62 protein-coding genes and 1 tRNA gene (2 of these 63 cut by a window edge) are annotated in these 53,661 nt (G+C 70.4%); 31 read left to right on the top strand and 32 right to left on the bottom strand.

Going from position 1 to position 53,661, the window contains the following annotated elements:
• On the bottom strand, nt 1-865 hold the start of the coding sequence (locus tag EXE50_RS13240) for an AAA domain-containing protein (RefSeq protein WP_137705291.1). 1,856 nt of this gene lie to the left of the window's left edge; 865 of the gene's 2,721 nt are visible here — the first part of the coding sequence; its start codon is at nt 863-865; its stop codon lies off the left edge, out of view.
• 140 nt (nt 866-1,005) lie between these two features.
• Between EXE50_RS13240 and EXE50_RS13245 the strand changes: the two genes are divergently transcribed.
• A complete protein-coding gene (locus EXE50_RS13245) occupies nt 1,006-1,557 on the top strand; it encodes a hypothetical protein (protein ID WP_053770856.1) in 552 nt (183 codons plus the stop codon).
• 83 nt (nt 1,558-1,640) lie between these two features.
• Nucleotides 1,641-1,808 carry a hypothetical protein gene (locus tag EXE50_RS17500; RefSeq protein ID WP_167551891.1) on the top strand — a complete coding sequence of 56 codons (168 nt, stop codon included), beginning with the start codon at nt 1,641-1,643 and terminating at the stop codon, nt 1,806-1,808.
• A 60-nt stretch (nt 1,809-1,868) separates the two neighbouring features.
• Here EXE50_RS17500 and EXE50_RS13250 read toward each other — a convergent pair whose 3' ends face one another.
• The 6 genes from EXE50_RS13250 to EXE50_RS13275 all read right to left on the bottom strand — a co-directional run bounded on the left by EXE50_RS13250 (nt 1,869) and on the right by EXE50_RS13275 (nt 6,871).
• Nucleotides 1,869-2,267, bottom strand: coding sequence for a hypothetical protein (locus EXE50_RS13250; protein ID WP_053770857.1), 399 nt, complete (start codon nt 2,265-2,267; stop codon nt 1,869-1,871).
• A gap of 71 nt (nt 2,268-2,338) precedes the next feature.
• Complete coding sequence (locus EXE50_RS13255) at nt 2,339-3,514, bottom strand: hypothetical protein (protein ID WP_053770858.1); 1,176 nt, start codon at nt 3,512-3,514, stop codon at nt 2,339-2,341.
• A gap of 3 nt (nt 3,515-3,517) precedes the next feature.
• The gene (hisI, locus tag EXE50_RS13260; RefSeq protein ID WP_053770859.1) at nt 3,518-3,901 is read right to left on the bottom strand and encodes a phosphoribosyl-AMP cyclohydrolase; all 384 of its coding nucleotides are present in this window, start codon (nt 3,899-3,901) and stop codon (nt 3,518-3,520) included.
• Between the two features lie 80 nt (nt 3,902-3,981).
• The gene (locus EXE50_RS13265) at nt 3,982-4,482 is read right to left on the bottom strand and encodes an N-acetyltransferase (protein ID WP_241982683.1); all 501 of its coding nucleotides are present in this window, start codon (nt 4,480-4,482) and stop codon (nt 3,982-3,984) included.
• A gap of 1 nt (nt 4,483) precedes the next feature.
• The gene (locus EXE50_RS13270) at nt 4,484-5,818 is read right to left on the bottom strand and encodes a DUF92 domain-containing protein (protein ID WP_053770861.1); all 1,335 of its coding nucleotides are present in this window, start codon (nt 5,816-5,818) and stop codon (nt 4,484-4,486) included.
• A gap of 273 nt (nt 5,819-6,091) precedes the next feature.
• The gene (locus EXE50_RS13275) at nt 6,092-6,871 is read right to left on the bottom strand and encodes an HAD-IIA family hydrolase (RefSeq protein ID WP_137705292.1); all 780 of its coding nucleotides are present in this window, start codon (nt 6,869-6,871) and stop codon (nt 6,092-6,094) included.
• A gap of 150 nt (nt 6,872-7,021) precedes the next feature.
• Between EXE50_RS13275 and EXE50_RS13280 the strand changes: the two genes are divergently transcribed.
• From EXE50_RS13280 to EXE50_RS13295, 4 genes are all read left to right on the top strand, one after another.
• Nucleotides 7,022-7,795 carry a GTP cyclohydrolase III gene (locus tag EXE50_RS13280; protein ID WP_053770863.1) on the top strand — a complete coding sequence of 258 codons (774 nt, stop codon included), beginning with the start codon at nt 7,022-7,024 and terminating at the stop codon, nt 7,793-7,795.
• Nucleotides 7,796-7,895: 100 nt separating this feature from the next.
• Nucleotides 7,896-8,135, top strand: a complete 240-nt coding sequence (locus tag EXE50_RS13285) for a hypothetical protein (protein WP_053770864.1) — start codon at nt 7,896-7,898, stop codon at nt 8,133-8,135.
• A 156-nt stretch (nt 8,136-8,291) separates the two neighbouring features.
• Nucleotides 8,292-9,203: a 1,4-dihydroxy-2-naphthoyl-CoA synthase gene (locus EXE50_RS13290; protein WP_137705293.1), complete on the top strand. Its 912-nt coding sequence runs from the start codon at nt 8,292-8,294 to the stop codon at nt 9,201-9,203.
• A 90-nt stretch (nt 9,204-9,293) separates the two neighbouring features.
• Nucleotides 9,294-9,737, top strand: a complete 444-nt coding sequence (locus tag EXE50_RS13295; protein ID WP_053770866.1) for a CBS domain-containing protein — start codon at nt 9,294-9,296, stop codon at nt 9,735-9,737.
• Nucleotides 9,738-9,757: 20 nt separating this feature from the next.
• On the opposite strand, the gene EXE50_RS13300 is transcribed toward EXE50_RS13295, so the two are convergent.
• Complete coding sequence (locus EXE50_RS13300; RefSeq protein WP_137705294.1) at nt 9,758-12,046, bottom strand: nitric-oxide reductase large subunit; 2,289 nt, start codon at nt 12,044-12,046, stop codon at nt 9,758-9,760.
• 241 nt (nt 12,047-12,287) lie between these two features.
• Between EXE50_RS13300 and EXE50_RS13305 the strand changes: the two genes are divergently transcribed.
• The gene (locus EXE50_RS13305; protein WP_137705295.1) at nt 12,288-12,740 is read left to right on the top strand and encodes a MoaD/ThiS family protein; all 453 of its coding nucleotides are present in this window, start codon (nt 12,288-12,290) and stop codon (nt 12,738-12,740) included.
• 57 nt (nt 12,741-12,797) lie between these two features.
• Nucleotides 12,798-13,016 carry a hypothetical protein gene (locus EXE50_RS13310; RefSeq protein WP_053770867.1) on the top strand — a complete coding sequence of 73 codons (219 nt, stop codon included), beginning with the start codon at nt 12,798-12,800 and terminating at the stop codon, nt 13,014-13,016.
• Nucleotides 13,017-13,305: 289 nt separating this feature from the next.
• On the opposite strand, the gene EXE50_RS13315 is transcribed toward EXE50_RS13310, so the two are convergent.
• The 4 genes from EXE50_RS13315 to EXE50_RS13330 all read right to left on the bottom strand — a co-directional run bounded on the left by EXE50_RS13315 (nt 13,306) and on the right by EXE50_RS13330 (nt 14,582).
• Nucleotides 13,306-13,390 (bottom strand) — tRNA-Leu (locus EXE50_RS13315).
• A 45-nt stretch (nt 13,391-13,435) separates the two neighbouring features.
• Entirely contained in the window at nt 13,436-13,792 is a 357-nt protein-coding gene (locus tag EXE50_RS13320) for a ferredoxin (RefSeq protein ID WP_053770869.1), read from the bottom strand.
• 72 nt (nt 13,793-13,864) lie between these two features.
• Entirely contained in the window at nt 13,865-14,104 is a 240-nt protein-coding gene (locus EXE50_RS13325) for a hypothetical protein (RefSeq protein ID WP_137705296.1), read from the bottom strand.
• Between the two features lie 19 nt (nt 14,105-14,123).
• Complete coding sequence (locus EXE50_RS13330) at nt 14,124-14,582, bottom strand: DUF5796 family protein (RefSeq protein ID WP_137705297.1); 459 nt, start codon at nt 14,580-14,582, stop codon at nt 14,124-14,126.
• A 158-nt stretch (nt 14,583-14,740) separates the two neighbouring features.
• Here EXE50_RS13330 and EXE50_RS13335 point away from each other — a divergent pair, with 158 nt between their 5' ends.
• From EXE50_RS13335 to EXE50_RS13365, 7 genes are all read left to right on the top strand, one after another.
• Nucleotides 14,741-16,099, top strand: coding sequence for a hypothetical protein (locus tag EXE50_RS13335; RefSeq protein ID WP_053770872.1), 1,359 nt, complete (start codon nt 14,741-14,743; stop codon nt 16,097-16,099).
• Entirely contained in the window at nt 16,096-16,557 is a 462-nt protein-coding gene (locus EXE50_RS13340; protein ID WP_053770873.1) for a hypothetical protein, read from the top strand. Before EXE50_RS13335 ends, EXE50_RS13340 begins: the two co-directional genes overlap by 4 nt.
• Nucleotides 16,554-17,183 (top strand): hypothetical protein, encoded by a 630-nt coding sequence (locus EXE50_RS13345; protein ID WP_053770874.1) that lies wholly within the window; start codon nt 16,554-16,556, stop codon nt 17,181-17,183. Before EXE50_RS13340 ends, EXE50_RS13345 begins: the two co-directional genes overlap by 4 nt.
• Before the next feature lie 97 nt (nt 17,184-17,280).
• Nucleotides 17,281-18,174, top strand: coding sequence for a shikimate kinase (locus tag EXE50_RS13350; protein WP_053770875.1), 894 nt, complete (start codon nt 17,281-17,283; stop codon nt 18,172-18,174).
• A gap of 22 nt (nt 18,175-18,196) precedes the next feature.
• Nucleotides 18,197-18,490 carry a chorismate mutase gene (locus EXE50_RS13355; RefSeq protein ID WP_004596730.1) on the top strand — a complete coding sequence of 98 codons (294 nt, stop codon included), beginning with the start codon at nt 18,197-18,199 and terminating at the stop codon, nt 18,488-18,490.
• A 244-nt stretch (nt 18,491-18,734) separates the two neighbouring features.
• Nucleotides 18,735-18,965: a hypothetical protein gene (locus EXE50_RS13360; protein ID WP_053770876.1), complete on the top strand. Its 231-nt coding sequence runs from the start codon at nt 18,735-18,737 to the stop codon at nt 18,963-18,965.
• A 9-nt stretch (nt 18,966-18,974) separates the two neighbouring features.
• Entirely contained in the window at nt 18,975-19,391 is a 417-nt protein-coding gene (locus EXE50_RS13365) for a PIN domain-containing protein (RefSeq protein WP_053770877.1), read from the top strand.
• 171 nt (nt 19,392-19,562) lie between these two features.
• On the opposite strand, the gene EXE50_RS13370 is transcribed toward EXE50_RS13365, so the two are convergent.
• The 6 genes from EXE50_RS13370 to EXE50_RS13395 all read right to left on the bottom strand — a co-directional run bounded on the left by EXE50_RS13370 (nt 19,563) and on the right by EXE50_RS13395 (nt 23,971).
• Nucleotides 19,563-19,916: a type II toxin-antitoxin system PemK/MazF family toxin gene (locus tag EXE50_RS13370; RefSeq protein WP_053770878.1), complete on the bottom strand. Its 354-nt coding sequence runs from the start codon at nt 19,914-19,916 to the stop codon at nt 19,563-19,565.
• On the bottom strand, nt 19,909-20,145 hold the full coding sequence (locus EXE50_RS13375; protein WP_137705298.1) for a hypothetical protein: 237 nt from the start codon (nt 20,143-20,145) through the stop codon (nt 19,909-19,911). The genes EXE50_RS13370 and EXE50_RS13375 overlap by 8 nt, the downstream gene beginning before the upstream one ends.
• A gap of 159 nt (nt 20,146-20,304) precedes the next feature.
• Nucleotides 20,305-20,889: an isoprenylcysteine carboxylmethyltransferase family protein gene (locus EXE50_RS13380; protein WP_137705299.1), complete on the bottom strand. Its 585-nt coding sequence runs from the start codon at nt 20,887-20,889 to the stop codon at nt 20,305-20,307.
• A gap of 78 nt (nt 20,890-20,967) precedes the next feature.
• The gene (locus EXE50_RS13385) at nt 20,968-21,360 is read right to left on the bottom strand and encodes a CopG family ribbon-helix-helix protein (RefSeq protein ID WP_053770881.1); all 393 of its coding nucleotides are present in this window, start codon (nt 21,358-21,360) and stop codon (nt 20,968-20,970) included.
• Between the two features lie 50 nt (nt 21,361-21,410).
• Nucleotides 21,411-22,571, bottom strand: coding sequence for an acyl-CoA dehydrogenase family protein (locus EXE50_RS13390; RefSeq protein ID WP_137705300.1), 1,161 nt, complete (start codon nt 22,569-22,571; stop codon nt 21,411-21,413).
• A 179-nt stretch (nt 22,572-22,750) separates the two neighbouring features.
• On the bottom strand, nt 22,751-23,971 hold the full coding sequence (locus EXE50_RS13395; RefSeq protein ID WP_137705301.1) for a mandelate racemase/muconate lactonizing enzyme family protein: 1,221 nt from the start codon (nt 23,969-23,971) through the stop codon (nt 22,751-22,753).
• Nucleotides 23,972-24,195: 224 nt separating this feature from the next.
• Here EXE50_RS13395 and EXE50_RS13400 point away from each other — a divergent pair, with 224 nt between their 5' ends.
• The 8 genes from EXE50_RS13400 to EXE50_RS13435 all read left to right on the top strand — a co-directional run bounded on the left by EXE50_RS13400 (nt 24,196) and on the right by EXE50_RS13435 (nt 31,710).
• The gene (locus EXE50_RS13400; RefSeq protein ID WP_053770884.1) at nt 24,196-25,515 is read left to right on the top strand and encodes a DUF362 domain-containing protein; all 1,320 of its coding nucleotides are present in this window, start codon (nt 24,196-24,198) and stop codon (nt 25,513-25,515) included.
• A gap of 98 nt (nt 25,516-25,613) precedes the next feature.
• Complete coding sequence (locus tag EXE50_RS13405) at nt 25,614-26,402, top strand: SDR family oxidoreductase (protein ID WP_053770885.1); 789 nt, start codon at nt 25,614-25,616, stop codon at nt 26,400-26,402.
• Nucleotides 26,399-26,746: a cupin domain-containing protein gene (locus EXE50_RS13410; RefSeq protein WP_053770886.1), complete on the top strand. Its 348-nt coding sequence runs from the start codon at nt 26,399-26,401 to the stop codon at nt 26,744-26,746. Before EXE50_RS13405 ends, EXE50_RS13410 begins: the two co-directional genes overlap by 4 nt.
• Nucleotides 26,747-26,767: 21 nt before the next feature.
• Nucleotides 26,768-27,589: a fumarylacetoacetate hydrolase family protein gene (locus tag EXE50_RS13415; RefSeq protein ID WP_053770887.1), complete on the top strand. Its 822-nt coding sequence runs from the start codon at nt 26,768-26,770 to the stop codon at nt 27,587-27,589.
• A gap of 51 nt (nt 27,590-27,640) precedes the next feature.
• The gene (locus EXE50_RS13420) at nt 27,641-28,069 is read left to right on the top strand and encodes a universal stress protein (RefSeq protein ID WP_137705302.1); all 429 of its coding nucleotides are present in this window, start codon (nt 27,641-27,643) and stop codon (nt 28,067-28,069) included.
• 173 nt (nt 28,070-28,242) lie between these two features.
• The gene (locus EXE50_RS13425) at nt 28,243-29,334 is read left to right on the top strand and encodes a TAXI family TRAP transporter solute-binding subunit (RefSeq protein ID WP_053770889.1); all 1,092 of its coding nucleotides are present in this window, start codon (nt 28,243-28,245) and stop codon (nt 29,332-29,334) included.
• 154 nt (nt 29,335-29,488) lie between these two features.
• Complete coding sequence (locus tag EXE50_RS13430; protein WP_137705303.1) at nt 29,489-31,480, top strand: TRAP transporter fused permease subunit; 1,992 nt, start codon at nt 29,489-29,491, stop codon at nt 31,478-31,480.
• Nucleotides 31,477-31,710 (top strand): hypothetical protein, encoded by a 234-nt coding sequence (locus EXE50_RS13435; protein WP_053770891.1) that lies wholly within the window; start codon nt 31,477-31,479, stop codon nt 31,708-31,710. Before EXE50_RS13430 ends, EXE50_RS13435 begins: the two co-directional genes overlap by 4 nt.
• Before the next feature lie 249 nt (nt 31,711-31,959).
• On the opposite strand, the gene EXE50_RS13440 is transcribed toward EXE50_RS13435, so the two are convergent.
• Nucleotides 31,960-32,865, bottom strand: coding sequence for a heavy-metal-associated domain-containing protein (locus EXE50_RS13440; protein WP_137705304.1), 906 nt, complete (start codon nt 32,863-32,865; stop codon nt 31,960-31,962).
• An 82-nt stretch (nt 32,866-32,947) separates the two neighbouring features.
• Complete coding sequence (locus tag EXE50_RS13445; protein WP_053770893.1) at nt 32,948-33,817, bottom strand: CheF family chemotaxis protein; 870 nt, start codon at nt 33,815-33,817, stop codon at nt 32,948-32,950.
• 232 nt (nt 33,818-34,049) lie between these two features.
• Here EXE50_RS13445 and fer point away from each other — a divergent pair, with 232 nt between their 5' ends.
• Complete coding sequence (gene fer, locus EXE50_RS13450; RefSeq protein WP_049931604.1) at nt 34,050-34,439, top strand: ferredoxin Fer; 390 nt, start codon at nt 34,050-34,052, stop codon at nt 34,437-34,439.
• A gap of 356 nt (nt 34,440-34,795) precedes the next feature.
• Here fer and EXE50_RS13455 read toward each other — a convergent pair whose 3' ends face one another.
• Nucleotides 34,796-36,202 carry an ATP-binding protein gene (locus EXE50_RS13455; protein WP_053770894.1) on the bottom strand — a complete coding sequence of 469 codons (1,407 nt, stop codon included), beginning with the start codon at nt 36,200-36,202 and terminating at the stop codon, nt 34,796-34,798.
• Nucleotides 36,203-36,531: 329 nt separating this feature from the next.
• Between EXE50_RS13455 and EXE50_RS13460 the strand changes: the two genes are divergently transcribed.
• Both EXE50_RS13460 and EXE50_RS13465 read left to right on the top strand, forming a co-directional pair.
• On the top strand, nt 36,532-36,906 hold the full coding sequence (locus tag EXE50_RS13460) for an Htur_1727 family rSAM-partnered candidate RiPP (RefSeq protein ID WP_137705305.1): 375 nt from the start codon (nt 36,532-36,534) through the stop codon (nt 36,904-36,906).
• Nucleotides 36,903-38,138 carry a TIGR04347 family pseudo-SAM/SPASM protein gene (locus EXE50_RS13465; RefSeq protein ID WP_053770896.1) on the top strand — a complete coding sequence of 412 codons (1,236 nt, stop codon included), beginning with the start codon at nt 36,903-36,905 and terminating at the stop codon, nt 38,136-38,138. Before EXE50_RS13460 ends, EXE50_RS13465 begins: the two co-directional genes overlap by 4 nt.
• A 19-nt stretch (nt 38,139-38,157) precedes the next feature.
• Here the strand turns inward: EXE50_RS13465 and EXE50_RS17205 are convergent, their stop codons facing one another.
• The 3 genes from EXE50_RS17205 to EXE50_RS13475 all read right to left on the bottom strand — a co-directional run bounded on the left by EXE50_RS17205 (nt 38,158) and on the right by EXE50_RS13475 (nt 40,176).
• A complete protein-coding gene (locus EXE50_RS17205; protein WP_158293536.1) occupies nt 38,158-38,325 on the bottom strand; it encodes a hypothetical protein in 168 nt (55 codons plus the stop codon).
• Nucleotides 38,326-38,394: 69 nt separating this feature from the next.
• Entirely contained in the window at nt 38,395-39,003 is a 609-nt protein-coding gene (locus EXE50_RS13470; RefSeq protein ID WP_053770897.1) for a helix-turn-helix domain-containing protein, read from the bottom strand.
• 129 nt (nt 39,004-39,132) lie between these two features.
• The gene (locus EXE50_RS13475) at nt 39,133-40,176 is read right to left on the bottom strand and encodes a cell division FtsA domain-containing protein (RefSeq protein ID WP_053770898.1); all 1,044 of its coding nucleotides are present in this window, start codon (nt 40,174-40,176) and stop codon (nt 39,133-39,135) included.
• A gap of 145 nt (nt 40,177-40,321) precedes the next feature.
• On the opposite strand from EXE50_RS13475, the gene EXE50_RS13480 reads away from it, so the two are divergent.
• Nucleotides 40,322-41,155, top strand: coding sequence for a geranylgeranylglycerol-phosphate geranylgeranyltransferase (locus EXE50_RS13480; protein WP_053770899.1), 834 nt, complete (start codon nt 40,322-40,324; stop codon nt 41,153-41,155).
• Nucleotides 41,156-41,274: 119 nt separating this feature from the next.
• On the opposite strand, the gene yciH is transcribed toward EXE50_RS13480, so the two are convergent.
• The 5 genes from yciH to EXE50_RS13505 form a co-directional block, all read right to left on the bottom strand.
• Nucleotides 41,275-41,568 carry a stress response translation initiation inhibitor YciH gene (yciH, locus tag EXE50_RS13485; protein WP_004596695.1) on the bottom strand — a complete coding sequence of 98 codons (294 nt, stop codon included), beginning with the start codon at nt 41,566-41,568 and terminating at the stop codon, nt 41,275-41,277.
• Between the two features lie 54 nt (nt 41,569-41,622).
• Complete coding sequence (locus EXE50_RS13490; protein WP_137705306.1) at nt 41,623-43,905, bottom strand: DUF3488 and DUF4129 domain-containing transglutaminase family protein; 2,283 nt, start codon at nt 43,903-43,905, stop codon at nt 41,623-41,625.
• Nucleotides 43,902-45,062, bottom strand: a complete 1,161-nt coding sequence (locus EXE50_RS13495) for a DUF58 domain-containing protein (RefSeq protein ID WP_053770901.1) — start codon at nt 45,060-45,062, stop codon at nt 43,902-43,904. The genes EXE50_RS13490 and EXE50_RS13495 overlap by 4 nt, the downstream gene beginning before the upstream one ends.
• A gap of 30 nt (nt 45,063-45,092) precedes the next feature.
• Complete coding sequence (locus EXE50_RS13500; RefSeq protein ID WP_137705307.1) at nt 45,093-46,133, bottom strand: MoxR family ATPase; 1,041 nt, start codon at nt 46,131-46,133, stop codon at nt 45,093-45,095.
• A gap of 208 nt (nt 46,134-46,341) precedes the next feature.
• Nucleotides 46,342-47,673, bottom strand: coding sequence for a dihydroorotase (locus EXE50_RS13505; RefSeq protein ID WP_137705308.1), 1,332 nt, complete (start codon nt 47,671-47,673; stop codon nt 46,342-46,344).
• A gap of 118 nt (nt 47,674-47,791) precedes the next feature.
• Here EXE50_RS13505 and EXE50_RS13510 point away from each other — a divergent pair, with 118 nt between their 5' ends.
• Nucleotides 47,792-48,361 carry a hypothetical protein gene (locus tag EXE50_RS13510; protein ID WP_053770904.1) on the top strand — a complete coding sequence of 190 codons (570 nt, stop codon included), beginning with the start codon at nt 47,792-47,794 and terminating at the stop codon, nt 48,359-48,361.
• Between the two features lie 87 nt (nt 48,362-48,448).
• A complete protein-coding gene (serS, locus tag EXE50_RS13515; RefSeq protein ID WP_137705309.1) occupies nt 48,449-49,819 on the top strand; it encodes a serine--tRNA ligase in 1,371 nt (456 codons plus the stop codon).
• A gap of 49 nt (nt 49,820-49,868) precedes the next feature.
• Here the strand turns inward: serS and EXE50_RS13520 are convergent, their stop codons facing one another.
• The 3 genes from EXE50_RS13520 to EXE50_RS13530 form a co-directional block, all read right to left on the bottom strand.
• Nucleotides 49,869-50,741 carry an ABC transporter permease gene (locus tag EXE50_RS13520; RefSeq protein WP_137705310.1) on the bottom strand — a complete coding sequence of 291 codons (873 nt, stop codon included), beginning with the start codon at nt 50,739-50,741 and terminating at the stop codon, nt 49,869-49,871.
• Nucleotides 50,738-51,778, bottom strand: a complete 1,041-nt coding sequence (locus EXE50_RS13525; RefSeq protein WP_053770907.1) for an ATP-binding cassette domain-containing protein — start codon at nt 51,776-51,778, stop codon at nt 50,738-50,740. Before EXE50_RS13525 ends, EXE50_RS13520 begins: the two co-directional genes overlap by 4 nt.
• Before the next feature lie 99 nt (nt 51,779-51,877).
• Nucleotides 51,878-52,285, bottom strand: coding sequence for a helix-turn-helix domain-containing protein (locus tag EXE50_RS13530; protein ID WP_121599790.1), 408 nt, complete (start codon nt 52,283-52,285; stop codon nt 51,878-51,880).
• 115 nt (nt 52,286-52,400) lie between these two features.
• Here EXE50_RS13530 and EXE50_RS13535 point away from each other — a divergent pair, with 115 nt between their 5' ends.
• A complete protein-coding gene (locus EXE50_RS13535) occupies nt 52,401-53,060 on the top strand; it encodes an NAD(P)-dependent oxidoreductase (RefSeq protein ID WP_077152245.1) in 660 nt (219 codons plus the stop codon).
• A protein-coding gene (locus EXE50_RS13540; RefSeq protein WP_053770909.1) for an SDR family oxidoreductase crosses the window boundary here: on the top strand, nt 53,057-53,661 show its 5' portion. 250 nt of this gene lie beyond the right edge of the window; 605 of the gene's 855 nt are visible here — the first part of the coding sequence; its start codon is at nt 53,057-53,059; the stop codon falls past the right edge of the window. The genes EXE50_RS13535 and EXE50_RS13540 overlap by 4 nt, the downstream gene beginning before the upstream one ends.

Genomic DNA, 53,661 nt, shown 5'->3' on the forward strand with positions numbered 1-53,661 from the left:
ACTCAAGGAAGCCGCGCCCGACCGTGAACTCCTTGGCGGGCGCGAGGTCGCCCGACGCCTCGCTGCGGTCGAGGGCGGTGTTCTTCGTGTACAGCAGCGTCCCGATGTCCGGGTCGACACCCCGCTCGTCGAGCATGAGCGCGTAGCAGGCCGCCTGGACCTTGTCGTGGAAGCGCGGCTCCCGCTTGGTGTTCTTCCCCGTCTTCAGCTCGACGGGCGTGCCGCGCCGGAGCGCGTCCGCCCGCCCCTTCAGCCCGAAGGTGGGCGAGATGAGGCTGAACTCCGAGCGCCACGTGTCGTCGTCGGAGAGCGTCCCCTGCGCGAGCCACCCCTCGATCGCGGCGGCGTTGCGGCGCACCTCCTCTTCGACCTCCTCGGTCTCGTAGCCGAGGAGGCCGAGTTCGAGCCCCGCCTCCGCGACGCGGTCCTCGACGGACGCCTCCAGCTCCACCCCGCGGAGCAGGTCGCCGAACACCTCGTGGACGATGGTCCCCTTGACCACCGGGTAGTTGAGCGGGATCCCGGAGAGCTTGTTCAGGTAGTACATCCGCGGGCACTGGACCCACGACCGGATCCCCGTCACGTCGACGAGGAAGTCGGGCTGGAGGACGACCCACGACTCGCCGGTCGTGGCGTACCCCGTCTCGCCGCGGTACTCGTCCTCCTCCGCGTCGGTGACGAGCAGCTCCATCCCCGGCTCCGCGTGCTCGGCCGTCTCCGTCCACTTCCCCCACAGCGTCACGTCGACCGGGTCGCCCGCGCCGCGGTCGGGCCGGACCCGCACCTCGCGGAGGTCGCGCTCGCCGTGCGACGTCGACACCGTCCGCGCCTCCCCGACGGAGACGATCGGCCCCCGAACGTTCACGTCCCCGCTCGGCGGCGGCACCGAAAAACGCTGTCGGTGAGCGCGGTCGTCGCGGCCGGCGCTCCTCTGCTCGCCGTCGCCCCCGCGTTCGCCCCGCACCGACACGCTCTTGCGCTCGCGACCCCCACGCATCCACCAGCATGCGCGTACGAGACTGGGACGACATCCTCGCGGACGTCGCGAGCGACTCGACCGACCCCGACGGCTGGCGCGCGGTCGCCGGCACCCGCCGCGGCGGCCTCGGCGAGGACCTCTACTTCGGCCACCCGAGCGTCGGCCTCTACCACCTGAAGACGTACGCCAAGAACCCCCGCGACCTCCGCGGCGTCGGCGCGCAGGTCGCCCGCAGCGTCGACGACGAGCTCGACCCGCTCCTCCCGGACGCCGACAGCGACGGGCGGTTCGCCGTTCGGTCGGCCCCGGAGGACGAGGAGCACGCCGAGGAGATGGCGACCCGGCTCACGGAGACGCTGCGGGTCCACGCGGAGGCGCCGACCGACCCCGACCACCTCTTCGAGGACGTGATGGAGGCCGTCGAGTCGCCCGCGTTCGGCCCGATGGAGTACGAGTTCGACGGCCGCCCGGACGAGCTCGACGAGCTCTCCGACACCTTCGAGCAGGCCGAGGAGCTGCTCACCAGCGAGCTCGACGACCTGATCGAAGACGACGACGTGGACCGCGGGTTCCACTGACGGGAGCGACCGCTCGGTCCGCGCGGACCGAGCCTGCCGACCACCGCCGCATCGGTTTTGTCGCTCCGCGGTCAACGTCTGGTATGGGACTCAAAGAAGACACCGCGAACGGCGTAATCTCGCTCGGCATCGGCGTCATCGTCACCTGGCTCACCGCCGGCGACGGCGACCACAGCACGGCTGACCTCCTCGTCGCGGTCGCGATCAGCTCGTTCCTCTCGGGCTTCTTCACGAGCTACTTCGCGAAGTGACGCGCGGAGCGGCGAGGGGGAGCCGGAACCGTCGCCCTCAGATCGCCGTCACCTACGCCCTCAGATCGCCGTCACCCACGCCCGGTACTCGGCGTCGAGCTCGTACACCTCGCGGAACGCGCGCTCGACGAACCCCGCGACGCGGTTCGCGTCCGAGCGCGCGGTGACGACGGCGTTCGTCCCCTCGGCCTCCTCGGGGCTGACGAGCTCGTCGATCCGGAACTCGGGGAACTCCGAGAGCAGGTCCTTCAGGCGCTCTAGCTCCTCGTCGGTACAGTCCATGATGAGCTCGGTCCCCACGAGCTGGATCCACGGCGGCACCTCGCCGCCCTCGGTGTCGTCGCTGGCGGGGTCGACGTCGACGGTCATCACGTCGCCGGAGCGCGCGCGGTGCGCGGCCGCGGCGTCGGCGAACAGCCTCAGCCGCTCGTCCTCGCCCGCGGCGTCGAATCTGGTCATACCCACGCTCGGCCGCGACGGGGCTTAAAAATCCGCACTCCGCGGCCGCGGGAGACTCCGCCCGTCCCCGGTCACTCTCGCTCCGTCTCCGCCAGCACGTCCTCGACGGTCGACAGCGTCCGCTCGGCCTCGGCGAGCCGCGCCTCGGCCTCCCCCTCCTCGATCAGCGCCAGGTCCTCGTCGTCGAGTTCGTGTCGAACCTCGGCCGCGCGGCGGAGCCGCTCGTACTCGTCGCTCCGCGCCAGCTCCCGGACGGAGCGCAGGGTCGCGACCGCCTCGTCGTCCGCGATCCGTCCGACGAGCGGGACCAGCTCGTCGATCTCGTAGGCCAGCTCGTCGCCGGACTTCGGCGGCCAGTCGAGCGTCAGCGGCTCGCCGTCGAGCCGTTCTAGGTACGTCCGGTGGACCGCGACCGCGGTGCGGAGCGCGCCCGGGTCGTCGACGTAGTGCTCCAGCTTGGAGTTCGTGTAGTCGGCGTACTCCAGCAGCGTCGCGGGCGGCTCCTCGCCGGCCGCGTGCGTCTCGACGTACTCCGCGAGGTCCGTCGGCGGCACGTCGACGTCGACGAAGGGCGTCCCGTCGGCGCGGTCGAGGAAGTCGAACACCTCGCGGGCCGACGCCGACTTGAAGAACTCCTCGAACGCCGCCCGGACCGCCTCGTCGTACGCCTCGATCGGCTCGCGGACGCGGTCGAGGTCCGCGTCGAGGTCGGCGTCGGCCATCTCGGCGACCTCGCGGAGCCCGTCGAGCCGCGCGTCGAGGCGCTTGCGGGCCTCGCGGGCCGCCTTCCGGGCCGCCCGGTAGTCGTCGACCGCGTCGTCGTACGCCTCGAGGAGGTCGACGAACTCCCCGGCCGGCTCCAGCGCCTCGCGGGCGGCCGCGAAGTCCTCCTCGGAGAGCCGGCGCTTGTCGACCGCCTCGTCGGCGGCGTCGAACGCCGCCGCGGCCGGGAGGTCGTCGTCGACGTCGACCGCGTCGTCGAACTCGCCGCGGAACCGGACGTACGACTCGAAGTCGCCGGAGCCGACCGCGTCCTCCTCGAACCGGTCGAGGATCCGGTGCGCGTGCCGGTACGCGTCGGCCGCCGCCTCGACGCGCTCGCGGCCGTAACCGTCGATCCGCGACTCGATCCGACGCAGTTCGTCGTAGCGCTCGCGGAGGCGCGCGGCCGCCTCGCCCGCCTCGGCGACCGGGTCGTCCCCCTCGCCCTCGGCCCGTCCCGCGGTCCCGCCGGCGCTCTCGGACATCGGTCAGTACACCTCGTCCGGGTCGAAGACGCGCTCGCCGACGTGCTCGCCGTCTATCGTCCGGTGGAAGCACGACCGGTGGCCGGTGTGGCAGGCGCCGCCCGCCTGGTCAACGAGGTACAGCAGGGCGTCCGCGTCGCAGTCGACCCGGACCTCCCGGACCGACTGGGTGTGGCCGGAGGTGGCTCCCTTGTGCCACAGCTCCTCGCGGGACCGGGAGTAGTAGTGGGCCTCGCCGGTCTCGCGGGTGCGCGCCAGCGCCTCGGGCGAGACGTACGCGAGCATCAGCACCTCGCCGGAGTCGGCGTCCTGGGCGACCGCCGGCACCAGCCCGTCCTCGCCGAAGTCGACGTCGATCGGCTCGGCCTCCGCGTCGGCGTCACTCATGTCCGTCCGGAGGCGTGGCGCTCGAATAGTCCTTGTGCCTGCGGTCACCGCGCGGAGGCCGTCGTCCGGCGGTCGGGGCGCTATCTCCGCCGCAGCACGAGCGCGTCGCCGTCGGCGTACGCGTCCGGCCGCCGCTCGATGACCTCGAAGCCGAGCGAGTCGTACAGCGCGAGCGCGGCGTCGTTGTCCGGGTGCGCCTGGAGCGTCACCGGCCCGTCGGCGTCCGCTATCGCCGCCCGCAGGAGCCCGCGGGCGCGCCCCTCCCGGCGGAACCCGGGCGCGACGACGAGCTCGGCGAGGTGGACGCCGGGCCGGTTCGGCGCGTCGACCGGGAGCAGGTAGCCGACGACGCGCCCGTCCGCGACGGTCACCCGGGCGGCGCCGACCGCCAGCCCGTACTCCAGCAGGTCCGGGCTCGGCTGCCGAAGGTGCGACTGGAGCTCGCGGATCCGGTCGGCGTCCGCGGTCCGCCCCGGCCGAACCCTCGGGTCCGGGCCGTCGCGGTCGCCGTCGTCGGCAGCGGCCGCGTCGTCGCCGCCGCGCTCGTCTCGGTCGGGGCCGGCGGCGTTCTCGCCCGCCATCTCACGCGACCCCCCAGAGCGCGACGGCGACGGCCGCGCCGGCCAGCGTCGCGAGGAAGTTCACGGTCTGGTTCCCGATCCGGTCGCCCTCTATCAGGGCGCCGAGGAGGCTGTCGACGGTCATGCCGGCGACGCCCGCCGCGACGACCGCGCCGCCCGCCGCGACCCCGCCCGGGGTCACCGGGTCGAGGACCGGCGCCCCGGCGGCGGCGAGGAGGCCGACGAGCAGCGCGCCGGCGAGGCCCGCCAGCTCGCCCTGCCAGGTGATCGCGCCGTCGGTGCCGGGCTCGACGCGGCGGAGCGTCGTCACCAGCCGCGGGCCGTCGAAGAGGCCGCCGATCTCAGAGGAGAGCGTGTCGGCCATCGCGGTCGCCGTCGCGCCCGCGAAGGCGAAGCCGAGCGGCGCGGCCGGGACAGCGAGGTGCGGCGCGGCCGCGTAGCCCACCACCGCCGCGAGCGCGACCGCGGAGTTCGCCAGCACGTTGCCGGTGCCGCGGGCGCCCTCGTTCTCCTGAGCGACGCCCCGGGCGGCCTTCTCGTCGAACCGGTACTTCGAGGCGAGGCCGCCGATAGCGTAGAAGGCCATCAGCGTCGCGAACCATCCCACGCCGCCGAGGACGGCCGCGAGCAACGCCGAGACGACGCCGGTGAGCATCCCCGCCACCGAGGCGGTGCCGATGGCGAACGAGACGTAGCCGAGCGCGCCGGTCACCGGGAGGGCGACGAGGATGAGCGCGACGCCGACGGTCGGCTCCAGCGCGAGGAACCCCCACGTCACGAACGCGACGAGGATCGTCGTGATGTGTGCGTCGCGGGAGAACACGAGCGACCGGACCAGCGCCGCCGTGAGCGCGGCCGCCGCCGCGAGGAAGACGAGGAGGGGGACCGTCGCGCCGTCGACGGGGGCGCCGGTCTGGAGCCGCACCCCCGCCTGCCCGACGAGGGCGGCGGCCGTTCCGGCGACGACGTAGCCGGCGACGAGCGGGAACTCGTCGGTCGTCCGCCGTGAGACGACCGTCCGTCCGAGGCGGCCGACGCCGACCGCGAGCGTCGCGGCCGCGAACGCCTCGTACGGCAGCGGGGCGCGCGGCAGCGACGCGAACAGCGCGAGGCCCGCGCCGGCGAGCGCGAAGGAGACGAGCCCGTAGAGCCGCTCCGCCTCGCGGTCGCCGGGCAGCGCGAGCGTCTCGAACCACTCGCCGTCGCGGACGCCGAAGAAGGCCGCGCCGGCGACGGCGAAGAAGGGGACGGCGGCGGCGGTGTCGAGCGCCGGTGCGAGGACCGCAATGGCGGCCACCGCGGCGAAGATACTCGCGCGTCGGAGCCTCCGTATCACACCATCGGCTACCCCCGACGACCACTTAACGGTCCCGACAGCCGTCGGGCGGTCGCTCGGCGCCGCCTCCCGCCCGACGCCGCGCTCAGTACCGGTACTCGTTGAACTGGACCGCGTGTCCCTCCAGCACGCGGACGGACTCCTCGGGGTCCTCCTCGTCGTCGGCGGTCCGGTCCTCGTGTGAGTCAACCACTCCCATATGCGAGCGGTACGCTCGCCGGTACATAACTGTTTCCCACGCGGTGAACGTTATCGCCCTCCGCGACGCGGCGCTCAGCCGAGTACGCGGTCGATCTCTCCGAGGTGGTCGATCACGTGGTCCGGGTCGATGTCCGAGGCCGCGAGGGCGGCCTCGTCGGTGACGCCCGACCGGACGAGGACGGACGTCATCCCGGCGCGCTCGCCGAGCGCGATGTCCGTGTCGAGCCGGTCGCCGACGACGAGACACTCCTCGGGCGGATACGGGAGTCGCTCGCGGACCATCTCGATGGCGGTGTCGGAGGGCTTGCCGAGGACGGCGTCGGGCTCGCGCTCCGCGACGCCCGCTATCGCGTTGATCACGGCCCCGGAGCCGGGCACGTCGCGCTCGGGCGCCGGGATAACCACGTCGGGGTCGGTGCCGATGAACGGGATGTCGCGCTCCAAGGCCCACAGCGCGGTACAGAGGTCGTCGTAGTCGAACTCGCGGTCGATGGAGGCGACTAGGGCGTCGGCGGCCTCGACCGAGTCGGTCGTCGAGAGGCCGGCGGCCGCGAACTGGTCGAGCAGCCCCGACTCGCCGATACAGAGGAGGTCGTCGTCGGCGTGGCGCTCTCGGAGGTACCGCGTGGTCACGCTGCCGGCGGTGAACACCCGGTCGGCGCCCACGTCGTACCCCGCCGCGCCGAGGCGGTCGACGTACGCCGGGGGCGCCTTCGTCGGGTTGTTCGAGACGAACAGCGTCTCGACCCCCGCCTCCCGGAGCCGGCGGTACCCCGTCGGGGCGCCCGGGATCGGATCGTCGCCGCGCACGACCGTGCCGTCGACGTCGACGACGGCGCCGCTGAATTCCATGTCGGGAGTGGGAGCGCCACGGCCGTAGGGGTTGCGCCCGGATCAGCGGTGCCTCCCAGCCACCCGCCGCAGAGATCACGAACTCGGTACCGGTCCCACCTTCGGGATAACGGAAGGGTAAAGCGGCCGCGTTCCATATCGGTGGTCACTGTGACGACGACCCAGGTGACCCTCGTCCAGATCGACAACTACGGGCCGTGGACGACGACGCCGGAGCCCCGTCGCGAGATGGATCTCCAGACGCTCCAGTCGCGGCTCTACGCCGACGTCGCCCAGTTCCTCGGGCACCGCGACGCCTACGTCTTCTTCACTCGCTTCGACAACATGATCGCCGTGACCAACGGGGTCGACGGCGCCGCCCACGCGACGCTCCAGGAGTCGATCGGCAACCGCTACCCGGTCACCGTGAGCCTCGGAACCGCCGTCGCCGAGCGCCCCGTCGACGCGCTCGAGGCGGCGAACCGACGGCTCCAGACCGCGGGCAGCGCCCAGGACGAGAGCCGGACCGAGGTGCTCGCCGGCGAGTACCTCTCGGAGACGAACCGGTCCGACCTCCAGGTCGCGCACTTCGACGTGATCAACGCGACCGGCAAGTACACCGACCGGCTCAACGAGTTCGACACGTTCATCAACATCGAACGGGCGTACGGCTCGCTGATGCGCCACCTCCGCGAGGCGCACGGCGCGCTCTCCTTCTTCGTCGGCGGCGACAACGTCGTCGCGGTCTGCCCCGACCTCCCCGAGTCGGCGTTCTCGTCGGCGGTCGCCCACGTCGAGGACGACGTCGACATCGAGCTCCAGGTCGGCGTGGGCCGGGGGGCCTCCGCTCACGAGGCCGGCTTCGCGGCCAAGCACGCCCTCGAAGACTGCCGGCACGACGGGACGAACGTCGAGCTGTTCGGCGTGCCCGCCGTCAGCGACTGACTGGCTCGCCGGTCGGTCGAGCTCGCCGCCCCTTCGCCGAATCAATTCTGATAATTTCGGTGCGAGGTTTTTATACACCGCTCCGATACCTCCGGATAGCATGTCAGAGGAGATAGTGTTCGTCTGTACGGCGGACGGCTGTGACGAGGGCCCGTGGGAGGGCTCGCACGACGCGATGGCGCACTGCTCCGAGCACCCGGACCACGGGTACACGGGGATGCCGCGGTCCGAGCTCGACCCGAGCCGCGAGGTGATCCCCGCGACCGCGACGCGGGAGCGCGACAACCGCAACCTCCAGCACAAAGGGCACCCGAAGGGTGCGTACGCGCAGAACGACTGACACGTCCCGACGGACGGGCCGCGGTCCCGGCGTCCGTCCCAGACCCTGGCAGCGGCTCCCCGTCGTCGACGCGGCGCGCGAGGAATCGCCTCTCTGACGGACCCTTCTCCTTCCGATTCGGCGCCGTTTATGAGCGCCCCGGACGTACGGGCTCGCATGGTCTCGGAGATATTCGATCCCGACGCGTGGGAGCCCGTCACCGACGAGTTCGACGACATCACCTACCACCACGCCGTCGACGTCCCCGCGGTCCGGATCGCCTTCGACCGCCCCGCGGTCCGCAACGCCTTCCGGCCCGGGACGGTCGACGAGCTGTACGCCGCGCTCGACCACGCCCGCAAGCAGGCCGACGTGGGCACCGTCCTCCTCACCGGGAACGGCCCCTCCGAGAAGGACGGCGGCTGGGCGTTCTGTTCCGGCGGCGACCAGTCCGTCCGGGGCGGCTCCGGCTACGAGTACCGCGACGACGACGAGGCGGGCGACGACGACGACGACCTCGTCCGGGAGGCGCGCGCGGGCCGGCTCCACATCCTCGAAGTCCAGCGGCTGATCCGATTCATGCCGAAGCCCGTGGTCGCGGTCGTCCCCGGCTGGGCGGTCGGCGGGGGCCACTCGCTGCACGTCGTCTGCGACATGACCCTCGCCAGCGCGGAGCACGCGCAGTTCCTCCAGACCGACCCCGACGTGGGATCGTTCGACGGCGGGTTCGGCTCCGCGTACCTCGCGAAGCAGATCGGGCAAAAGAAGGCCCGAGAGGTGTTCTTCCGAGGCAAGACCTACTCCGCCGAGGAGGCCGCGGACATGGGGATGGTCAACGAGGTCGTCCCGCACGAGGAGCTGGAGGACGTGGCCGTAGAGTGGGCCGACGAGATGACCCGGAAGTCGCCGACCGCGATGCGGATGCTGAAGTACGCGTTCAACATGGCCGACGACGGCATGGTCGGCCAGCAGGTGTTCGCGGGCGAGGCGACGCGGCTCGCCTATATGACCGAAGAGGCGCAGGAGGGCCGCGACGCCTTCCTGGAGGGCCGCGAGCCGCAGTTCCGCGACTACCCCTGGCACTACTGACGAATGGACAGAGACGCGGCCGCTCGCGCGATGACCCTCGGGGCGGCCGCCCCAGTCACCTACAAGTACCCCGCCGCGGTACCGCTACCCATGCTGGTCGAGGAAGTGATGACGACGGACCTCGTGACCTGTGACGTCGGCGCCACGGTCCGGGACGCCACGGAGTCGATGCTCCGCAACCGGATCGGCAGCGTCGTCGTCACGGACGGCGGGACGCCCGCCGGGATCCTCACCGAAAGCGACGTCCTCCACGCCGGGTACGTCACCGACGACCCCCTGTCTTCGATCCCGGTTCGGGAGGCCGCGAGCGCCCCGCTCGTCACCGTTCGGCCGAGCGCGACCCTCCGGAGCGCGACCGAGCGCATGCGCTCGGAGGGCGTCAAGAAGCTCGTCGTCGTCGACGGCGTGACGCCCGAGGGGATCGTCACCACGCAGGACATCGTCGACAACTACGCCGGGATCCGCCGGGAGGTCCGCGACCTCGCGACGGACGCGACCGGGTGGTCGGAGCGGTCCGACCGGCTCCGCGACTGAGGACCGCCGGTTAGGTGCCCTCAGTCGTCGTCGCCGACGATCCCCTCCGCGACCGCCATGTCCTCGACCGCGGGGTCGTCCTCCGACGCGCGGAGGACGAACCGCTTGCGGATCAGGTCGGCGACGTAGATGGCCGTCCCGGCGATGATCAGCGTGTCGCCGAGGAGCCGCGCCCAGAACAGCGTCTGGACGATGTCGCGCTCGTAGAAGCCGAGGCTGCGGGCCGCGGCGTAGCTCTCGGTGAACGCGACGTCGAGCTGGAGGAAGCCGACGGGCAGCACGGAGACGAACACCATCAGCGCGAGCCCGACGTTCCAGCACCAGAACGACGCGCGGAGCCACGAGGCGTCCCAGCGGTCGGGGTCGATCGACAGCTGGAGCATGTACGTCACCATGCCGAGCGCGAGGAACCCGAACGCGCCGAACATCGCGGCGTGCGCGTGCCCGACCGTGAGGTAGGTGCCGTGCTCGTAGTAGTTGATCAGCGGGAGGTTGATGAAGAAGCCGAGGACGCCGGCCCCGACGAAGTTCCAGACCCCGCTGGCGACGATGAACATGAACGGCAGTTTGTACGGGAAGCCGGTCTCGCTCATCGCGCGGTACTGCCCGATGGCCTCGTAGAGGATGAAGATCAAAGGCAGCAGCTCCAGCGTCGAGAAGACGCTGCCGATCGGCACCCAGTAGTCGGGCATTCCGATCCACCAGTAGTGGTGCGAGACGCCGATGACGCCGGTGCCCATCACCAAGAGCGCCTGGAGCATGACCGCCTTCTCCGCGCTGCGGCGCGATAGCAGGTTCATCGAGACGAGGGTGAGCCCGATGATGGCGACGATGAAGAACTCGAAGGCCCCCTCGACCCACATGTGGACGACCCACCAGCGCCAGAACTCCGTGACGGCGATGTTGGTCGACGGCGTGAACATGAAGCCGGCGACGAACAGCAGGGTGATCGACCCGCCCGCGTAGAGGATCATGTGCGCGAGCCCGTAGATCGGCTCGCGGTCTAAGAGCGGCTTGAGTCCGCGGATCGCGAGGACCGCCCAGAGGACGAACCCGGCGAGCAGGCCGACCTGCCACACCTTCCCGACCTCGAGGTATTCGAGCCCCTCGTTGCCGAGCAGCCACCAGAGTTCGCCCGGGAGGTAGCCGTTCGCGCCGAGCCAGATGCCGCCCATGCCGCCGACCACGACGACGACGAGCGCGCCGAGCAGGACGCTCACGTACGTCCCCTGTCGCTTCGGCTCGTGGCCGGTGAGCAGCGGCGGGAGGAACAGCCCGGCGCCGAGCCACGTCGACGCGATCCATAAGATTCCGAGGTCGATGTGCCACGTCTTCGCGATGGAGAAGGGGAGCAACTGGAGGATGTGGACCCCGAAGATCCGTTCGATCCCGAAGAAGCCGGCCCGCTCGATGTAGAAGTGCGCGAGCAGGCCGCCCAGGAGTACCTGCGCGAGGAACAGCCCCGCCGCGATGGGGATGAACCGGAGGGCGGCGCGCTGGCTCGGGAAGACGCTCACGTCGCCCGGCTCGGGGACCGAGATCCCCTCCGCGGTCGGCTCCGGCAGCTTCACCGACTTGTACAGCAGGATCGCCGCGCCCGCGGCGCCGACGAGCAGCACCATGGCGATGACGCTCCAGATCATCGCCGACCCGGTGGCGTCGTTGCCGGCGCCGGGCGCGTACGGCCACTCGTTGGTGTACGAGTGGTCGGCGTTCGGGCGGTCGGTGTGCGAGAACCACGCGGTCCACAGCGCGAAGTCGGCGAAGTCCTCCGCCCCCTCCGCGGACTCGATCATCCCGACGGGGACGCCGCGGTCGTGGTCGCCCTCGTGATAGCGCTCGACGTACGTCTCGCGCACCCGCTCGTGGGCGTACAGCTCCGCCGCGGAGTACTCCACCACGTCGCCGCCGTCGTGCGACGCGTCCAGTTCCTCGCGCACGAGCGCGTCGACCCGCGACCGCTCCCCGGCATCGAGCGACTCGTACGCCGCGCCGTACTCGGCGTCGGCGTAGTATTCGCGCATGTACTCCGTCTTCAACTCCAGCGTCTCGGCGGTGTAGTCCTCGCCGTAGTACGCCCCGTTGCCGAGGATCGACCCGTGGTTCATCAGCCCGTACTGCTGGAACGCCGCCTTGCCGTCCTGGACCTCGGCCGCCGTGACGACCGTCTCGCCGTCGGGCCCGACGACCTCGTCGGGTATCGGCGGCGCCTCCTGGTACGCGAACCACGCCCCGGCGCCCATCACGGCGAGGTTCAACAGGAACGCCGCGACGATCACCTTCGCTATCGTCTTTCTCGTGAGTCGCATGGGCGAGCGTACCGCCGGGACGCCCTATGCGCTTAGCGGCAACATGTTCGGTCGCGTTCCCGACGCCCGAAACCGTCGTAGTCGGTCGGTTTTAGACGTGGTCACCGGCGCATCGCGAAACTCCCGGCCGCGCTCCGCGCGTTCGAGGGGCGCAGCCGGCCGACTCCGCTCGCCGACGGGCCGGACGCCCGCGAACATGTTCGCGACCCGTCTTACACGGCCTTGCGGCGTATCGTCGAGTATGTCCCAGACCACCGAGACGGCGGAGTCGCCCCCGGCCGACGCGGACGCGAGCGGCGCGGACGGGGCGACGGCGACGGCGACCGAGGCGGAGACGACCGTCACCGTGCGGTGTACCGGCCACGTGCGCACCGAACTCGACGTGTACGAGTTCGAGTACACCTTCGCGGGCGACACGCTCCGCGCGCTCTTAGACGAGCTGTTCGAGGAGTACCCCCAGCTTCAGGACATGCTGATCGCCGAGACGGAGGAGGACGCGACCCACAGCGGCTGGGCGCCCGCGCCCGACGAACTCCCCGGCACGTGGACGAAGAACCCGGTCGGCGAGCAGACGACGACCTACGCCCGGATCCTCGTCAACGGCCACTTCAACGAGAACGAGAACGGCTTCGACACGAAGTTGGAGGAGGGCGACCGCGTCGCTCTGGTGTACCCGTTCATGTTCTGCTGTTAGCTCGCCGCCCCGGCCGCCGTCGGTGCGCTTTTTGGGCCGCCGCCGGTATCCGGACCTATGTACGCGGCCCTCTACCGACTCGGAATCGGTGCGTACCTGCTGTGGCTCCTGTTGACCGTCCTGCTAATTCTCGGGCGGTACACCCCGGTGCCGTCGTTTCAGGTCGTTCACCTCGGCGTCGTCGTCGGCGCCGCCGTCCTGACGCTGATCGGCGCCGCCCGACTGCTTCGGAAGGGGTACGGCCGCGCGACGCGACTGCTCAACGAGCGGTCGTGAGTCGGCGTCGCGCTCTCGCCGCAGGAGCGCGGGGGACGGGATTCGAACCACGGTCGCTCCCGTTCGCTCGCCGCGGCGCGGCTCGCTCACCTCCCGCTCCCTGGTTCGAATCTCTTCCTAATCAGACACCTGCGGCTCGCGGAGTGCTCGCCGCAGGAGTGCGGGGGAAAGGATTCGAACCACGGTCGCTCCCGTTCGCTCGCCGCGGCGCGGCTCGCTCACCTCTCGCTCCCTAGTTCGAATCTCTTCTGCTCCTAGTGCTGTCGCTCACGTATTGTTCGCGACAGCATGCGGGGGAAGGGATTCGAACCCTCGAACCTCTACAGGAGCGGATCTTAAGTCCGCCGCTTTTGGCCAGGCTCAGCCACCCCCGCGCGGGTCCCGCTATCCGCGGCGAGGTGAAACCCCTTTCGGAAGTCCTACCAGTCGACCGACAGCGTCCCGTCGCCGTGCGGGTCCGGCGCGATCTCCTCGTCGGTGCGGCGGTCGACGACGTGGATCACGCCCGCGTCCTTCTTCGCGGGACACGCCTCGGCCGCGCGGACGTTCTCTTCGAGGTCCTCCTCGCCGATGTAGTACGCCTCGGGCTTCGCCATCCCGCTCACCACGTCCATGACCCAGTTGTCCGCGACCTCGGCGCACTTGCCCGCCCCGAAACACTTGTTCGCCTCGAAGACGATCTTGTACGGCTTCTCGTCGATCGGCGGTCCCTCGCCGCCGATGTCGCTGGCGCGGAGCACCTCGTCGCCGCCGTCGGTCTCGGCCTCGTCGCTCATGTCGCTCCTTCGGCGGTCGCGGGCCTTTCGTCTGTCGGTCGTTCCCGCTCGTTCGGATCGAGGCGACGGGCGTCAGCCGTCCGTGTGCTCCGCGAGCAGGCGCTCGGTGTGCTCGAGCGAGTCGGCCAGCTCCCACCGGACCTTCGCGGCGTCGCCGTACGCCAGCGCCTCCTTCAGCTCGTCGCGGAGGACGCCGGTGCCGAACCCGACCGTGTCGCCGTCGGCGTCGCCGAACTCGTACAGCGCGTAGCGGCTCGGCGCGCTCCCGACGGTCGAGCGGTCGAGGTCGCGCCAGGGCTTCGCGAGGCTCACGGCGTCGCCCTCGCTCCCGTCACCGGTGCGCGTCGAGGCCGTCCTCGGGGCCCGCGACGATCTCGTAGCTCCCCTCTGTCCAGCCGTCCTCGACGAAGACGAACACGCGCCCGCCGGCGATCTCGGGGTCGGCGACGACCTCGTTGCGCTGGCCCTCGCGACCGACGATCACGCCGGGGAACACCTCGTCACGCTCGCCGTCCTCAACGATGACGCGGCCGACGCCGGACTCCTCCAATATCTCGTCGTCGGTCTTGTAGTCGTTGACGTACGTCATCACGCCCTCCGTCTCCGTGGGGTCGGTGACGAGGACGTGGGTCTCCTTGCCGGGGCCGGCGGTCACCGACCCCTCGGCGGACTCGGGGACGCCCCGGTAGAGGGTCGTTCGGCCGTCGAGGTACTCGACGACGACGCCCTCCTCGCGGAGGTCGACGCCGATCGAGGTCGGCGGCACGTCGCTGCGTGATGGCGCGGACATACGCGACGCTCGGAGTGCCGGCCTCAAAAGGGACGCGCTCGGGCCTCGCGCCGACGCGCGCCCGTCGACGAACCGCCCCGAACGCCGCGCGGTGGGGCGGCCTCAGCCGCGAGAATCGGCGTACCACATTTAAGTTCCTGCCGCGGGGAGTGCGTGGCATGCAACGGACGCGACGGGCGCTTCTCGGGGTCGGCGTCGCCCTCGCCGGGACCGCCGGGTGTCTCGGCGTCGAGGGCGTCCAGTACCCCGACGCCGCCGCGGGCGACGGGGGCGACCCCGTCGGCGACCCGCCCGAAGACGGCCCTCCCGACGACCCGCCCGAGCAGACCGACGGCGGCCCGCCGGACGCCAACGCCGCGCTGGCGACGGCGACGCGCGCGGTCGTCGACGACGCGGTGTGGTTCGCGACCGAGTACCCGGCGGCGGTCGCGACCTACCGCGACGCGATAGCCGACGCGGTCGCGACGGTCCGCTCGGTCCGCGCGACCGTCGACGAGGAGGCGGCGATCGCGACCGAACAAGTCGACGCGGTCGCGGCCGCGGGCGAGACCGCCGCCGACCGCGCGGCCGCGGCGCTCGAACCCCACTTCTCGCCCGGCCCGCGGATCCGCGCCCGCGTCGACCGCCACGTCGCGGTCCTGCGGGAGTTCGCCCCGCGCAACGACGTCGACCGCGCGCTGGAGGAGCTCGACCGCATGCGCCGCGACCTCGCGAGCGTCGGGACCTCCATCTACGTCGAGGAGGAGTTCTCTCGGGACCCGATCTACAACCGGCTGTTCCGCCGACTGCTGGCGCCGCTCCCGCCCGAGGACCCCGAGCGCGGCCGCGTCACGGGCGGCACGCTCGTCGAGCTCGCTGTCGCGAGCCGCGACTTCTCGACGTACGCGCACCGACCCTACGACCGCGACGGGGTCGACCGCGACCGGATCCCGCGCATCTACGGCGACGCGTTCGACTCCGAGCGGCAGCGGGAGCTCCGCGCTCGTCTCGGCCCGATCCCCCAGCCGGAGGACCGCGTCGAGGAGCTGTTCGTCGCGTACGCGCGGCGGCCGCCGCTGGGGACCCGCCGCCGGGAGGCGTTCGAGGGGTGGCCCCGCGAACTCGACGGCGTCCCGGTCCACGTCCAGCGCTACCCGGACGCCGAGACCGCCGAGGCGCGGCTCTCGACGGCCCTCGACGAGGGGGCGACAGAGGGCCGCGCGCCGGTCGATCCCGAGGCGACGCTCGCCGGGTCCGACTTCAGCGGGAACGCGTCCGCGGACGGAAACGCCACCGAGAGCGGAAACGCCTCCGACGCGGACGGCGAGACCGACGACGGCCCGACGGCCTGGCACCGCTTCTACCACCGCGAGGCGGAGGGCGAGCGGTACGGCTTCGACGAGCATGCCGGCGTCCAGTACGGCTACCTCGTCCGGGCGGGCGAGTTCCTGCTCGCGACCGGCTTCTCGGGCGACGCGTGGGAGGAGCGGACCGGGTGGCACGGTCGCCTGCGGCACGGGTGGGTGACCGGCGCGTGAACGCGAAACAGATCGGTCTCGTCGCCGCCGTGTTCGGCCTGGTCGGCGTCGGCGTCGGCATCGTCGGCGCGGCCGCGACGGGCTGGGCGGAGGCGGCGCTCGCGACCGCCGCGACCGGCGAGACGGCGCGGTTCGGCCCCGTGTTCGTCGCGCAGTCCTACCTCGCCGCGACCGCGACCGTCCTCGTTTCCGCCGTCCCGCTGGCCGGCGTCCTCGGCGTCCTCATCGGGTCCCGCGCCCGCGGCGTCGGCTCCGCGGCGACGACCTGCGGGCTCGGGACGGGCCTCGGTGCGCTGGCGTACGGGCTGATCGCGGTCACGGTGATCGTGGTCTCGCAGGGCGACGCCGCCGCACAGGCGCACGGCCTCGTCGACGCCGTCGTCCCGACGCTCGCGACCGCGTTCGTCGCCGGCGCCGTCGGCGCGTCGACCGGCGTCCTCGGGACGGTGATGCGATGACCGCCGACTTCGGTCGGCCCGGCTCCGGCGACGACGGCCGGCCGGACAGACCGATCCGACGCGCGTCGCGGCGAGGCGTCCTCGCGGTCGGCGCCGCCGGACTCCTGGCCGGCTGCCTCGTCACGTCGGAGGAGGAGGGCTCGGACGCCCGGCAGACGGGCGACGGTGCGAACGGGAGCGACGCAGACGGCGACGGGGACGAAAGCGGGTCCGGCGGCGACGCTGGAAGCGACGGGGACGCGTCCGAAGACGCGTCGACCCCGGACGAGGTCGGTCCCGACGGCTCCGGGCTCGTCGTGACCGACGCGACCGTCCGCGAGGTGACGGAAGGCGGCGGGTGGACCAGAGTTCGGGCCCGCCTGACCGTCCGGAACGCCGGCCGGTTCGAGTACGGGACCGTCGAGTTCCGCGCCGACGCGTACGCCGTCAGACCGGGCACGGACGAGCGCGAGGCGGTCGGCTTCGGCTACGTCACGCGCCGCTTCTCCCCGGACGACCGGTTCGGGGAGGGCCGCTCGCGGTCGTTCGACGTGACGATCCGCTTCGAGAGCGACGAGACGCCGGTCCGTCCCGAGCGCGACCGGTACGCCGTCGACGCGGCGGTGCGGCGCGCGGAGCCGCTCTGACGCGACCCCGATCGTGGCCGCTGTTTCCGGTCCGCTCTCGGCAGAGAGACTCGCCGTGATCGCTACCTCTTTGTCCGCGGTCGCGAGCCGTGAACCCATGGAGGGACAGGCGGCGGCGCTCGGCGCCGGGACCGTGTTGAACGCGCTCGCGACCGGCACGGGCGCGGCGTTCGGCCTCGACGTCGAGACGCGCGCGACGGTCGAGCTGGACCCCGCGGCCGACGGCGTGGAGGGCGAGATAGCCGAGGACGCCGCCGCCGACACCGACCTGATCGAGCGCTGCGTCGCGCTCGCGACCGACCGCTGGGGCGACGGCGAGGGCGGCCGCGTCCGGACCGACAGCGACGTGCCGCTGGCGGCGGGTCTAAAGAGCTCCAGCGCGGCCGCCAACGCGGCCGTCCTCGCGACCTGCGACGCGCTCGGGCTCGCGGTCGGCGACGATCCGGACGACCCCGCGGTCGACGTCACCCGCCTCGCGGCCTGCCGGCTCGGCGTGCGCGCGGCCCGCGAGGCCGGCGTCACGGTCACGGGCGCGTTCGATGACGCGACCGCGTCGATGCTCGGCGGCGTCACCGTTACCGACAACGGCGCCGACGAGCTGCGCCGTCGCGAGGCGGTCGACTGGGACGCCCTCGTCTGGACCCCGCCCGAGCGGGCCTACTCGGCCGACGCCGACGTGGCGCGCTGCGAGGCCGTCGCGCCGATGGCGGACCTCGTCGCCGACCTCGCGCTCGACGGCCGGTACGGCGAGGCGATGACGGTGAACGGGCTGGCGTTCTCGGCCGCACTCGGCTTCGACGCCGACCCCGCGGTCGAGGCGATGCCCCACGCGACCGCGGTGTCGCTGTCGGGGACCGGCCCGAGCGTCGTCGCCGTCGCGGCCCCCGACGACCCCGAGACCGACCTCGACGCGGTCGCCGACGCTTGGGGCGACCGCCCCGGAACGCTGCGACGATCGGCGACCAGAAACGACGGCGCGGCCGTCGAGTGACCACACCACTACCCCACTACCAATGAGCGACACACCCAACGCGGAGGACCGGAGCCTCGACGAACTGCGACACGAGATCGAGGACATCGACCGCGAGATAGTCGAGCTGATCGCCCGCCGGACGTACGTCGCCGACACCGTGGCGGCCGTGAAGGAGGAGCGCGACCTGCCGACGACCGACGAGGGGCAGGAGGAGCGGGTGATGGAGCGCGCCGGCGAGAACGCCGAGCGCTTCGACGTGGACGCCAACCTGGTGAAGGCCATCTTCCGGCTACTGATCGAGTTGAACAAAGTTGAACAAAGAGAGAGTCGGTGAGGCCGAATACACGCACCTCAGGCGCTCTAACTTCTAATTAGTCATCTGAAGTTCGGTTCTGAGGCGTTCTTCGCGTTCGATCAGAGTCGGTGAGCAGCCGGAAGACCGGATACTGATCCGTATCGCATACGTTCCAATAACACTCCGTTCAGTCTCGATAAGACGAACACCGCGAAGCTATCGGTCAGTTCTTACTGCGTCTCGACCCAAAGACACAATATTCTGTGTACGCATAGTTTCCTGTATGCCGAGTATCACCGTCAACGTCGATGACGATCTGAAAGACCGAATGGAGCAACATCCAGAGATCAACTGGAGCGAGGTCACCCGACAGGCTATTCAGGACAAGATCGAGACGCTCGACGTGATGGACGAACTCACGTCCGGGAGTGAACTCACCGAGAGCGATGTCGCGGAGATCGCCAATAAAATCAACGCGAGCGCACGCGACCGCGTGGAAGAGGAATCGGAGTAGCCTCGACGAATGAAGCTGGTCGTCGATGCCAACGTCGTCATCTCCGCACTCATCGCTGACTCGAAAACCCGTGAACATATTGTCACACTCGAACCCGACCTACTGACACCCGAATTCGTCTACGACGAGATCGAGAACTACACAGAGTTGATCGTCCAGAAGTCCGGCATGAGTCCAGAGCGAGTCGCCCAGTTTATCGACCTCCTGTTTCAGTACATAGAGGTCGTTCCCGCCCAAGAGTTCTATCCGCACATCGAAGAGGCCGAAGCAGCGATCGGTGAAACAGATCCCGACGACGTGCTATATGTCGCGTGCGCCCTGGCAGAGGACGCGGCAGTCTGGAGTGATGATACTGATTTCGACGAACAGACTCACGTCGAGACGTATTCGACGAGCGACGTGATCGACTCGTTCGACACACGTTAGCCGATCGGAACGCCCTAAAACAGCGGAGACCTATTTATATACGACACCAATACACACCCTCTGTATTCCGATTTCTGTGGTATTGGGCGCGTGATTAGACACTATTTTCACGAGAATCTATCATGAATTTCAGCCACCTGAACAAAGTTGAACAAAGAGAGAGCCGGTAGCTCAGTCGAGGCCGAGACTCAGCTGTAACGCCTCGTCGACTTCAGCCATCGTAGGTCCGTCGAGTGAACCGACGACCGAGTGAACCCGTTCCGGAACCGAGACGGTTCGAAGCTGGTCGAGCCGGACTGACGAATTCTTTTCGAGCGGTGACCCGTCCGCCTCGACGAACACCTCGAACGGATAGTCGCGGTAGGTCCCCGTGACGGGCGCGACAATGGTCGTACTGGAGTTCCGGTTTCCGATATCGTTTTGAACGACCACGGCCGGGCGCGTCTTCTTCATCCCCTGTCCCTCGGCGGGGTCGAGTCGAACGATTACCACATCGCCCCGTCGCACGTCCGTGCCGTCACTCATCGAGGCGTTCCCACGCTTCGTCGGACGTTTCGCTCCACTCCGCGGCGAGCGCCTCCGCGCTCTCGGAGGCCTCCCGATAGGCGGCTGCCAGCTCGTCGTCGTCCGGCTTGTCGGACTCGACCTCGACGACGGCGACGGTGACGCGCTTGTTCGCGTACTCGGTGCCGAGGTAGACTCGACCCCGGTCGTCCGTCTCCTTCGTTTTGAGGTCTCTCGCGTCGACTTTCATCGACGAATGGTACGGACCCACCGCTGATATGTGTTGCCCACTATTACCCACGAATTTCCCCGTAGCGGGTATAGGTGTATTATGGATTTCAGCTACCTGAGCGAGGCGGAGCGGCGGGAGAATCGGGAAGCGGCTCGGCGTGTCGGACCGGTGTCGGGGTTAGTCGTCGCCGAACGCGCGCGTGAGCGTCCTGACGCCGACGAACCGGGGGACGCGCTCGCAGTACTCGTCGTAGGCGTCCCCGTAGACCTCGCGGAGCCAGGCTTCCTCGGCGAGCACCTGGAGCACGGTGACGACGGCGAATTCGACGGTCAACACACCGACGAGCGGGGAGTTCGCGAGGACGGCGTACGTCGCGAACAGAAGGACGTAGCCGACGTTCTGGGGGTTGCGGGTGTACCGATAGAGGCCGTCGGTCCGGAGCTCGTCTTTGCGCCCTTCGGTCGCCTCCTCCCCGAGGTCGACGGCGGACCTGCCGAGAACCCCGAACGCGACCAGCGCGCCGACGGCGCCGACGCCGAGGTGCCACGGGGCCGCGAGCGGGCCGGCGTTCCAGTTGAGGACGCCAGTCGCGAACACCGCGGGCAACAGCGGGCGGCTGAACGCGAGGTAGACCCGGCGCTTCCGGTCGTCGTCGCCCGCGGGCCAGAGCCGACGCTCGGGCGCGAGCAGGGAGGCGACCATCAGCGCCGACAGCCCGAGGAGGCAGCCCGCCGCGGCGGCGAACGCGACGAGTACGAGCATCGAGTCTAATTGACGAACCGACAGGTATCAAATCCACGGTCCGGCCGGTTCCGCGCTGGAGGCCCGGAAACTCCGAAGTCAATCGCCGTCCCGGATCATCATCACCTTCACGCGGCGAACGGCGTCGAAGTCGCGCAGCCGGTACGTCAGTTCCCGGACGCGGGCGGCGTCGCCGCGGCAGAACAGGGACTCGAGACACCACTCTCCTTGGTGCGTGTGACTCGTGTTGAGGATGACGTCCTGGTACTCGTGTTGGACGCCGTGGAGCTCCCGGATCACCTCGTGGTGACGGTAGTCGAAGCCGAGGAGCGCGACGACCTCGCCCGCCGTGTCTTCGAGCCGCGCGTGCGACTCGACGTACTCCCGCATCGCCTCCCGGACCGCCCGCGACCGGTTCTCGATCCCTTCGTCCCGCCACGTCCGGTCGAACTCCTCGATCAACCCCTCGGGGACGTTGAAACTCGTTCGCATCACCTCGTCGTCGGGCCCGCGGGCACAAGAGGGTCGGTATGCCGGTCCGCTTACTGATACGCCTGGATCCCGGTGAGGTCCTCGCCGAGGATCAGGGTGTGGATGTCGTGGGTGCCCTCGTAGGTGTACACCGTCTCCATGTTCGCCATGTGGCGCATCGGCGAGTAGTCGGCTGTGATCCCGTTGCCGCCGAGCATCTCCCGGGCGATCCGCGACTGGTCGCGGGCCATCCGAACGTTGTTACGCTTGGCCATCGAGACGTGCTGCGGCCGCATCTCGCCGGCCTCCTTGAGGTCCGCGAGCCGGTGAGCGAGCAGCTGGGCGAGCGTGATCTGCGTCGCCATCTCCGCGAGCTTCTCCTGTTGCATCTGGAAGCCGCCGATCGGCTTCCCGAACTGCTCGCGGTCGGTGGCGTACTCGCGCGCGACCTCGAAGCAGTCCCGCGCGGCGCCGACCGCGCCCCACGCGATGCCGTAGCGGGCCTGCGTCAGACACGACAGCGGGCCCTTCATGCCCTCAACGCCGGGGAGGCGGTTCTCGGCCGGGACGCGGACGTTCTGGAGGCTGATCTCGCCCGTGATCGACGCCCGGAGGCTGAGCTTCTCGTCGATCTCGTTCGTCGTGACGCCGTCGCGGTCGGTCTCGACGAGGAAGCCGCGGACCGGCGTCCCCTCCTCGCCGTGGTCCTTCGCCCACACGACCGCGACGTCGGCGATCGGGGAGTTCGTGATCCACGTCTTCGAGCCGTTCAGGACGTACCCGTCGCCGTCCGGTTCGGCCATCGTCTCCATCGCGGAGGGGTTCGACCCGTGCTCCGGCTCCGTGAGCCCGAAGCAGCCGACCGCGTCGCCGGTGCCGAGCCGCGGGAGCCACTCCTCCTTCTGCTCGTCGCTGCCGAAGGCGTGGATCGGGTACATCACCAGCGCCCCCTGGACGCTCGCCATCGAGCGGAGCCCGGAGTCGCACGCCTCGAGTTCGCGCATCAGCAGGCCGTACGCCGTCTCGCTGACGCCCGGCAGGCCGTACCCGTCGAGGTTCGGCGCGTAAAAGCCCATCTCGCCCATCTTCGGGATCAGTTCCGTGGGGAACGTGCCCTCGATCCAGTGGTCTCCCATGTCCGGGACCTCCCCCTCGACGAACGACCGCGCGGAGTCGACGAGCAGCCGCTCTTCCTCTGACAGCGTCGACTCCATGTCGAAGTAATCAAGCATACGATCGCTTGCGATCCCACGGATAAATAAGTATAGTTGTGTCCGCTCAGCGACCAAAACCGCCGATTTCGCCGTCGAGTGAGCCGGCCGCGACGCCGAAACCGCCGCCGGGCGGAGCCCCCGGAAGCGGGCCGGCGATCACCCGGGACCCCAGTCGGCGAGCGCCCCCTCGCGGCGCCTCAGTCCCAGCCGTCCGTCCCGTCGAGCAGGTGCTCCTCGACGACGGCCTCGTCGAGCTCGATCCCGAGCCCGGGCCCCTCCGGCACCGCGATGCGGCCGTCCTCGATCAGCGGCTCGTCGCGCGCCAGTAGGTCGTCCCACCAGTCGACCTCCAGCGCGTGGTACTCCAGCAGGTCGAAGTTCGGCGTGGCGGCGCCGAGGTGGACGCAGGCCATCGTCCCGACCGGGCTACAGACGTTGTGCGGGGACAGCGGCACGTAGTTCTCCTCGGCGCGGTCGGCGATCCGCATCGTCTCCGTGAGCCCGCCGACGGTCGTCGGGTCGGGGGTAACGATGTCGACGCCGTGGTCGTAGATCAGGTCCGACAGCTCGAACACGCGGAAGCGGTTCTCGCCGGTCGCGACCGGCGTCCGCGTCGCCTTCGTCACCTCCTTTTGCGCCTCCATGTTCTCGGGCGGGACGAGGTCTTCGAGCCACATCAGGTCGAACTCCTCCAACTCGTGGGCGAGCCGCTTCGCGCTCTCGACGGAGTAGTCCCAGTGGCAGTCGAACGCGAGGTCGACGTCGTACCCGATCTCGTCGCGCACGGCCGCGACGATCTCCTTTTTCTCCCGGATCGCCGCGTTCGTCAGGCGCCCGTTGTACGGGTCGTTCTCGTTGTCCGCGGGGAGGTCGAGGTCGAACTTCAGCGCGGAGAAGCCCATGTCGGTGACGCGCGCGGCCTCGGCGGCGTACGCCTCGGGCGAGTACGCCTCCGCGTCGGCGTAGGCGGTCGCGCCGTCCTCGACCGCGTACGCCTCGCCGGCGTGGCAGTCGCAGTAGAGCCGAACCTCGTCGCGGTACTTCGAGCCGAGCAGCTGGTAGACCGGGAGCCCGAGGATCTTCCCGGCGGCGTCCAGGAGCGCGATCTCGATGCCCGACGCCGCGGTGACGACCTTCCCGGTCGTACCGCCGTGGCCCGACATCTCCTGGAAGATGTACCGCACGAGCCGCCCCGCGTCGAGCGGATTCTCGCCGACGAGGAACCGGTTCGTGTAGTCGACGAGCTCCGGGATCCCGCCGCCGCGGTACGCCTCACCGATCCCGGTGACGCCGGCGTCGGTCTCGACTTTGATCAGGTTCCACTCGAAGTTCCCCTCGACGACGCAGGCGTCGAGGCCGGTGATCCGTACGTCTCGGTCCGGGTCGCGGGTGTCGATCTGGTCTGAGTAGTCTCGCATGTGTGGTGGTGGTAGCGGTCTCGAACGCGGGGCGGCGGAAGCTCGCTGGCGCCTCGGGGTCGGCCGTCCGCACGTGTGCTGCGGCGTCACACGGCTACAAGTAGAACGCTGTATCGGCAATGCTCTCGGTCGAGACGGCCCGGGCGGAACCGGATACCGTCCCGGGCGATCCGGCGGCGATCCGCCACCGGCAGCTTTTGTATCGGCGCCGCGAGGGGCCCCGTATGGAGTTCCCCGAGCGAGCCGACGTCGACGGACTCATCGACCCGCAGCCGCTTCCGGAGTTCGCGCGGGTGCGGTACGAGCCGCGGACGGAGCGCCTCGACGACCCCGTCGGGGCCGCGCGCGAGTCGCTCGGCGCGCTCGACCTCGACGGTCTCTCCGCGGGCGCGACCGTGGCGGTCGGGGTGGGCAGCCGCGGGATCGACCGCATCGACGAGGTCGCGGCGGGGGTCGTCGACCGCCTCGACGAGCGGGGCTTCGACCCGGTCGTCGTGCCCGCGATGGGCAGTCACGGCGGCGCGACGCCCGAGGGACAGCGCGAGGTGCTGGCGGCGCTCGGCGTCACCGAGGAGTCCGTCGGCGCGCCGATCGACGCGCGCATGGCGGCGGCGGAGCTGGCGACCGTGTCCGTCGGCGACGCCGAGACGCCGGTGTACTTCGCCGAGGCGGCGCTCGAAGCGGACGCGGCCCTGGTGGTGAACCGCGTGAAGGCCCACACCAATTTCACCGGGCCGATCGAGAGCGGGCTCGCGAAGATGACTGTCGTCGGGCTCGGCAAGCAGCGCGGCGCGAAGACGTTCCACTCGACGGCGATCGCCGAGGGGTACGTCGAGACGCTGGCGGCGGCGCTCGACGTCATCGAGGAGGAGACTCCGATCGTCGGCGGCGTCGCCCTCGTCGAGAACTTCGAGGAGGAGATCGGCCACGTCGAGGGCGTCCCGGCGGGCTCGTTCCTTGACCGCGAGCCGGCGCTGCTGGAGCGCGCCTACGAGGAGATGCCGACGCTGCCGGTCGACGACGTCGACCTCCTGGTCGTCGACGAGATCGGCAAGGAGATCTCGGGCGCCGGCATGGACACGAACGTCATCGGTCGGTACCGCGTCCTCAACGCGCCCGACCCCGAGACGCCCGACATCGACCTCATCTACGTCCGGGGACTCACCGAGGCGACGAAGGGGAACGGCAACGGGATCGGGCTGGCGGACCTCACCCGGCGGGCCGCGGTCGACCAGCTGGACCTGACGAAGTCGTACGCGAACGCGCTCACGAGCGGCTCGCTCGCGAAGTCGAAGCTCCCCGTGGTCGCGCCCGACGACGAGTTCGCGCTCCGGACCGCGGCGGCCGCGCTGGGGGCGTACGACCCGGAGAGCGCCCGGATCGTGTGGATCCGGAACACGCAGGAGCTCGGCGAGTTCCGCGTCTCCGACGCCCTGATCGAGGACCTCCCCGAAGCCGCGGTCGTGACCGGCCGCGAGACGGTGACGTTCGACGCGGGGACGGCGGGATTCGAGCCGGCGAGCGACGGCGACGCGGACCCGTAGCGCTCGCGTCGACCGGTCGAACCCGCCGCGTCGCCGCCTGAGACCGCCCGGTTGCCTGTAGGCAAACGTTTTCACGCCGTACTCGGGATCGGTGAGACATGGACCTACAGATCGACGGCAACGCGGCGCTCGTCACCGCATCGTCCAGCGGGCTCGGCAAGGCATCGGCGAAGGCGCTCGCACGCGAGGGCGTCGACGTCGTCATCAACGGCCGCGACGAGGGGCGGCTGGGGGACGCGAAAGCCGAGGTCGAGGCCGTCGCGACCGGCGAGGTCGTCGCCCACTCGGCGGACCTGACCGACGCCGACGAGGTCGCGGCGCTCGTGGAAGCGACCGTCGACGAGTTCGGCACGATCGACCACCTCGTGACGAGCGCCGGCGGCCCGCCCTCCGGCGCGTTCCTCGACACCGACGACGAGGACTGGCAGCACGCCTACGACCTGCTCGTGATGAGCGTCGTCCGACTGGCGCGGGAGTCGTATCCGTACCTCAAGGAGGGCGACGGCGGCACTATCGTCAACGTGACCTCCCGCAGCGTCAAGGAGGCCATCGACAGCCTCGTGCTGTCGAACTCCGTGCGGATGAGCGTCATCGGTCTGGAGAAGACGCTCTCGAAGGAGTTCGCCCCGGAGGTACGCGCGAACGCGGTCCTGCCGGGCCCCCACGAGACGAGCCGAATCCGGGACCTCGTCGAGGCCGCCGTCGAGCGCGGCGACTACGACTCCTACGAGGAGGGGCTCGACGACTGGGCACAGAACCCGCTCGAACGCATCGGCGACCCGATGGAGCTCGGCAACACCGTCGCCTTCCTCTCGTCGCCGAAGTCGGGGTACGTCAACGGCACCGCCCTCCCGATCGACGGCGGCTCCACCGGAGCGAACCTATGAAGCCGGTGGCGTTCGACGAGGCGGAGACGTACGAGCCCGACGAGGGCTGGCGCCGCGTCTCGATGGCGGGCAGCGACCGGTTCTCCTTCGAGTGGTTCGAGAAGCCGCCGGGCCACAGCTCCCCGATGCACGACCACGAGAACGAGCAGGTGTGCCTCTGCCTGGAGGGCGAGCTCACTGTCGTCTCCGAGGACGACGAGGTCACGCTTCAGAAGAACGACTCGGTCCTCTTAGAGGCCAACGAGCCCCACAGGGTCGAGAACACCGGCGACGAGCGCGCGGTCGGCCTCGACGTGTTCGCGCCCGGGCGCTCGTTCGACTTCTGGACGGACCGGGAGGAGTGAGATGAACGGAGCCACCCCGCGATGAAGTACCTCGCGCGCACGGCGACCGGCGAGCCGCTGCTCGGCGACGACGAGGGGTACGTCCCGCTCGACGCCGTCGAGCCCGACCTGAGGAGTGTCCGCGACGCGCTTCCCCGGGCGGCCGCGGGCGACCTGGGAGACCCGGCCGACGCGCCGGCGGACCCCGTCCCGGCAGCGGACGTGTCGTTCGGCGCGCCCCTGGAGTCGTTCGGGAAGCTCTGGGGGGTCGGCCTGAACTACGAGGCGCACGCCGGGGACCTCGACGAGCAGCGCCCCGACGAGCCGGCGAGCTTCATGAAGCCGCGGTCGGTCTTGGCGGGCCCCGGCGGCCCGATCCGGCTGCCCCCGGAGTCGCAGAGCGAGCGGGTGACCGCCGAGGCCGAACTGGCGGTCGTGATGGGGCGGACGTGTCGGAACGTCGCCGAGGGCGACGTCGACGACGTGATCGCGGGCTTCCTCCCCGTGATCGACATGACCGCCGAGGACGTGCTCCGGCGGAACCCGCGCTTCCTCACGCGGGCGAAGAGCTACGACACGTTCCTCGTCCCCGGCGCCGCGCTCGCGGTGCCCGACGGCCCGGTCGACCTCGACGGGCTCTCCGTGCGGACGGAGGTCAACGGGGAGGTGCGGGCCGAAAACGAGGTCCGGAACATGCTGTTCCCGCCGGCGGAGATCGTCTCGTTCCACTCCGACGTGATGACGCTGGAGCCCGGCGACCTGTTCAGCACCGGGACGCCCGGCGCGGCGCCCATCGACCCCGGCGACGAGGTGCGGGCGGTCGTCGAGTCCGTCGGGTCCGTCACCGCGCCGGTGACGCGGTAGGCCGGCGAGCCGGCGGCTACTTTTATTACCTGCATTCGGGTAGTGGCGGATATGTACCGAGTACTGCTACCGGTCGGCGGAGAGACCGAACACGCGCCGGCCGCCGCGGACGCGGTCGCGTCGCTTCCGAACGCCGCCGAGGAGGTCGAGGCGGTGCTGCTCAACGTCTACGAGGGGTTCGAGGTCAGCGGCGAGGGCGGCCGCGTCGACTCCGAGGACGTGTGGAACGAGGAGAACTTCCCCGAGGCCGTCGCGGCCGTCGAGGCGCGCTTGGAGGCGGCCGAGGTGGCGACGTCGAAGCGGCGCGAGCACGGCGAGCCCGCGGAGACGATCATCGAGGTCGCCGAGGAACTCGACATCGACAACATCACGATGAGCGGGCGTCGGCGGAGCCCGACCGGCAAGATGCTGTTCGGGAGCACGACGCAGTCGGTGCTGCTCGCGGCCGACCGACCGGTGACGGTCATCCTCGACGAGTAACCGGCGCCGGCACCGGGGTCCCGACCAGTGATCGGATCCGATGTCGCCGGCCTCGAATGGTAACCTGTTCCGGTGACGTGTTTGCTGACGACCATTATAATGAATATTCATTTGAGTTGAACTGAAATAAACAGACACATTGTTAATGATCGACTGGGAGTACTCGGTTGAGTATGTCCGAGAACTCAATCGATCGGCGGAAGTTCCTGTACGGTACCGGCGCGGTAGGCATCACCGGACTCGCCGGCTGTTCCGGCGGCGGGGACGGCGGCGACGGGGGAGACGGCTCCGACGGCGGCGACGGGGGCGACGGCGGCAGCCAGGACCTCTCGCTGCGCGTCGGCACGTCGGCCGGCGGGACGCAGGACGTCGGCCTCGCGGTCGAGCGCGCGGTGAGCCAGGAGAGCGACACGCTGAGCTACTCGACCATCGAGAGCCCGGGATACATCGGGACGATCCGCCGGATGGCGAACAACCAGTTCAACGCCGGCATCACCGACAACAACTCGCTGTCGAAGGCGCTCAGCGAGACGGGCGCGTTCGCGGAACAGCCCGTCGAGCGCATCCCGCAGTACGGCTTCTACGCGTTCCCGTACAGCATCTACGTCATCGCCCGCGACGGCACGGGGATCGAGACGTTCGACGACCTGGCCGGCGCGAACGTCTATCCGGCCGAGCCGGGGTACTCGACGCGCGCGACGACGCTCGACGTCTGGTCGCAGGACCCGACGGCCGACGTCTTCGACCAGATGAACATCCAGAACATGGGCGTCGACTCCGCGCCCGGGGCGATGGAGGAGGGGACCATCGACGCCAGCATCGCGTACGGGACGCCCGGCGTGCGGTACACCGGCTTCGTCCAGGAGATCGCCTCCCGGGTCGACATCCACTACGTCGAGCCGACCGACGCGCTCATTGAGTCCGCCGAGTCGTACGACGGGGCCGGCACCGGCACCACGAGCTACGACGACTGGTCCATCGCGGGCACCGACATCGGCACGGACGAGGTGTTCCACTGGAACCTGGAGGTGAACTACACGTTCAACCCCGAGGCGAACCCCGACGCCGTCTACGAGCTGTGCCGCGTCGTCGACGAGCACAACGACACCGTCAACGAGGGCGAGGCGCAGTTCAACGACTTCGAGTCGACCGCCGACATGCTCGCCTCCGCCCGCGAGAACATCCCGGTCCACCGCGGCGCCGTCCAGTACTACCGGGACAACGACGCCTGGGACGACAGCCTGACCGAAGGCGAAAGCCCCTAATCGGTCGGTAACCGGGCTTTCGCTCCGTTCGCCGCGGTGTACCGATCAGTAATTTAAAATCATCAAATACGCAACCGACAACTCAGACACCAACTATGACACTATCACTCACGTCCGGGCGACCGACCATCCGCTCCGCGGTACATCCGCGCCAATGAGTACGGAAACGGCCTCGGCGGACTCCGAGTCCGGACTCCTTCGGGGGCTCGACATCACCGTCACGGGGGCGGCGCTGCTGTTCTGGGCCGGCGTCCTCTACTGGGCGCAGACGCAGGCGATCTCGCAGGTGCGGTTCGCGACCGCGTTCGTCGGCGGCATCCTGACCGTGTACGCGCTCAACGAGACGCGGCTCGCCATCTCGGACGGCGACTGGATCGACGGCGCCGTGCTGATCCCCGCGTCGCTCGCGCTGATGACCGCGTCGGCGTTCTTCGCGATCAACTTCCAGGACGTGTACCTCCAGCGGCAGGGGTACGCGCTCGAACACGAGTACATGCTCGCGCGGCTGGTGATCCTCTCGCTGATGTACCTCACGTGGCGCGAGTTCGGCAACGTGTTCCTCGGGCTCGTCTTCGCCGTGTTCGGGTACGCGATGTTCGGGAACCTCGTGCCCGGCGTGTTGGGCCACGCGGGGATGAACCAGGCGACGCTGCTCCAGGCGACGGTCACCGACCTGTACGGGTTCTACGGGAGCCTCACGCAGATCACGGCCTCGTGGATCGCGCCGTTCCTGCTGTACGCCGGGCTGCTGTTCGCGTACGGCGCGTTCGACCTGATCCTGCGCGTCGCCATCGTGGCCGCGAAGTACATCGAGTCCGGGATCGCCCAGACCGCCGTGCTCTCCTCGGCGGTCATCGGCTCCATCAACGGATCGTACACCGCCAACGCCGCGATGACGGGGTCGTTCACCATCCCGACGATGCAGGAGGCCGGGATGAAGGGCCACCGGGCGGCGGGCATCGAGGCGGTCGCCTCCACCTCCGGCCAGGTGCTGCCGCCCGTGATGGGGGCGTCCGCGTTCGTGATGGCCTCGTACCTCGGCGTCCCGTACCTCGACATCGTCGTCGCCGGCCTCGTCCCGGCCGCCATCTTGGTCGTCTCCATCTCCATCGCGGTCCACTACCTCGCCATCGCGGACTCCAGCAGCCAGGACATGGAGTTCTCCGAGTTCTTCGACGAGACGCTCTCGACCGAGAAGAAGGTGTTCGAGGCGGTCCGGTTCGGCGTCCCGTTCGGGATCCTCATCTACCTGCTCGGCATCGCGCAGTACACCGTGATGACCTCCGCGCTGTACACCGTGGTCGCGATGATGATCACGGGGACGCTCATGCCGCCGCTCCAGCGTGTCGTCGACAGTTCGGGCGTCAGTCCGGTCAGCGAACTCGTCACGCAGGTGAAAAACACCGTTCACGGGATCCGGCGCGGCGCGATCATCCTCGCGCCCATCGCGATCATCCTCGTCGTCATCAGCGGCGTCGTGAACCTCTTCAGCACGACCGGGATCCCGGCGAAGATCGCGCTGCTGCTCATCAACATCTCGGGCGGCGTGCTGCTGTTCGCGGTGCTGCTCGGGATGGGGGTCGCGATCCTGATGGGGGTCGGCATGCCGACCGTGGCCGCCTACGTCATCGTGGCCATCCTCATCGTGCCGACCTTCGTCTCCGACTTCAACGTCCCGGCCATCACCGCCCACTACACGATGTTCTACGCGGCGATCCTCGCGGGGATCACGCCGCCGGTGGCCACCGCGGCGGTGATAGCCGCGGGGATCGCGGAGGCCAACTTCTGGCGGACCTGCGGGGCGGCGATCCGGATCGCCGCGCCGCTTTTCATCCTGCCGGTCGCGTTCGTCTACAACCCGGGTCTGATCTCGATGGACGTCGGGATGAACACGCTGTACGTCGGGCTGCTCGTCCTGCTCGGCGCGGTCACGATCATCTACGGGCTGAACTACCCGTTCAAGATGCGCCCCGGTCGGAAGCTCGGCGCGCGCGCGCTGCTCGCGACGCTCGGCGTGCTGATCATGGTGTACCCGTGGAACGTCGCGAAAATCGCCGGCATCGCGGTCTTCGCGGCCGTGTTCGTCGCGGAGAAGGTGATGATCCGCGGTCTCACGCTGCCGTTCGGCAGGGGGGCGAGCCAATGAGCGACGACGACTCCCCCGAGGCGGTCGCCGAGCAGTCGGCACAGCAGGCCGGCGGGCTCGACGAGATCATTCCGGAGCCGCTGCTGCCGGTGTGGAACCAGGTGGAGAAGGTCCAGGCGTTCCGCCGGACGCACGGCTCGAAGTACGTCGGCGCGCTCGAACTGCTCACCGCCCTCGCGCTCACCGGCGGCTACGTCTGGTGGTTGCTCATCTACCTCGAACTGCTGTGAGGCCGCGGGCGGCCCCCGGCCGCCGCGACTATCCTTCTTCGCTCTCGTTCGACCGCCCGCCGCGATGTTGCCCTTGACCCGTCGACAGTGACTGCCTCCGCTCGTCGAACGGGCGTCCGCCTCGTCCGTGAACCGTCCGCTCGCTCGCACGGACGGGACGATTCCGAGCGTGCGCGAGAAACGGGCGACCGTCGAGCAACGTGAGGGCGAGAATGTTCCGCGAGGAAAACGCCGCGAGCGCGGACCGCGTCAGCGACCGCCGTCGGTCATCGCGATCGGCTCGTCGGCCGTCGCCTCCGCTGCCGCGTCGTCGCTCGACGCGGGGTCGGTCGCGGTGTCGGTGACGCCGAACTCCGTCCAGAGCGTGGCGACGACGACCGCGTACGCGACGAGGTCGTAGTGGACCGCGCCCTCGACGCCGGCGAACGCGACCAGCGTGCTGTACCCGTAGAGGGCGGCGACGCCCCCGACGAACGCAGCCTCGTTGGTGAACCGTCCGTCGCGCGCCGCGGCGACCGCGCGGCGGATCGCGGGCGCGCAAGCGACGAGGAACGCGAGCCCGGACAGCGCGCCGAGGTTGATGAAGAAGTGCGTCGTCATCGCCGAGTCGAGGATCGACTGAAGGTACTGGACAGTCACGGGGTCGTAGAACAGCCACTCCACCCGGGTCGGGTACAGCACCGCGATGTACGGCGTCGCGACCATCAGCCCGAAGAGGACCGCGACCGCCACGCGGGCCGACGCGAACTGCGCGGCCCGCCGCGCCTCGAACGCCTCGTCGCCGGGCGCGACGACGAGCCCGCACTCCGCCAACACCTCGCGGAGCGCCTCGCGCGACACCGACGGGTCGTGGTGGACGCCGACCGTCCCGTTGCGCCGGGTCGCCGAGGCGGCACTGACGCCGTCGACGTCGCGGAGGACCGCCTCCACCAGCCCCTCGCGCCGGTCGGTGTCGATCCCCTCGACGGAGAACGTGTCGTGGTCGTGGTCCGCCGGCACGCGGGCGACCCGCGGGCCCGATACGGCGGCGTCGCCCGCGGGCGCCTCGCCTCCGGGCGGGCCGCGCTCCCCGGCCGCGTCGGGGGCGTCGATTCCGCGTTCGCGGACCACGGCGTCGAGCGGCGTCTCGCCGCCGCGGTGGTCGTCGTCTCGCATGAGAGGTACCTACGGTTACACAAGCATGAAACTTCCCCCGCGGCGGCGGCGCGTTCGGCGGCCGACGCGCCGGCGACGCGCGTCAGGCGTTCACCGATTCGAGGTAGGAGCTCACGATCATCTGCCCCTTCCGGGTGAGCGCGGCCCCGCTCTCGCCGTCGGCGACGAGGTCGGCCTCCCGGAGCGTGTCGAGGATCATCGAGGTCTGGGTGACGTCGCCCGTGACCACGTCGGCGATGTTCGCCTCGCCGCCGGCGGAGTAGATCGACACGAGAATCTCCAGTTGCTCTTCGGTCGGGTCGAACGAGTCGAGGTCCTCCATGGCCTCGTCGTACTCGATCTTGATGTATCGGCCGAGGATGTTGAGCGCCCGCTCGTTCGGGACGGTCGCGATCGACGTGACCGTCTGTCCGTCGGTGACGTGGCGGAAGACGAGCGCCGGGCGCTTCGTGCCCCCGAGGGTGCGGTCGGTCCGCTCGTAGTCGATCACGGCGGAGAGGTCGACGACGAACGGCTCCGGGCAGTCCCTGAACCGTATCTCGCCGGGCGACACCGACACCGAAGCGCGGTGGTCGCCGGCGTCGGTGACGCGCCCGCCGACCTTCGCGGGGTGCCGAACGGTGACGGCGACGTTCCGCAACAGCACCTTGAACAGGAGCCGGGTGAACCGGTCCATGTCCTCGGCCTCGCCCTCCACGAGCGCCGAGCGCCGCGACCCGTCGCGGTCGTACGCGACGGTGACGCTGTCGTTGAAGAACGAGCGCAGGTCGCCCGGGACGCTCCCGACGACGACGTCGAACACCCGCGAGAGCGGGACCGTCTCCTTCCCGTCGTCCGTCGCGAGGACCATTCGCCGCTGGCTCAACAGGACGCGACCCGTCACCGGTTCGTCGGTCCCGAAACTCGCCGCGTGGACGCGGCCGACGAAGTCGGCGACGACGGACTCCTCCATCGGTGTCACCTGAGCGCTGTACGCTATTTATTGTTACTCACCCCGTATCAGTCGTGATAACGAGATGTCACCCGAGCGCCGCGGGCCGCCGGTCGAGCGGGACGGGCCGGGGGATCGGAGCGGCGGGACTCGCCGAACAGGACCGAATTTGTTCGGTCGACGGCGCCCGGTGCCGGGGTGGTCGGCTGGGGAACAGCAAAGCCTAATGACGTGGGCACCAAACCGTCAGGTGATGCCCACAGTAGAATACCTCAACTACGAAGTGCTCGACGACCACGGCTGGTCGATGGACGACGACAACCTCTTCGAGGAGGCCGCCGACGCGGGCCTCGACGAGGAGGACTACGGCACCCTCGAAGTGAACCAGGGCGAGTACATCCTCGAATCGGCCGAGGCGCAGGGCTACGACTGGCCCTTCTCGTGCCGCGCCGGCGCCTGCGCGAACTGCGCGTCCATCGTCAAGGAGGGCGACATCGAGATGGACATGCAGCAGATCCTCTCCGACGAGGAGGTCGAGGAGAAGAACGTCCGCCTCACCTGTATCGGCAGCCCGGCCACCGACGAGGTCAAGATCGTCTACAACGCGAAACACCTCGACTACCTGCAGAACCGCGTCATCTAAACAACAGCGTTCAACGCTCGTTAAACAGACGCGGCCCCTTCCAGGGGTGGCGACAGTTCAGACCAGCCGTTTCCGGCCTGAAATTGCTCTCTACTAACCGTTTTCTCTTGCAGCACTAACTGCGTTCAGAACAGATTCGCGTTTTCCGCTTTCGTTCTGACAACGTGGCTGCAAAATAGTCGTACTGATAGCACGCGGGTCGTGCTGTCAGTAGGTGTGGGGCTCCCACGCTTTCTCTCGCACTCGTACCGATGACTCCTGCTCAGCCACACTCCACCGACGACGCAGCGTTCGTGTTCTCGCTCGTTCCCCTTTGCCCCTCGCTGCACACGAAGGGAAGCGATTCTTGGGAACAGCTATTCGGACAGGTTCTCAACGACATCGTCAACTGTGAACAGACCGAGATCGTCCCGCTCCTCGGCCGCTTCCTCCACTGAGGATGCGAACCCGCTTCGGCTGAACAGTACGTACTCGTAGTTCACGTCGCTGTCAGCTGGTGACCACTCGATTTCGGGTGCCTCCCGTTCGAGCTGAGCGAGAACGTCGTACCCCGTCGGTTGTTGCTGGAACTTCGCTTCCCCGACCAGTAGCGTGTCGCCGTTCGTCGGGGCCACGATATCGATTTCACGGCCGTCGGTGTCCCACCACCGACCTGGGGATTCCGTGAACGTGTACGCGTCCCCGTACTCGTAGAGAACTGCCCGCTGGCAGAGTCGCTCGAACGACGAACTGACGAAGTCCGGAAGATGCGGTTCGACCAGTTCGTCGTACGCGTCTGCTCCGAACACTTCGTACCGAGACGAACGGCCGTGCACGAACCGGAACCAGAACGCGAACAGTTGGTCTCGGATTCGATACCGGCTATTCCGACTCCGGGACGGGTCAACGGTTACTGGGTACTCCTGCTCGATTATCTGGAGTTCCCGCAGGCGGGAGAGGTAGTAACTCGCGCTGTTGGCGTTGATGCCCGCCGCCTGGATGATCTCGTTTCTCTTGTGGTTCCCCTCCGCCATCGCTTTCAGGACGGCGAAATACCGATCGACCTCGTCCAGTTCCCGGTACAGGACGTCCTCGGGCTCCTCGTGGAGGCCGCCATCCCTGAGCAGCAAGGTCTCCGTGATGTTCCCTTGGAGTGACTGCGTATCGTCCATTGCTCGGAGGTACTCCGGTGTCCCCCCGAACACACCGTATGCGATCACCTGTTCGGCTGGCGCGTAGTTCGGGAAGAACTCCATCGCGGCCGCGAACGGGAGCGGACCGATTTCGAGTTTCCCGTTCGGCCGTTTCGATATCCGCCCGTACAGCGGTGAACTCCCGTCGAGTGCGATCCTGTGTATCATCCCGATCGCCGAGCCAGTCAACACGAAGGTCACAGCCGTATCAGCGACTTCGTGGTCCCAGATTCGCTGGACGAGGGAGGGGAGCGCTTCGTTTTCGTCAACGAGATACGGGAACTCGTCGAGGATGACGACTGCGTCCTGCTCAGCAAGGTACGTGAGAACGTTCTCCCAGTCTTTCCGAATCCGATTGACTCCCGGGAACACCGTTGCGGCATCAGCGATGAAGGAGTCGAGTTGTTGCTCCGTCGTCCCGTGTGCAGCCTGATGGTACACCGCGTCGTCACGGTCTTCGATGGATTTGACGACGAGCGCTGTCTTCCCCATCCGCCGACGTCCGTAGACGACGCTCAACTCCGCGGACCCACTCTCGTATAACTCGTGGAGTCTGTCGAGTTCCTGTTCTCGGTTGACGAACGCGGGCATACCTCCACCTTTGACTCACCAGCACATAAAACGCGCGGATAGCGTAGTCTAAACTATCGTAGTTCAAACTACAGTAGTTGAGGCAACAGTAAAGGGAACCGCGTCATCTGACCGGCTCTCACCTGTGGTGACAGGCCGTTCTCACGCGGGGCCGCGCCGCTCGCGGTCCTCGCATCTCCCGCCGCTCCGTCAGCGACGGCGCCGCCGGTCGCGGGCGGCTCCGCCCCGGTGACCGAGCCGCCGCTCTCGCCGCCCGAACCTGTTCGGGCGAATTTCGCGGCCCTGAGAACGCGCGAAACCCCGTTCGGGGGACCGTCCGTACGGGGGGTATGGTCGAGAAGACGGACCGAACCGAAGACGCGAACGGGCCGCGGTCGGCCGACGGTCGCCGGTTCGAGGTGTTCGTCCGCGAGGCGGAGTCGGACCCGATCCGCCACGTCGGCACCGTCGCCGCGCCGACGCCGGACGTCGCTCACGAGGAGGCGAGCAAGCTCTTCGCGTGGTACGCCCGCGACGTGTGGGTGTGTCCGGCCGCGGAGGTGTCCCGGTACTCCGCGGAATCGCTCGCGGTCGACGCGGACGGACCGGACGACGAGGCCGCCGACGCGGACGAACCGCGCGTCTACGAGGAGACCGAGGGGACGCCGACCGCCTCCCGCGCCGGCGCGCCCACGGTCGACGCCGACGAGGAGGGGTCGCGATGATCTCCGTCAGCAAGCTCCTCTGCGGGCTCGACGCCGAGAGCGACGGACTCCGATACGACGCGGCCGACGACTCCGAGGAGTCGCAGATCACGGAGGAGAAACAGCGGCGGCCGGTCGTCGTCTGGAACACCACGAAGCGGTGTAACCTCTACTGCGAGCACTGCTACGCGGGCGCCGACGCCGAGGGCGCCCCGAACGAGCTCTCCACCGCGGAGGGGAAGGCGCTCATCGACGACCTCGCCGAGTTCGGCGTCCCCGTCGTCCTGTTCTCCGGCGGCGAGCCCCTCGTCCGGGAGGACCTGCCCGAGCTGATCGCGTACGCCGACGACAGCGGGATCCGGCCGGTCCTCTCGACGAACGGCACGCTCCTCACCCGTGACCGCGCCCGGGAGCTGAAGGAGGCGGGGCTCAAGTACGCCGGCGTCTCCGTCGACGGGCTCCCCGAGCGCAACGACCGCATCCGCGGCGAGGAGGGCGCGTTCGACGCCGCGGTCCGCGGCATCGAGGCCTGCCTCGACGTGGGGCTCAAGACGGGCCTGCGGTACACGATCACCGAGCACAACGTCGACGACCTCGCGGGCGTCGTCGACCTGCTCGTCGACGTGGGCGTCGACCGCTTCTGCTTCTATCACCTCGACTACGGCGGCCGCGGCGCCGACATCTCCGACGTCGACCTCTCCCCGGAGGCGACTCGGCAGGCCGTCACCGACCTCTGTGACCTCACCCGCGAGTACCACGCGGCCGGCGAGGAGATAGAGACGCTGCTCGTCGGCAACTACGCCGACGCCGGCCACCTCGTCGAGTACGCCGACCGCGAGGTCGGGTCCGACCGCGCCCGCCTGATCTACCGCTACCTCGAACGCAACGGCGGCGACCCGACCGGCGAGCGCGTCGCGGACGTCGACCCCGTCGGCAACGTCCACCTCACGCAGTTCTGGCAGGGGTACTCGCCCGGCAACGTCCGCGACCGCTCGTTCGGCGCGATCTGGTCCGACGAGTCGAACCCGCTCCTCGCCGGCCTCCGCGAGCGCGAGGACCGCCTCGCCGGCCGCTGCGCCGACTGCGCGTACCAGTCGATCTGTCGGGGCGGGTCGCGGCTCCGCGCGCTCTCGGCGCACGGCGACCCGTTCGCCCCCGACCCGAAGTGCTACCTCACCGAGGCCGAGCGCGCCGGCGAGGAGGCGCTCGCCCGGATCGACGCCGCCGACCGATCCGCACCCGCCGACGACTGAGGCGCTCGCCCGGCCGCGCTCACTCCCGTTCCTCGCCCGCGCCCTCGGCGTCTCTCCCCGTCCCGTACTTCGCCGAGAAGCGCTCCGCGGGCACTTCGCCGCGGGCGACGCCGATGGCGTCGCGCACGAGTTCGAGCGTGACGCCGTCTCGGACCGGCTCGACGGCCGGCGGGTCCTCGTCGTCCATGTTCGGACCGAGGGGCCGGCGACGCCTCCGCCTCCCGCTTTACCGGTGTACCGCTTCAAGAGGAACCGCTCACCGCTCGGCGCCGTCGAAGACGTCCGTCACTAGCTTCGCCTGCGCCGTGCGGAGCCGCTGGGAGAGCGCGGACTTGCTGATCGCTAGCTCGTCGGCCAACTCGCTCAGGCGCACGTCGCGGTCGTCGTCGAAGTAGCCGCGGACGACCGCGAGTTCGAGCCCGCGCCGCTGTTTCGGCGTCAGCGAGGAGAGGTCGAAGGTGACCTGTTCGGTCGCGTCCGGTCCCTCCACGACCGCGAGCCGCACGAGCCGCACGCGGTCGACGACCTCCCGGAGCTCCCCGACCAACCGGCGGACCGCGTCGCGGTCGTCGACGTATGTCGTGACGAGGACCGTCCCGTCCTCGACGCGGCGGAAGTGCGGGACGTAGCCGAGCCGCCCGAACGCGTGACAGAGGCAGTCCTCGTCGACTTCGCCGGTCCCGCGGCGGACGTCCCCGTCCGGCGTCGTCACGTCGACCACGCACTCGTCGCCGACCGCGTTGACCGCCACCTCGGCGGCCTCGTCGGCCTCGTCGACGATCGGACAGCCGCGGTCGCCCCTCGGGTCGACGTCGAGGTCGACCCGCAGGCGGCGGTCACCCTCGGCGCCGGCGGCGTCGGACATGTCAGTCGCTACGGACGGCGTCGGTTTCATCTTTCGGCGGATTCCCGGGATCCGGCGCCGCGCCGGTCGGGTGTAAAAATGGTCGGAATCGGGGTCGAGGTCGCGTCGGAGGCGCGGGTCGGTCGCGCCTCAGTCCTCGGACTCGGGGGCGGCCTCCTCGGCGGCCGGCTCGCTCCCGCCGGCCGACTCCTCGTCGCCCTCCTCGGAGCGCGCGGCGACGAGCGCCCCGCTGGCGACGCTGTACATCGGCTCCTCGGCGGAGCGCACGCCGCTGATCGAGAACGGGATGTTCGCGTCCGCGAGGTGGTCGGCGAACAGGTCTTCGAAGCCGTTCGGGCTGGAGGTGCCGCCGGTGACGACGACGGGCACGTCGAGGCCCTCCTCGACGTCCTCCTCGTCGACCTCGCGCGTGATGTTCTCGATGACGTAATCGAGCAGGTTCTCGTAGTAGATGGCGAGCGCGCCCTCGACGCCGCCGACGTCGGTGCGGAAGTCGAGCTCGAAGTCGTCCTCCTTGATGCTCGTCACCTTGTCGACGGGCGTGCCCGTCGCCTGCGCGGTCTGCTCGTCGACCCAGTCGCCCCCGCGGGCGATGGAGAACTTCATCACGGGCACCGCGTAGTAGGCGAGACAGACGTTGGTCATCCCCGCGCCGAAGCTGATCCCGAGGCCGGTGAAGTTGTTGTCGGCCAGCTCGGAGTAGATGACCGCCATCCCCTCGTTGATCGGCTCGGGGTCGTACCCCATGTCGCCGAGCATCGACTCGAGCGTCTTCTCGTGGTACAGCGTCGTGAGCGGCGAGTCGATGGGGTCCGCCGGGCTGGAGTAGAACAGGCGCTCGTTCGGCTTCGAGGGCTCGCCGACCACTTGTTCGGTGATCAGCTTGATCATCGGGATGGCCGAGGCCTCCTCGCTGGAGAGGATGCCGTGTTGCATCGGCCGTCGGGTCTCCTTGTTGAAGATGTTCGCGAAGTTGAGGGCGTCGTCGCCGACGACGTACACCTTGTCGTCCTTGCGGATGTGGAGGACCTCGCTGCGCGAGAGCATCTGCTCGGCCATGTCGCTGTACTCGATCTCGACGAACGAGTTCCGCTGCTGTACGAACACCGTCTCCGCGCCTTCCTGTCGTCCGGAGAGGATGTTCATCGTACCGACGTCTAAGCCCTTGGCCATATTCGGGTATTTCATTTCGGACCTGATAAACGTTCGTGGCGGGTCGATCCGACCTCGCTCCCGGCCGGGCGAACGCCTTCGGGACGGGGGGTCCCCGACGGATCCCGCACCGTTTATTCCTCGCGGGCGGGAGTACGCGGACGACGTGCGAGACACCCTCCGCGGCCTCGTCCAGCTCGCCCGCCTCGGCAACTGCGTCGCGGCCGGAGTGCTCACGGCCACCGGCGCGTTCGTCGCCGGCGCGAGCGGCGCCGCCGTCCCGACCGCGCTCGCGGCCGCGACGACCGTCTTCGCGGTCGCCGCGGGCAACGCGATCAACGACTACTTCGACCGCGAGATAGACGCCGTCAACCGCCCGGACCGTCCGATCCCGCGCGGTGCCGTCCCGCCGCGGCTCGCGCTCGCGACGGCCGCGACCTGGTTCGCCGTCGCCGTCGCGGTCGCGGTCGCGCTCCCCCCGGCGGCAATCGCCATCGCCGCGGTGAACCTCGTCGCTCTGCTCACCTACACGAGCCTGTTCAAGGGGACGCCCGGCCTCGGCAACGCCCTGGTCGCCTACCTCGTCGGCTCGACGTTCCTGTTCGGCGGCGCCGCGGTCGGGAACCCGCGGGCGGTCCTCGTCCTCGCGGCGCTCGCGGGGCTCTCGACGTTCACGCGCGAGGTGATCAAAGACGTCGAGGACGTGGCCGGCGACCGCGAGGAGGGGCTCGCGACGCTCCCCATCGCGGTCGGCGAGCGCACCGCGCTGTGGATCGGCGCGGCCGCGCTCGTCGCCGCCGTCGCCGTCAGCCCCCTGCCGTACCTCTCCGGGACCCTCGGCGCGGCGTACCTCGCGGTCGTCGCGGTCGCCGACGCGGTCATGCTGTACGCCACATACGAGGGGTTCGATGACCCCGCGGCGGCGCAGCGCCGGTTCAAGTACGGCACCTTCCTCGCGGCGGCCGCCTTCGTCGTCGGGCGAGCCGCCGTGGTCGCATGAGGGAGGTCACGCAGTCGTGGTCGCGTGAGACGGGTCGCACGGCCGCTAATAGGAGAGTGGCGCGGCGAAAAAACGGTCTCGCTCGAAGCGATGCTCGACGGCGGACGGTCAGGTGACGGTCACGCGACGTTGAAGCCCTTGTCGCGGAGGAAGTCCTCCACGCGACCCGAGTGGTTCCCCTGGAGCTCGATGGCGCCGTCCTCGACGGTGCCCCCGCAGGCGAACTTCGACTTGAGATCCGACGAGAGGGAGCTCAGATCCACGTCCTTCGGGTCGAATCCTTCGATGACCGTTACCTCCTTACCGTACCTGCGCTCGTCGATGCGGATGCTGATCTGCTGGGACTCCTTCGCGACGTCCTCGCAGACGCAGAGTTCCTGGGGCAGTCCGCACGTCGAGCAGACTTCCGACATTACAGCCCGAATCTACAGGACGCCCGTATTAAATAGTGTCGGGAAGCCCCCCGATCAGCGGACGAACCGCCCGATGAGCGGCAGTCGCTCCAGCGCGAGCCCGCGGACGGCCCGCCGGGCGGCGTCGGCCTCGGACCGCGTCACCGACCCGGCGTAGGCGGCCCGCTCGTACGCGGTCGCGACGGTCTCGACGCGCTCGTCGGCGCCGAGCGCCCGCATCGTCTCGACGTAGCGCCGCGGGGTCTCTCCCGGCCGCCGCTCGCGGTATGGCTCGGCGAGCAGCCGTTCGAGGTCGGCGAACGCCCGCTCGGCGTCCGCGGTCGGGTCGCCGCGCCGCCGCGGGAGCAACGGACCGATCCGCCGGCCCGCGCGGCTCGCGAGGCCGGTCCGCCGGACCCCCGCGACGCCGAGGCCGGCGACGAGCAGCCAGTAGAGCGCGGTCTCCGGGTCGGGGAGCGACCCGAGCGGGCCGCCGTCGCTCCCGCTCGCCTCGGCACCCGTCGCCGGGCCGGTCGCCGTCGACGGCGCGGTCCCCGTCTGGGTCCCGTCGAGCCGCGCGATGGCTCCGGGCCCGAGCGATCCGCCGTCGCTCGCGTTCGCCGTCGCCGAGCCGTTCGTCCCGTTGGCCGACGCCCCCGCGTCGTCGGTCGCCTCCGCGTCGGTCTCGTTCGGCTCGGTCTCCGGCGTCGCGTCCGGGGCGGACGCCTCGGTGTCGACGTTCTCCGCCCCGTCGGCGCGCGCCTCCGCGAGCCGGGTGTCGCGCGCCGCGTCGCGCGGCTCCGAGGGGGTCGGGTCGAACGTCACCCAGCCGTGGTCCGGCACGTAGATAGACACCCACGCGTGGGCGTTCTGTCCGCGGACGACGTACTCGTCGTCACCGACGCGTTCGCCGGGAGTGTAGCCCGTCTCCATCCGCGTGGGGATCCCCTGCGTCCGGAGCATCGCCGCCATCGTCGTCGCGAAGTACACGCAGTAGCCGGCGTCCATCTCGAAGAGGAACGCGTCGGCCACGTCGCCCTCGGGCCGCTCGACGGTCAGCGAGTAGTCGTACTCCGAGCGCAGGTACGCCTCGACCGCGGCCGCCCGCTCGTACGGCGACTCGGCGTCCGCGGCCGCGAGTATCTCCTCGGTCCGCTCGCCGACCCGGTCGGGCGTGCTCTCGGGCAGCTGGGTGTACCGCTCCTCGATCGCCTCGGGGTAGTCGGTGCTGGCGTTCCGGAGCGTCGCGGGGTCGGCGTCGAGGACGCGGCTCGTCACCGTCACGTCCTCGCCCGGTTCGAGCGGCGCCGCGAGCCGGAGGCCGCCGCGTTCGTCGACCTCGACCGCCCCGCCGCCCGAGACCGAGACGGGCTTCCAGGGCGCGGGCAGCGCGCCCGACACCGTTTCCGCGGTGACCGTCACGTCGACCGTCTCCGCCTCTCCCGGCGGCCCCGCCAGCGTGCCGTTCAGCGCGGAGCGCTCGCCGGTCCGCACCCAGCCGTCGCCGGTGTAGGTGTCGTACGCCCCGGTGTGCCAGTTCCGCTCGACGGGGCTCTCGATCGTGTACCGCACCTCGGGGGAGAGCCGCGTGGTGCCGATCACGTCGAGTTCGTCCTCGCCGCTCAGGCTCGACTCCAGCGTCGTCGTGCCGCGGTCGAGGCCCAGCGGCGCCGCCGCGCCCGCCGGGATCACGGTGATCGTCGCGCTCGCGACGACCATGGCGGCGACCACCAGCGCGAACGTGCCCGCGTGGCCGCGGCGCCGGCCCGGCGTCGAGAGCGTCGAGAGGCCGACGGCGAGCGCGAGCCCGACCACGCCGGCGACCGCCGCCCCCGTCTCCGCGTCGCCCGTGAGCACGAGGAAGCCGAGGGTCCCGCCGCCGACGCTCGCGGCCGCGACGTGGCGCCCGCGGCCGGCGAAGTAGCCGACGAGGAACGTCGGTACCGGCGCCACGGCGAGCACCCACACGTCCGCGAGCGCCAGCCGCAGCACGGAGAGCCCCGTCGACAGCGCGAGGAGGTCCAAGGCGACGCTCCGGACCGTGAACAGCGCGCGCTGGCTCGCGGGGATCGCGAGGAAGTACCCCGCGAGCCCCGCGGCGAACAGCACTCCGGCCAGCCACAGCGCCGTTCGCTCGCCGACGGCCCGCGCCAGCGCGACCCCGCCGAGCCCCGCGACCGCGACGACCGCCGCGGTCCGCCCCGTTCCGCCGACGACGTTCGTCACCTCGAAGAACACGGCGAGGTACGCCGCGGCGACGACCGCGACGCCGACGACCGCCGGGTCGGCCAGCCGCCGCTCGTCCCCGGCGGGACCGCCCGAGGCGAGCCGCTCCCGGACGGACGCCCCGCGGCTCACGGCGACGCCACCTCCCGTCCGTCCGGCGCCGCGTCGGCCCGGCCAGCCCCGGCGCCGTCCCCGGTCGCGCGCTCCGCCTCGGCCTCGCGGCGCAGGTCGGCGAAGGACTCGGACCGGTCGCCCGCGCGGAACCGGGCGTCGTCCGCGCCGGCGACGACCGTCACGTCGGCCTCGTCGTCGGCGACCGCGCCCGGGCCGGTCCGCGCCGCCAGCTCCAGTACCTCGCGCCGCCCGCGGCCGCCGGGGGCCGCCGAGACCCGCCCGCCGGGCAGCCGCACGTCGACGGGGACGCCGTCTTCGAGCAGCGCCAGCGCGAGGCTCACGGTCGCCCGCGCGAGCTCGTCGGCCGCGGCCGCGCTCGCGGTGCGGTCGGCGTCCGCGTCGCCGTCGCGGCCCACGCCGCCGAACGGGTCGCCGTCGCGGCCGGCGCGCCCGCCGCCGCTGACCTCCGTCCCGCCCGCGATCGTCACCCGGTTCCGCGCGGTCTCGGCCGCGAACTCCTTGACGACGATCTCGTCGCGCTTGGCGGTCGTCGCCCAGTGGACGTCGCGGACCGCGTCGCCGCGGGTGTACTCCCGCAGGCGGTCGAACTCCTCGCGCTGACGGCTCACGTCGACCGCGTCGGCCGCGTACAGCGCCCGTCGGAACCGCGCCGGGATCGGGTCGCGCGGCGGGTACACGGTCACCGCGTCGGTCTCGTCGACGAGCAGCGAGCGCTCGAAGAGGCCGAACACGTCGGTCGCGGTGAGCTCGACCGGGCCGAGCGTCCGCTCGCCGCGCTCGCGGTACGTGACGGCGTACGACACGGGCTCCGTGCCGACGGCCGCGCGGATCGGCGCCGTCGGTCCGTCGAGCCCCTCGTCGACCCGGACCCGAACGTCGGCGAGGAACGAGGACGCGCCGCCGCCGTCCCGCGCCGCCGGGCCGAACTCCAGGCGGACCTCGCGCGTCTCCCCGACGAACCCGTCGGCGGGCGTCACGTGCCGGACGGTCGGGGCGTCGACGCGCGACACCTGGACGTAGCCCGCCGCGAGCGCGATGGCGACGGGGATGACGATGGCGTCGAGCGCGCGGCCGCCGGCGGCGAGCGCGCTCGTGGCCGCGACGAGGCCGACGGCGCCGGCGACGCGCCCCCGGCGGGTGAGTTCGGGCGTCATCCGATCGAGGGCGGTGTCGGCGTCATCTCGTCACTCCACGCGGATCCGGTCGAGCGCGTCCTGAACCACGTCGGCGCCGTCGGTTCCGCCCGACTCGGTCCGGATCCGGTGCGAGAGCACGGTCGGGGCCTCCGCCTGAACGTCGTCGGGGATCACGTACCCGCGGCCCTCCAGCGCGGCGCGGGCCTGCGACGCGCGGACCAGCGCGAGGCTCCCGCGCGGGCTCGCCCCGAGCCTGGCGTTTCGGCGGGTGAACACCGCGAGCCGGGCCACGTACTCCCGGACCGCCTCCGAGGCCTCGATCTCGCCGACGATCCGGCGGGCCCGGCGCACGTCGGCGACCGTCGCCACCGGCTCCACCGCGTCGACCGGGTGGTCGCCGGTGAGCCGCCCGAGGATCGCGGCCTCCTCGTCGGTGTCCGGGTAGCCGAGCCGGATCTTCTTCGTGAAGCGGTCGACCTCCGCGACGGGCAGTTCGTAGGTCTGTCCCGGCTCGACGTCGTTCTGGGTCGCGATCACGCAGAACGGGTTCGGCAGGGCGCGGGTCGTCCCGTCGGTCGTCACCTGGTTCTCCTCCATCGCCTCCAGCAGCGCCGACTGCGTCTTCGGCGGGGCGCGGTTGATCTCGTCGCCGAGGACGACGTTCGCGAACACCGGGCCGGGCTGGAAGTCGAACTCGTCGGTGCGGCGGTTGAACACGTTGACGCCGGTCACGTCGGAGGGCAGCAGGTCGGGGGTGAACTGGACGCGCTTGAACGAGCCGTCGATCGATCGCGCGACCGACTTCGCGAGCGTCGTCTTCCCGACGCCGGGCACGTCCTCGACGAGGAGGTGCCCGCGCGCCAGCACGGTGACGAGGACGTGCTCGACGGCGTCGCGCTTGCCGACGATCACGTCCTCGACCTCCCCGACGATGCGGTCAGCGAGCGCGGCCACGTCCGCGGGGGTCTCGGGGTCGACGCCCGCGGCGGCGGCCGCCCCGCCGACCTCGCCGCCGGTCGATTCCGCCTCGCCGTCCACCGGCTCCGCGGGACCGGCGCCGAACGGCCCCGACTCTCCGGGGTCCGTCATGTTCGGCCGGCCTCGTTCGGGTCGGGCTCCCGTCCGAAGGCGACCGTGCGAATGCTCCCCGTGATCATCGATATACCACGGGTAAGGCGAGCAACGGCATATGCGTTCCGCCGGCGGCGGTCCGCTCGTCTCGGCCGATTTCGCCCCTTCGGCGCCGACGGTCGCGGGCGACGATTCGCGCCTCGCGACCGGGCCGTTCGCCGCGGACCTACGACTCCCGGACGTTCCGACCGACCGGGTCGCCGAACGACGCCGCGCCGGTCGCCGGGTCGCGCTCGTAGACGACCTCGCCCCGGACGAGGGTGACCTCCGGGAAGACGCCGCGGAGCCCCTCGAAGGGGGTCCACCCGCAGGCGCTGTGGAGCGCGGCGGCCGCTATCTCCCGCGGGTCGGCGGTGTCGACGAGGACGAGGTCGGCGTCGCGCCCCTCCGCGACCCGTCCCTTCCGGCCGAGGCCGAACGTCTCGGCGGGGTTCGCGGCGACGACGTCGCGGACGCGTTCGAGCGACAGCTCCCCGGTCCGGGCCGATTCGAGGAGGAGCGGGTACAGCGTCTCGACGCCGGGGACGCCGCTCGGCGCGTCGACGAGCCCGCGGCGCTTCTCCGCGACGGTGTGAGGCGCGTGGTCGGTCGCCACCACGTCGACCGCGCCCTCGGCGAGCCGCGCGAACAGGGCCTCGCGGCGCTCCTCCGAGCGGAGCGGCGGGTTCATCCGCCCGAACGTCCCGAGCGACCGCGCCCGCTCGCGGGAGAGGAACAAGTGGTGCGGCGTGACCTCGCAGGTCGCGTCCGCCCCGTCGTCGCGGGCCTCGACGACGGCGTCGACGGCCTCCGGCGTCGATGTGTGCGCGACGTGGACCTGCGCGTCGCGGTCCGCGGCCGCCGCGAGCGCGCGCTCGACCGCGGCGACCTCGGCGTCGGCCGTCCGGTAGGCCGACCACGCGTCGGCGGTCGCGGCCGTGCCGACGCCCCCGAGGTCGCCGTCGAGCGCCCCCTCGTCGAACAGCGTCGCGTCCTCGGCGTGAACGGTGACGGGGGCGTCGCGCCGGGCCGCCGCGTCGAGCGCGTCGGCGAACAGGTCAGCGTCGATGCCCATGTCGCCCGTCGAGTCCGCGAGGAACACCTCGCCGAGCGCGAACAGCGGGCGGTCGAAGAGGCCCTCGGGGTCCCACTCCTCCGTGACGCCGCCGTTGATCCCGTAGTCGACGAGCGAGTCGGCCGCGAGCGCGGCCTTCTCGTCGAACGCCGCGCCGTCGACGGTGGGCGGCGAGGTGTTCGGCTGGTCGACGACGGTCGTGACGCCGCCCGCGGCCGCGCTCCGTGACCCCGAAGTCCACGTCTCCTTGTGGCTCCCGCCCGGCTCGCGGAAGTGGACGTGGACGTCGACCGCGCCCGGCAGGAGGTGCCTCCCGCGGGCCTCGATGACGCGCTCGCCGGCGTCGGCCCCGAGCCCTCCGGCGACAGCGTCGATCCGTCCGTCGTCGCCGATCCGCACGTCTCGAACCCGGCCGTCGGCCAGCGTCGCGCCCGTGATGAGCATCGTTGTCGGCCGGTCGCGGCGAGCGGGATAAACGCTGGTGGTTCCCGGTCGCGGGGTCCGCGGCGGCCCGCCACGAGGCACCGCAAGACGTTTGTCGCCGGCGCGGGCTCCCTCGCGCATGGTCGCTGCCCTCTCCGCCCTCTCGGGCGCCGCCCCTCCGCTCTCGGGTGCCCTCTCCCCGCTCTCGGGCGCGGCCGCGCCCCTCGCGGCCCCCGCCGTCGCGGACGCGGTCGTCGGCTGGCTGTGGACGGTCGCGCTGTTCCTCTTCCCCGGTATCGTCGCCGCGGGGCTGTGCGCGCCGTTCCTCGCCGCCGAGCGCCTCCGCGCGCTGTTCCGCGCCCTGCCGCCGACGGGGCGGCTCCTCCCCTCCTACCTCGGCGTCTCGGTCGGGCTCTCGGTGCCGTACCTCGCCGGGGTCGTCCTCACCGTCGCGCGCGCTGCCGAGGCGGGCCCCGCCTGGAGCTCCGGGTTCCTGCTCACGGCGCTGCTCGGCGCGGTCGCGGTCGGCCTCGTCGCGCCGGCGGTCGCCGTGTTCGGGCTCCCGCGGCTCGGGCTCAACTGGGACCCGACCGGTTACGGCGTCTCGACGTACCTCCTCCTCGGCGGCGCTGGGCTGTGGTACGCGGCCGTCGCCGCGGTCCCGCTCGTCGCGCTCGCGGTCGGGATGGCGCTGCCGGGCGGGTACTGACGGCGGCCGCCGTCGCCGCACCGCCCCGTGCCAACCGCTGCCGACGCTCCGATACGGTTTTGGGTCGTCCCGCGGAATCCCCGCCAAATGCTGTCTCGACAGTTCGTCCGGGAGAACCCCGAGGTCGTCCGCGAGGCGCTCGACAACAAGGGCGTCGACGTGGACCTCGACCGGATACTCGACGTCGACGAGGAGTGGCGGGAGCTGAAACAGCGCGGCGACGACCTGCGCCACGAGCGCAACGAGGTCTCCTCGACGATCGGCGAGCTGAAGGCGGCCGGGAAGGAGGAAGCGGCCGAAGAGGCGATCGAGCGCTCGCAGGACCTCAAGGCCGAGCTCCAGGCGATCGAGGAGCGCGCCGACGAGCTGGAGGCCGAGTTGGAGGCGTCGCTGCTCGAACTGCCCCAGATCCCGCAGGAGTCGGTCCCGGTCGGCGCCGACGAGTCCGAGAACGTCGAGCGCCGCCGCGAGGGGTTCGACGACCGCCGCGACCTCCCGGCCGACGTCGAGCCGCACTACGACATCGGCGAGGAGCTGCAGATCCTCGACTTCGAGCGCGGCGCGAAGGTCGCGGGCGGCGGCTTCTACGTCGCGAAGGGCGACGGCGCCCGCCTCGAACACGCGCTGATCCAGTTCATGCTCGACGTCCACCGCGAGCAGGGGTACGAGGACGTGTTCCCGCCGATCCCTGTCAACTCCGCGTCGATGCGCGGCACCGGCCAGCTGCCGAAGTTCACCGAGGACGCCTACCGCGTCGAGGGGACGAACGAGGAGGCGTACGACGACGACGACCTCTGGCTGCTCCCGACCGCGGAGGTGCCCGTCACGAACCTCCACCGCGACGAGATCCTCCTCGGCGAGGACCTCCCGCTGAAGTACCAGGCGTACACGCCGAACTTCCGGCAGGAGGCGGGCGAACACGGCACCGAGACTCGCGGGATCGTCCGCGTCCACCAGTTCAACAAGGTGGAGATGGTGAACTTCGTCCGGCCCGAGGAGAGCGACGAGCGCTTCGAGGGGCTCGTCGACGAGGCCGAGGAGGTCCTGCGCCGCCTCGAGCTCCCCTACCGCATCCTGGAGATGTGTACCGGTGACCTCGGGTTCACGCAGGCGAAGAAGTACGACATCGAGGTGTGGGCGCCGGCCGACGACATGGACGAGGGCCCCGAGCACGGCGGCCGCTGGCTGGAGGTCTCGTCCGTCTCGAACTTCGGGGACTTCCAGGCGCGCCGCGCCGGCATCCGGTACCGCGAGGAGCACCACGAGTCCGCGGAGTACCTCCACACCCTGAACGGCTCGGGGCTCGCGGTCCCGCGGATCGTCGTCGCCATCCTGGAGTACTACCAGAACGACGACGGCACCGTCACCGTCCCCGAGGCGCTGCGCCCGTACATGGGCGGCACCGAGGTCATCGAGGGCGGCGACGCGGTCGGCGAGTCGAAGCTGGGCGGGGAGTAGGGCACGCCCTCCGACCGCTCGCGCCCCGAAGCGGCGTCGGCGCTTCCACCTACTTCACGTCCGAACTCGACGCGCGGGAGAGCAGCACGACGGCGACTGCGCCCAGCACGAGGTCGAGCCCGACGAGCACGGCGACGCCGGGCGCGACGCCGTCGAGCGTCCCGCCGAACCACGCGACGTCGATGACCGTCATCACGTCCTGGTCGATCATGAGCGAGCGAGCGGCGTCGACGCCGTAGGTCACGGGGTTGACGCGGGCGAACGTCTGGATCCACCCCGGGAGCGCTTCGAGCGGGAGGAACGCGCTCGACAGGAACAGCAGCGGGAACTGCAGCAGGTTCGCGCTGATGATCGTCGACTCCTGGTCTCGCGTGAGGATCGCGACGGCGTTCGAGAACGCGACGAACCAGAGCGAGAACAGGATCCCGACCGCGACGATCCCCGCCGCCCCGGCGACGCCGGTGACGATGTCGGCGCCGAGGAGGACGCCGAGCCCGAGGATGATCGCGATCTGGACCGCGATCCGGAACACCTCCGCGGCGGTCTTGCCGACGAAGACGGCCGTGCGGCTCATCGGCGTGACGAGCACCTTCTCGAACATGCCGTTCTCGATGTCGTTCACGAGCCCGACGCCGGAGGTGATCGCCGCCGCGAGCGCCACCTGAATGGTGATCGCCGGCACGAGATACGTCTCGTAGCTGATCCCCGGCAGCCCCCGGTTAACCGCGCCGCCCGCGACGTTTCCGAACACCTCCGTGAACAGCACGAGGAAGATGATCGGCTGGACGAGCGAGACGACGAGGACGAACGGGTTCCGCACGGCCTTGAGGTTCCACCGCTTGAAGTTCACCCACGCGTCGCCGACGAACGTGTTCCCGGAGCGCGCGCTCGACCCCGAGCGGTCGTTCGCGGGCGCGCTCATCGCGCCACCTCCTCGTCGTCGATGTCGAGCTCTTCACCGGTGATCGCGAGGAAGACGTCGTCGAGCGTCGGCGCGCGGATGTTGAACCCGGTCACCGTTACGTCCGCGTCCCGGAGCGCGACGAGGAGGTCGGTGCCGTGCTCCCGGGCCGTCTCCGCGGTGACGCTGATTCCCTCCTCGGTCTCGGCGACCGAGGCGTCCGCGAAGGCGTCGAACTCCCGCGCTATCGCCGCGGCCCGCTCGGTTGCCGTCCCGTCGCCCTCCAGTTCCACGTCGAGGACCTCACCCCCGACCTCGCGTTTGAGCTCGCTCGGGCTCCCGTCGGCGACGATCTCGCCGTCGAGGATGACCGCCAGGCGGTCGCAGAGCTGGTCCGCCTCCTCCAGGTACTGCGTCGTCAGGAAGATCGTCGTCCCGAGGTCGTTGATGCGTCGGAAGTACTCCCACAGTCGGTTGCGGGCCTTCGGGTCGAGCCCCGTCGTCGGCTCGTCCAGGAAGACGAGCGGCGGTCGATGGACCAGCGCCGTCGCGGCGTCGAGCCGCTTTTTCATCCCGCCCGAGAACTCCTCGGCCCGCTTGTCGGCCACGTCCGCCAGGTCGACGAGGTCGAGCAGTTCGTCGACCCGCTCGGACTGCTCGTCCCGCGGGACTCCGTACGCCTCGCAGGCGAACCGGATGTTCTCCGCGGCGGTGAGCTCGGGGTCGATGCTCGTCTCCTGAGCCATGTACCCGATCGACTCGCGGACCTTCCGGGAGTCGGAGCGCACGTCGAAGCCGCTGACCCGGACCGTTCCGCCGGTCGGGGACAGAAGCGTCGCGAAGACCTTGATCGTCGTCGTCTTGCCGGCCCCGTTCGGCCCCAGAAAGCCGAAGAACTCCCCCTCGGGAACGGTCATGTCGATCCCGTCGACGGCGACGGTCCCGTCCGCGTAGGTGAGTTCGAGCCCGTCGACGTCGATCGCGGCGGCGGACGCCGGCTCGCCGGCGCTGCCGTCTCGGGACCGATCGCTCGGCCCCGCCGTGTCCTGTGTAGGCATATCCGTAGTACCGGATCCGGCAGCATATACTCCCGACTTCGAACGTCCATTGTTACTACGAAAATTGAAGTCGGCGAGCGCGGTGGACCGCTCGGTACGTCAGAGTTCGTGTTCGATCGCCCAGTGGTGGAGGTGCGCGAAGGCGGGGAACAGCGACTCCGCCTTCTCCGTCGGCGTGTACTCCACCCGGGGCGGCACCTCGTCGTACGCCTCGCGGTCGAGCAGCCCCGCCTCGGTCAGCTCCTTCAACCGCGCCGAGAGCGTGTTCGGGGCGGCGTCGAGTTCGCTCTCCAAGTCGCTGAACCGCAGCGAGTCCTCGGCGAACGCGAACGCGCTCAACACCGCCATCGTGTGGGCCTTTCCGAGGAGATCCAGGAGCTCGGCCACCGTCCGACCGATGCGCTCCTGCTCCTCCGGGGCGAACGACTCGCGGAGGGCGGTCGCCTCCGCGCGAGTCAACCCCCCGCTCAGTCCGGGCACGTCCGGCACATCGCTCTGTCCGTTCATCGAGCGATCACTGTGCGCTATTGCTATTGTATCTTTGGGATACAAGCCGAATGCGGGCTAATACTTCGAAGCTTCGAAGTCACAAGTATATGTCCTCGGCGCGCCACTCTCGGGTATGCGAATCGCAGTACTCGGTGCGTCGGGACGAACCGGCCGGCCGCTCGTCGAACAGGCGCTCGACCGCGGGCACGAGGTGGTCGCGTTCGTCCGGGACCCCGCGAGCCTCTCGTCGTCGGTCCGGGACGACGACCGGGTCGCCGTCGTCGCGGGCGACGCGTACACCGGCGACGGCGTCGACCGCGCCGTCGGCGGGGACGGGACCCCGGTCGACGCCGTCGTCAGCGTCCTCGGACAGACCGACGGGAGCCCGGACGACCTCCTCACGGCGGCCGGCGAGCACGTGCTCGCGGCGATGGACGAGCACGGCGTCGATCGCTTCGTGACGCTCGTCGGCGCGGGTGTCAGGGAGGCGGGCGAGTCGGTGAGTCTCGGCGGGAGGGTGATGGAGTCGCTCCTGAAGCTGCTGGCGCGGGCGGCCCTCGAAGACGCCCGCGACCACGTCGAGACCGTCCGGACCAGCGACGCGCGCTGGACGGTCGTTCGCGCCCCGCGCCTCACCGAGGCCGCGCACGCGGGCGCGTTCCGACACGGGACGGACCTCACGCTCGGGGTGCGCGACGCCGCCGCGCGGGCGAACGTCGCCGCGTTCGTCCTCGACTGCCTCGAAGGGGTCGAATACGTCGGCGAGATGCCGAAGGTCGCGGACGAGCGATGACCGAACGGTTACTGGTCACCGGTGCGACGGGGACCGTCGGCGATCCGCTCGTCAGAGCGCTCGCGGACCGGGACGCGTCCGTCCGCGTGGCGACCCGGAGCCCGGAGCACGCGCGGGACGCGTTCGGCGACGGCCCGGAGCCCGTGGCGTTCGACCTCGGTCGCCCCGAGACGTGGGGGGCGGCGCTGGCTGGCGTCGACCGACTTTTCCTCCTGTACCCGCCGGGGAGCGCGGTGAGCGACGTCCGCGAGTTCGCCGACGCCGCCGACCGCGTGGGCGTCGAGCACGTGGTCTTCCTCTCGATCCTCGGCGCGGAGAAGTTCCCGGTCCTCCCCCATCGTCGGATCGAGCGCCACCTCGCCGGGACCGGCATGGACCACACGTTCCTCCGCGCCTCGTGGTTCGCCCAGAACCTGAGCGAGATCCACCGCCGAGAGATCGTCGAGCGCGACGAGATATTCGTCCCGGCCGGCGACGGCGTCCTGAGCTTCACCGACGCGCGGGACGTCGCGGCGGTCGCCGCGCGGGCGCTCACCGAGTCGGGTCACGCGGACCGGGCGTACGACCTCACCGGCCCGGCCGCGCTCGACTTCGAGGAGGT

This window comes from Halorubrum sp. ARQ200 (genome assembly GCF_005435115.1).
In the GTDB taxonomy this organism is placed as follows: Archaea; Halobacteriota; Halobacteria; order Halobacteriales; family Haloferacaceae; genus Halorubrum; species Halorubrum tropicale.

Coding starts and splice junctions, on each gene's coding strand:
- EXE50_RS13395 (WP_137705301.1), bottom strand. CDS start 23,971: ATGCGAGACTACTCAGACCAGATCGACACCCGCGACCCGGACCGAGAC.
- EXE50_RS13290 (WP_137705293.1), top strand. CDS start 8,292: ATGGTCTCGGAGATATTCGATCCCGACGCGTGGGAGCCCGTCACCGAC.
- EXE50_RS13535 (WP_077152245.1), top strand. CDS start 52,401: ATGCGAATCGCAGTACTCGGTGCGTCGGGACGAACCGGCCGGCCGCTC.
- EXE50_RS13460 (WP_137705305.1), top strand. CDS start 36,532: ATGGTCGAGAAGACGGACCGAACCGAAGACGCGAACGGGCCGCGGTCG.
- EXE50_RS13425 (WP_053770889.1), top strand. CDS start 28,243: ATGTCCGAGAACTCAATCGATCGGCGGAAGTTCCTGTACGGTACCGGC.
- EXE50_RS13500 (WP_137705307.1), bottom strand. CDS start 46,133: ATGACGGACCCCGGAGAGTCGGGGCCGTTCGGCGCCGGTCCCGCGGAG.
- EXE50_RS13345 (WP_053770874.1), top strand. CDS start 16,554: ATGACCGCCGACTTCGGTCGGCCCGGCTCCGGCGACGACGGCCGGCCG.
- EXE50_RS13440 (WP_137705304.1), bottom strand. CDS start 32,865: ATGCGAGACGACGACCACCGCGGCGGCGAGACGCCGCTCGACGCCGTG.
- EXE50_RS13410 (WP_053770886.1), top strand. CDS start 26,399: ATGAAGCCGGTGGCGTTCGACGAGGCGGAGACGTACGAGCCCGACGAG.
- EXE50_RS13510 (WP_053770904.1), top strand. CDS start 47,792: ATGGTCGCTGCCCTCTCCGCCCTCTCGGGCGCCGCCCCTCCGCTCTCG.
- EXE50_RS13275 (WP_137705292.1), bottom strand. CDS start 6,871: ATGGAATTCAGCGGCGCCGTCGTCGACGTCGACGGCACGGTCGTGCGC.
- EXE50_RS13455 (WP_053770894.1), bottom strand. CDS start 36,202: ATGCCCGCGTTCGTCAACCGAGAACAGGAACTCGACAGACTCCACGAG.
- EXE50_RS13405 (WP_053770885.1), top strand. CDS start 25,614: ATGGACCTACAGATCGACGGCAACGCGGCGCTCGTCACCGCATCGTCC.
- EXE50_RS13400 (WP_053770884.1), top strand. CDS start 24,196: ATGGAGTTCCCCGAGCGAGCCGACGTCGACGGACTCATCGACCCGCAG.
- EXE50_RS13330 (WP_137705297.1), bottom strand. CDS start 14,582: ATGTCCGCGCCATCACGCAGCGACGTGCCGCCGACCTCGATCGGCGTC.
- EXE50_RS13245 (WP_053770856.1), top strand. CDS start 1,006: ATGCGCGTACGAGACTGGGACGACATCCTCGCGGACGTCGCGAGCGAC.
- EXE50_RS13295 (WP_053770866.1), top strand. CDS start 9,294: ATGCTGGTCGAGGAAGTGATGACGACGGACCTCGTGACCTGTGACGTC.
- EXE50_RS13305 (WP_137705295.1), top strand. CDS start 12,288: ATGTCCCAGACCACCGAGACGGCGGAGTCGCCCCCGGCCGACGCGGAC.
- EXE50_RS13370 (WP_053770878.1), bottom strand. CDS start 19,916: ATGAGTGACGGCACGGACGTGCGACGGGGCGATGTGGTAATCGTTCGA.
- EXE50_RS13350 (WP_053770875.1), top strand. CDS start 17,281: ATGGAGGGACAGGCGGCGGCGCTCGGCGCCGGGACCGTGTTGAACGCG.
- EXE50_RS13285 (WP_053770864.1), top strand. CDS start 7,896: ATGTCAGAGGAGATAGTGTTCGTCTGTACGGCGGACGGCTGTGACGAG.
- EXE50_RS13300 (WP_137705294.1), bottom strand. CDS start 12,046: ATGCGACTCACGAGAAAGACGATAGCGAAGGTGATCGTCGCGGCGTTC.
- EXE50_RS13250 (WP_053770857.1), bottom strand. CDS start 2,267: ATGACCAGATTCGACGCCGCGGGCGAGGACGAGCGGCTGAGGCTGTTC.
- EXE50_RS13390 (WP_137705300.1), bottom strand. CDS start 22,571: ATGCTTGATTACTTCGACATGGAGTCGACGCTGTCAGAGGAAGAGCGG.
- EXE50_RS17500 (WP_167551891.1), top strand. CDS start 1,641: ATGGGACTCAAAGAAGACACCGCGAACGGCGTAATCTCGCTCGGCATC.
- EXE50_RS13530 (WP_121599790.1), bottom strand. CDS start 52,285: ATGAACGGACAGAGCGATGTGCCGGACGTGCCCGGACTGAGCGGGGGG.
- EXE50_RS13495 (WP_053770901.1), bottom strand. CDS start 45,062: ATGACGCCCGAACTCACCCGCCGGGGGCGCGTCGCCGGCGCCGTCGGC.
- EXE50_RS13360 (WP_053770876.1), top strand. CDS start 18,735: ATGCCGAGTATCACCGTCAACGTCGATGACGATCTGAAAGACCGAATG.
- EXE50_RS13355 (WP_004596730.1), top strand. CDS start 18,197: ATGAGCGACACACCCAACGCGGAGGACCGGAGCCTCGACGAACTGCGA.
- EXE50_RS13415 (WP_053770887.1), top strand. CDS start 26,768: ATGAAGTACCTCGCGCGCACGGCGACCGGCGAGCCGCTGCTCGGCGAC.
- EXE50_RS13420 (WP_137705302.1), top strand. CDS start 27,641: ATGTACCGAGTACTGCTACCGGTCGGCGGAGAGACCGAACACGCGCCG.
- EXE50_RS13380 (WP_137705299.1), bottom strand. CDS start 20,889: ATGCTCGTACTCGTCGCGTTCGCCGCCGCGGCGGGCTGCCTCCTCGGG.
- yciH (WP_004596695.1), bottom strand. CDS start 41,568: ATGTCGGAAGTCTGCTCGACGTGCGGACTGCCCCAGGAACTCTGCGTC.
- EXE50_RS13435 (WP_053770891.1), top strand. CDS start 31,477: ATGAGCGACGACGACTCCCCCGAGGCGGTCGCCGAGCAGTCGGCACAG.
- EXE50_RS13470 (WP_053770897.1), bottom strand. CDS start 39,003: ATGTCCGACGCCGCCGGCGCCGAGGGTGACCGCCGCCTGCGGGTCGAC.
- fer (WP_049931604.1), top strand. CDS start 34,050: ATGCCCACAGTAGAATACCTCAACTACGAAGTGCTCGACGACCACGGC.
- EXE50_RS13505 (WP_137705308.1), bottom strand. CDS start 47,673: ATGCTCATCACGGGCGCGACGCTGGCCGACGGCCGGGTTCGAGACGTG.
- serS (WP_137705309.1), top strand. CDS start 48,449: ATGCTGTCTCGACAGTTCGTCCGGGAGAACCCCGAGGTCGTCCGCGAG.
- EXE50_RS13375 (WP_137705298.1), bottom strand. CDS start 20,145: ATGAAAGTCGACGCGAGAGACCTCAAAACGAAGGAGACGGACGACCGG.
- EXE50_RS13520 (WP_137705310.1), bottom strand. CDS start 50,741: ATGAGCGCGCCCGCGAACGACCGCTCGGGGTCGAGCGCGCGCTCCGGG.
- hisI (WP_053770859.1), bottom strand. CDS start 3,901: ATGAGTGACGCCGACGCGGAGGCCGAGCCGATCGACGTCGACTTCGGC.
- EXE50_RS13320 (WP_053770869.1), bottom strand. CDS start 13,792: ATGAGCGACGAGGCCGAGACCGACGGCGGCGACGAGGTGCTCCGCGCC.
- EXE50_RS13475 (WP_053770898.1), bottom strand. CDS start 40,176: ATGGCCAAGGGCTTAGACGTCGGTACGATGAACATCCTCTCCGGACGA.
- EXE50_RS13335 (WP_053770872.1), top strand. CDS start 14,741: ATGCAACGGACGCGACGGGCGCTTCTCGGGGTCGGCGTCGCCCTCGCC.
- EXE50_RS13385 (WP_053770881.1), bottom strand. CDS start 21,360: ATGCGAACGAGTTTCAACGTCCCCGAGGGGTTGATCGAGGAGTTCGAC.
- EXE50_RS13430 (WP_137705303.1), top strand. CDS start 29,489: ATGAGTACGGAAACGGCCTCGGCGGACTCCGAGTCCGGACTCCTTCGG.
- EXE50_RS13310 (WP_053770867.1), top strand. CDS start 12,798: ATGTACGCGGCCCTCTACCGACTCGGAATCGGTGCGTACCTGCTGTGG.
- EXE50_RS13265 (WP_241982683.1), bottom strand. CDS start 4,482: ATGGCGGGCGAGAACGCCGCCGGCCCCGACCGAGACGAGCGCGGCGGC.
- EXE50_RS13465 (WP_053770896.1), top strand. CDS start 36,903: ATGATCTCCGTCAGCAAGCTCCTCTGCGGGCTCGACGCCGAGAGCGAC.
- EXE50_RS13255 (WP_053770858.1), bottom strand. CDS start 3,514: ATGTCCGAGAGCGCCGGCGGGACCGCGGGACGGGCCGAGGGCGAGGGG.
- EXE50_RS13445 (WP_053770893.1), bottom strand. CDS start 33,817: ATGGAGGAGTCCGTCGTCGCCGACTTCGTCGGCCGCGTCCACGCGGCG.
- EXE50_RS13525 (WP_053770907.1), bottom strand. CDS start 51,778: ATGCCTACACAGGACACGGCGGGGCCGAGCGATCGGTCCCGAGACGGC.
- EXE50_RS13365 (WP_053770877.1), top strand. CDS start 18,975: ATGAAGCTGGTCGTCGATGCCAACGTCGTCATCTCCGCACTCATCGCT.
- EXE50_RS17205 (WP_158293536.1), bottom strand. CDS start 38,325: ATGGACGACGAGGACCCGCCGGCCGTCGAGCCGGTCCGAGACGGCGTC.